Genomic DNA, 57,671 nt, shown 5'->3' with positions numbered 1-57,671 from the left:
ACTTGGCTTTGCCCATGCCGAACTTCATCTTGTCGAGGTTGCCCGAGATATTCAATCCCAGTTTGAAGGGGATGGGCGACTTGAGTATGGATATGTGGTAGTTGAAGTTCATGTCCAGGTCTTGCGTGCCGCCCACGGCAGCCCGGTAGCGGTCCATCTCGATGACGAAGGGGTAGACGGTCACGTTGCCGTCGGCCACGCTGATGTTGACCGAGATGCTGTCGATGAGGTTGCGTTCCTTGTTCTTGAAGAGGAACTTCTTCGAAATTTCGGCAAAGGTCTCGCCGTCGAGCAGCACGAGGCTGTCGCCCTCGACATGGATGGCCGACCGCAGGGTGGGTATCTTGAGGTTGAGGCAGGAGTCGAGAGCCGACTCGGCCGACACGTTGAACTCGACGGTACCCTGGAACGACCGCAGCATGGGCACGATGGTGTCGAGCGAGGGAATGAAGTCGACCAACTTGCCGATGTTGATGTTGTGCAGCTTGAAGTCGAAACCGGCATAGCCCGACTGGGGCTCGCGGGCCTGGTAGATGAGGGTGGTGTTCATGGTGGCACCCAATCCCTCCATGCCGAGCTCCTTGAGGTGGATGGCCTGGTTGCGCACATCGACGGCTCCGTGTACGTTGGTAAAGAGCATTTTGCCGTAGCGCACCCGCTTCAGGTTGGTCTGCAGCTCAAAGTCGATGTTTTTGGGGATGACAAAGAGCTTGAGCGGGGTCGAGGTGGTGTCGGTTTCGGTCTCGATCTGTACCGTGTCCTGCGGGAACGAGATAGCCCGGATCAGCTGGTTGCAGTTCAGATTTCTCGAGGTGAGGCTCAAGTTGGCCTTCAGCATCTTGTTGCGGCGCATGGCGGCATAGAGGTTGTGGATAGAGCCCGATGCCGTGAGGTCCGACCGTCCTATGCGCATGGTGGCGTTGTGCAGGGTGATGGTGCGGTTGCCCACCGATACGGCCGTCTTCTGTACCCGTATGGGAAGCGACGACATGGGGGTGCGCACAAACAGACGGTTGAATCCCACCGTGCCCTGCGGTATCCATATCGAGTCTTTTACCTGTTTGGCTTTCAGACGGATGCCGGCTTTATCCATGCCCAGCCGGTTGTCGCCCAGGCGGCAGAACAGGGTGTCGGCCTCGAGTGTGAGCTGTACCTGGGGTTGGGTAGGTTTGTTCTCGGCCGGTTGCAGATGAACGGTCGCATTCGTTTTGCCGCAGAAGAGGAGCAGCGAGTCACTCATCGAAGCCTTTAGTTTGTTGGCATTTACCTGGCATCGTACCGTGGCGATGCGGGTGGTATCTTGCGGGTTGGTCGTTTTGATGGAGGCCGACAGCTGTTCGACGGTCGAGTTGAGTTGCGGCGAGTGCAGCACGATGTTCTTGATTTGGGCCTGTGCTCCCAGTACGTCGTTGCCGAAGAAGCGGAGCGAGGCGTCGCTCGTGAATTCGAAATCTTTGTTCTTGTCGCGAAGGGCCAGGCGGGTCATGTTCAGTTTGCCCAATGCCTTGATGCGCCCCAGGTCTTTCTTCTTGATCGACGACAGGCGGCAGCGCAGGCGCAGGTCGGCATCGACGTTCCCCTCGATCGATACCCCCTCTTGCAGGGGGAAGGTCTGAGCCAGGGCCGTCAGGTCGATGGTCGACTGGGTATTGAGCGTGATGTCGGGGTCGCCCAGCAGGTCGGTCACTTTGGCATCGGCCAGGATGTCGGTGTGGGCCCCTTTGAAGTGGAATATCTTCAGGTCGAGGTAGGAGGGTTTCTGCTTCGAGAGATCGACCTGTCCGAAGAAGTCGGCCTTAAACTCGTCGATACCGTAGGGCAAGCGGGCATATTTGGCCGAGGCTTTGTCTATCAATACCTTGAGGGTAATCATGGGCATTCGGTCTTTGCCGTACAGTCCCTTCACGATACCGTTGAGGGTCACGTCGCCTTGTGCCGAGACCTCCTCCTTCTTGACCACGCTCTCGGGAATCATGTGCAAGACCCGCTCCAGCGAGGGGGCATGCAGGCCATACTGCAGGTCTACGTCCAGCGCTTTGGCCACGGTGTCGCGGCGTACCGACCCCTTCAGGTCGAGTTCCACGCCGTTGACATCGAGCAGGGCGTCGTGCAAGGCGATGGTGCGCTGGGCCCGGTTGAACTCGATTTCGGTCTTCAGCCGCGAGGCTATGCGGTGAGCCAGCAGTTCACCATCCTGCCAGAAGAAGATGTTCTTGTTGTCGAAGTCGAGCGCCAGCATCGAGTGGCCCCGCTTCAGGTGGGCGCTCAGTTTGAGGTTGGCATCCCACAGGTTGGCAAAGACCCGGGTCTCGCGGTCGTCGTAGGTGACGGTGGCGTGGCGCACGACGATACGCCGTATGTCTATCTCGCTGGCAATCGGGCCGGTCGAGGTGGTATCGGTCTCGGCCACCGTGTCGGAGGCCACAATATCCCAGTTGGCCACGCCATCCTTCCCTTTGTAGGCATAGAGGTTGATGCTGTCGAGGCGCAGCCGGTTGAGGCTGATTTTCTTGGCCCGCAGATAGTCGGCCACATCGACCACGACTATCGCCCGTTTGAAGGTGAGCAGCGAGTCGGTGCGTTGCCACAACGAGTCGCGTATCGATTTCGACACCAGCGAACCGTCGGTGAGTTTCACCCCGAATCGCGGGAAGGTCGAGAAGAAGGTCAGCTCCACGCTCTTCATGTCGAGTTTGGCGTTCAGGTTCTGGTTGGCGACCTTCAGCACGACGGGAGTCAGCTTTTCGGGCGTGAATACGAAATTGATGGCCACGGCGATGACGGCTGTCACCAGTACCACAATCGACACCAGCGTGATGCCGGTAATCTTGAGTATTTTTTTGGTTCGATGTCTCATATCGGTTTTGTCTTTACTGCCTGTTATACGATAAGAAAAGGAGAGAGCCGGGATAAACAGAACACACGACTTTCTTTTTCTTCGGACTTCGTCGAGCTTCTCTTGTCTTCTACAAAGATAGCAAAAGGTGAATGCGGAGGCAAATGAAACCCAAGGTTTTCAAATCTGACTCTGCCCAAACGACACTTGTCTTATTCAAAGATACACAAAATCTCAAATAGGTTTACCTCTTTTGCTCTCTCCTTTTACTATATTTGTTCCACGAATGCAGGAGTCGGCTCGGCGTAGCCAAACTCGGGAACGTGGTTCCCGGTTGTCTCTACACTCGCCTTTGCCTGTATTTGTATAAAAATCGAAGAAAGAGAAAGGAGAATATACACCATGTTAGCCTATACCTATGTCGAGCGCGGCAAGTTCGAGCTGCGCGAAAAACCGTTGCCTCAACTTATCGACCCGCGCGATGCCCTTGTGCGGGTAACCCTTGGCAGTATCTGTACCAGCGACCTGCACATCAAGCACGGCAGTGTGCCGCGGGCCGTGCCGGGAATCACCGTGGGGCACGAGATGGTAGGTGTTGTCGAGCAGGTGGGCCCGGCTGTTACTACGGTTGCTCCCGGCGACCGGGTGGTGGTGAATGTCGAGACCTTTTGCGGCGAGTGTTTCTTCTGCCAACATGGCTATGTGAACAACTGCACCGACCCGCAGGGCGGCTGGGCACTGGGCTGTCGCATCGACGGCGGCCAGGCCGAATATGTGCGGGTGCCCTATGCCGATTGCGGCCTCACGTCCATCCCGGCCGGGGTGAGCGACGAGCAGGCCCTCTTCGTGGGCGATATTCTGGCTACCGGTTTCTGGGCCACGCGCATCTCCGAGGTTTCGCCCGACGATACGGTGCTCATTATCGGGGCCGGTCCTACGGGCATCTGTACCCTGTTGTGTACCTTGCTGAAGCATCCGTGCCGGGTAATCGTGTGTGAGAAGTCGCCCGAGCGTCAGCGCTTCGTGCGCGAGCATTACCCGCAGGTGCTGGTGACTGCACCCGACGGGTGTGTCGACTTTGTGCGGGCACACAGCGATCACGGTGGTGCCGATGTGGTGATTGAGGTTGCCGGTGGCGACGACACCTTCCGCCTGGCGTGGGAGAGTGCGCGCCCCAATGCGATAGTCACTGTCGTGGCCCTCTACGACAAGCCCCAGGTGTTGCCGCTGCCCGACATGTATGGCAAGAATCTGACTTTCAAGACCGGCGGGGTAGATGGTTGCGACTGTGCCGAGATATTGCGCCTGATTGCCGAGGGGCAGATCGATACCACGCCGCTGATTACCCACCGCTTCCCGCTGAACCGCATCGACGAAGCCTACCGCCTGTTCGAGAGCAAAGCCGACGGAGTAATCAAGGTAGCTATCGAGAGTCGCCGGTAGGAGGTAGGGGGTAGCGGTTTCGGGGAAAACCTCCATATAGGTATAATATAATAATGTGTAGAGCGTATGGGCATACGCTTTTGGGGGAGTTGTTTCTCTTCTGCAGCGGCGAATGCAAGAGCCGGTTCAAGTGCTTGTAGCGGGGTTGAAAAGATTGTTCGCCGAAGCTCTGTCTGGACCTGAAGGGTTGACTCTGAGTCTATTGTCATGCACGGAGAATCAAAAGCCTCTTGGAAAAATGTGACCGTAGAGCAAAAAACGAAAGCAGAATATTATCTTTTTTTTGAGTTTCGTTGTAAAATTAGTAGACTTAATAGCTTATTTTTGTAATAATGTTATATCTTTGCATGGATTTCTATAAAAATGGCGGCAAGATGCAGTGGTATAATGATGACATCGAGCAGGAGAGACGTAATGAAAAAAGTGCACACCAGTTTCATAGAAAGAGAGTCGCGGCATTAGCGGGTCGTGATGGGCAGGTGTGTGCATCGGTGTATAGTGTAGCAGTAGGTATTCTTGTTTCCTGTTGAAGGTTTGGTTATTTTTCGTGCATTCGTCGAGGGGGAGTTTGGTTGTAAAAGCGAAATTCTTCCAAGGTGTGCAAGGTGCGAGAGACTTAATGAATATAGACATTTATAGAAAAGACAATCGCTTATTGTAGATTGTGGTAGTGTGTAGAGAGCATATCCTTATAAATATGAAAAGAGGAGATTCTAAATTTGCAAAATAGTGAATATAATTTCAATATACATGAAAGTGAATCGCTTTTATGAATATTGAGATATTCAATATTTTTAATTTTTATAACTTGCGAATACAATATAACTTAATAACAGTTGATATGAGAAAACTAATACTTGTAGTGTTTACATTTATTCTCCTTGCGGGGGTAAATGTCGGTAAAGCGCAGACCGCGTTGCCGTATTCGATTAATTTTGGCAATAGCCAGGAAGGCTGGACGGCGGTCGATAACAGTACCACGCCGGGTACCACCTGGGGATATAATGCCCGGTGGGCCTATATTGGAGGTACCTATTATGGCAGTGTCATGATGATGACGGATTATGCGTCGGAGTGTAACGACTATTATGTGTCGCCCGGGTTTACGCTCGAAGCTGGTAAGGTATACACGATTGAGAGCAATGCCTGTATGCTAAATTCTGGTATGAACGGCTGCATCCTTTCTATCGGTTATGCGAGCTCGGCCAGCGATATGAGCACGTTCGTAAAATTGAACGATATTACCCTCGATGATACTTCGCAGTATCCCGCAGCCCAAAAAACTCCGTTCGAGGCACCTTCGAGCGGAACTTTCTATTTTGCATTTCACAACACGAGTCCGGCGTTCAGCAACCCATGTTTCCTTTTTGAGTTCAAATTGTATGAGGGCGATGATGCGGGCGAGACTCCCGAAGAGGTTGTCGTAGAAGTGCCTTACAGCATCGACTTTTTGAATAATTCTGAAAATTGGACATCGGCCGACAACAACGATGACGGCCAGACTTGGACTCCATCGAGCGGCTTCGGCGTTATGCTCGGTATGGGATCGCACGATGACGATTTTTTCTCGCCGCAGGTAACTCTCGAGGGTGGTGTAGCTTATAAGATTACAACCAATATTGCGATAGACGGTGCTCCCAAGGATTACGATGTCGTAACCCTTACACAAGGTACCGATAAGGCTCAAATGCAGCCCATCAAACAGCTTGACTTTGACCAAATAGGAGAAAACATAGAGGAAATTATCTTTACCCCGACATCGAGTGGCAACTACTATTTCTCGTTCCATAACACATCGACTACGGGTGGAAATACTCTGATGATACAATCGTTTGCCATAGATAAATATGTAGAGGTGATGCCCGAGGAGAACGAGATTTATTCGACCCGGTTTGACGAGAGCGAGCCTCTTAATGGCTGGACTGTCATCGATAGCAACACCGATAATGTGAAATGGGCCATGGAAGAAGGTTATGCCGGTCCTGCATATAATGGCAACATGGCCATAGGCGAAGCCAATGATTGGCTCATCACGCCGGCCTTGAATATGGTTGCCGGCAACGACTACGTGATTCGTTACACCCTCTCGCAAGCCGGTGCATTCGATGCCGACGAGGTTGTTATCAAATGGGGTACTACTCCTACGGCCGCAGGCATGACCAACAGCCTCACGACCGAGAGCATCAATTTGGGCAGCGGGTCGGTAGACAAAGTGATTCGTTTGACTTGCAGCCAGTCGGGCAATGTGTATATAGGTTTCAACCTGACAACGGCCAATCCCAACGGTATCATTTCGTTGGATAAGATTTCGGTATCGCAAACCTCGAAAGCCAAGCCCCAACCGGTAGACGGTTTGAGAGTTTCTTCCAATCATAAAGAGCAAACGGTAACCTTGAACTGGACCAACCCCGCGTTCGATGTCACCGAAGCTCCTATTATCGAAACTCTCGACATCACGATTTATGAAAACGGTGTTAAGGTGGCTACCTTGGAAGACCGCGCTGTCGGTGAAAAAGATACCTACACCTATTCTCCTGCCAAATTTGGCGGTATGGCTCTGTATCGTGTCGTAGCTTCGATTAACGACATAGAATCGTTGCCTGTCGAAGCAAGCATCAACCTCGACGATATCAATGGCGAGGCAATTCTGTTGCAGGATATACCTTTGGATACGGCCGACGATTTTGCAAAATGGGTTATCGAAAATAAGGACGGCGGTGGCACGTGGAACTATTCGGCCTCGGCTATCACCATTCCTACGACCAGCTCGGGCGACCACAACGACTGGGCCATTACTCCGGGTGTACAACTCGAGCCGGGCAAGCGTTATGTCGTTAAATTCGATGTAGCTACAAGTGAAGCGTTTGCAGGCAACCTCCAAGTATGGTTGGGCGATGCTCAAACCGCTGATAACATGGATACCGAGCTTCTGTCGCTCAACAACATTTACTACAACGGGTTCGTAAGCACGAGCACGCCGCAGTTCAGTGTAGAGACCGCCGGTACCTATTATATAGGTTTCCAAGCCGGTAATATAGAAAACGGTATGCGTGTGAGAGATGTAAACGTATGCTACATTCAAGAGTATCAAGAGGCACCGGTGATGGAGCTTCCCTATTTCGAGAATTTCGACAAAAATACCGAAATACCCACCGGTTGGAGAATGGAACGCAGCAGCGATGAGCTTGGTTTCTATGTGCGCAATGTCTCTCAAGCTGCTACGATTTATATGAACGCCTATTCGCGGCCCAATGCCTTGATGGTTAAGGGCAATGCTCCCGAGGCACGGGAAGAGGTGGCCTATACGCCCAAGTTCTCGTTCGAACCGGGTAATGTCTACACGGTTAGCTTCCAGTTCAATATGTTCCAGTTGAGCGGGAAAGCCAATAATTCTATTGCCATTTACAAAGCTACGGATCAAAATCAAGAGAGCATCGTGGGCGAGCCCGTCTTCGAGGTGAATAGTCAGACCGGCATGACCAGCTGGGAAGAAAAGAGCTTCGACCTTACCGTCGATGAGGCTGCCGAGTATTGCTTCGTAATCAAAGTCACGAGCGATGGTGCCAGCGATGTCGATATTAAGATTGACGATTTTGCCGTAGACCAAATCGTTGAGATTGAACCTGTGAAGCCGGCAGCTGTCATGAATGCAAGGGCTATGGTTATCAGCTCCAATCAAAGCATAATCTTCAGCTGGAATCACCCCCTTGTCGATGTCGACGGCGAAACGATACAAAAGGGTTCTGTCATAAAGACTCAAATTTATGACGGCACCGAACTCATTGCCGAGCCTACGGTGGTCATGCCCGACGCAAGTACGGTCGATGCCGAAACGGGTATCCCCATGTCGTTTACCTATACTTATGCCGACTTTGATAAATTCACAGGCCAAAAGATTTATAAATTTGTGCCTTGCATCGATACCGAGGCCGGCCCTGCCACGACTGCCGTGGTTTCGCTCAGCAGCTTCACCTTCGGCTACCTGAAAGAACAAATCCAAATCTTCGACTTTGCCGAGGGCGATAACGGCTGGACCGCTGTCGACAATGACAACGACAGCAAGACTTGGGCTGCCGAGGGTGGCCAGATGGTAACCACCGGCAAAGACGAGTGGCTCATCTCGCCCGAACTTACTTTGAAGCCGGGCAAATCGTACTATGTATTGTGCGAGTTTATGACCGATGTCGACCAATATGCCGATGTTACTTTCACCCGCGGTAACGGTTCGAGTGTGAAAGATCAGACCGAGGTAATTTACAGCTTCGACAATGTCATATTGAGCAACTATGCCTTGATGGAAGTCGGTGGTACTTTCCTCCCCGAGGACGAAAGCAACTATTTCGGTATCCATGTCGAGAGCGAAAACGGTTCGAAGGTTCAGGTGAAGAGCTTCAAGGTATACCGCCTGATGACCAAGGACGAGCCGGTAGAACTCCCCTATGAAGAGGATTTCGAAAACCGCACGGATGTCGACGATACGAATTTCACCAACAAGTGGGGTTGCCGCACCTCGAGCTCTGCTCTCTTCCGGGTAACTACCATGCCCGAAAATACCGTGGCTGCTCACTCGGGCGAATATGCTGTTGTCGCCAACGAGTACACTTTGGGTGCAAGAGACGAGCTTCTGTATACGCCTTATTTCTCGCTCGAAGCGGGTAAGACCTACGAAATCTCCTACTACCTCTATATGCCGGGTAACGGTGAGAACATTACGATAGGTGGCCTTTATGAAGCCTATACACAAGATGAAAGCGGCATTGAATTGCCGTTGCTGCAAGCCATGACCGAGCCTGCCAAGGAGTGGACCAAGTATCTTGTAAAATATACTCCCAAGTATGATATGGACTACTGCTTCTATTTCAAGTTCCTTGCTACGGCAGCCAACTCGGGTATTATTGCCATCGACGACTTCAAGATCGAGAAGGTATCGGGTGGCTCGGGTATTGCCGAGGTAGAAGACAACGGTGGTATCTACTATGCTCAATCGACCTCGACCCTCTATGTCCCCGAAAATATAGAACAGGTATCGATCTTCAATATGCAGGGACAATTGGTACTCGACACCGAGAATGCCGACGGTACGATTTCGATGGCCAACATGAGTAAAGGTATTTACATTGTGAAGGCAGTGAATGCCGAGGGCAATGTAATCTCCTTGAAGGTAATGAAGAATTAAAGAAACAATCAAACAAGTGGCACTGCCCCCGAATAAGGGGCAGTGCCTTATTTACACAAATAACTATGAAGAAAAACTTATTTAAAGGTTTCCTGTGGTCGGCCGCATTGCTTTTGGGTAGTGTGAATATGGCTGTCGCTCAGGAGTATAATCAGCGAATCGCCATGGAGGGTGTCGAGATGTATGGTATAGTGACCTTCTCGGCAATCAATCAAATCGACGAGATGACTCCGGGTATGTACAAGTTCGGGTATGACCAACAGTTCAAACCCGACGATAACGGAGTCTTGTTCAGTCGGTATATTGCAGGTGGCGGTGTATATCACGAAGGTAAAATCTATTGCAACGTATACAACGACGAGGCCAACCTGTCTACCCAAAAACCGGTGTGGACCATTCTCGATGCCGAAACCTATAAGGTGCTTTACGAGAAAGAGCTGCCCGATAATGGCGTATGTACCACCAAATCACTTGCCTATGACATCACCAACGACAAAATCTATGGTATTGTTGTCGATTTTACCGATTCTCATTTGGTCGAAATCGATCCCGAGACCGGCGATATGACCCGGGTAGGCGACAACTTTGATCGCAATCTGCGCTTTAAAACTCTGGTCTCGACAAACAACGGTATGCTTTACAGTATCGTAATCGATTCGGGCGTATCGAGCCTCTATAAAATCAGGAAGACCGATGGCCTGGCCGTGAAGGTAAGAGACATTACCGCCAAGAACCTGCTCGGCCCGGATGACTATCTGTTTAATAGCGCAACCGAACAGGCCATGTTCCTCAACCGCTCTACGGGCAAGGCCTATTGGATACTCGAAAGCAACAGCTCCAAGCTGGACAGCGAGTATTCGCCCATCTTCGAGGTGAACCTCACGAATGCCGAGGCTACCATGGTCTCTTATTTGAGTCGTTGCTATCAAGTGAGCGGCGCTTGGTTCAAAGAACCCAACAACGGAGCACCGGGCATTATCTCTGATTTTGAATATGTAACCCCCGAAGAGGGGTCGGCAAGCGGCTCTATTCAATTCCGGTTGCCCGAGAACGATTATAGAGGCAACCCCTTCACCGACTCCAACTTGAAGATAAAGGTTGTCGAGGGCGACAAGGTGCTTGTCGACGCTACGGCTCAAGCCGGCACATTATTCAAGAGCGAGGAGCTTGCCTTGCTGAACGACAATCACACCGTATCGATTACCTTGTCGAACGAAAAGGGATCAGGGCCCACTATCCAACGGACATTCTATGCCGGTTATGACCTGCCTGCTGCTCCTACCAACGTAAAACTCTCTTATGAGGGCCTCACGACCACGCTTACCTGGGAAGCTCCTACCACAGGCATGAACGGTGCTATTATCGACAAAGACAACATTCGTTACAGGGTAATTAAACAAACCGGTTACTACCAGGGTACCAATAGCGTGGTAGCCGAGAATCTTAAAGAGTGCACCTTTACCGAGACGCACCCCGCCGACATGAATTATTACAGATATTTCGTAGTCTCGACCTATGAGGGCGAAGACGGTGGCTATTCATTCTCCGAAGAGCTTGTGCTCGGCTTGCCTCTCAATCCTCCTTATGGCGGACTGTTCTCCGAACCGAACGATATGTTTGGCTACTATACGCTGATCGATTCGAACGGTGACGGCTACTGCTGGAATTTCGATAAGAGCATCGGCGCTGCCTTGTATATCTATAACGAAACGCAGGCTGCCGATGACTGGCTGATTGCTCCTCCCATCAATTATAAGAAGGGCGTAAACTATACCTTGCTGTTCAAAGCCTATTCGTCGATGGCCGAATATCCCGAGTCGATGGAGATAACATTCGGCAAAGGCCGCACTCCCGAAGAGCAGACCAAGCAGCTGCTCGATATTCCCGAGGTACCCAGTGTCGGCGAAGATAATCCGGTAACCGAATATAAAGTACCTATCACGGTCGACGAAGATGGCGTTTACTACTATGCGTTCCACGTGACCTCCGAGAAATTCCATGAGTATCTCCGCGTATTCGATATTCGTCTCGATGCACCGTCGGGTATCGAAACCGTGAAGGGCGAAGACAGCAAGCTCGTGATTACAACAGGAAAGAACAGCGTGAGAGTGGACAATCCCGATGGGCGGGCCGTTGCAATTTACAGCGCCGGCGGTATGCTTGTCGACTCGTTTACCGAGACGGTTTATGAGCGTTCGCTTTATCCCGGTATCTATATAGTCAAGAGCAATGACTCGGTTCAAAAGATTATTGTTCGGTAAGTCTTAATTGCAAATCAACATGAAGAAACTATTTATAGCGATGCTGCTCGCTATAATGTCACTGTCGGTATGGGGGCAATCCAAATTGTCCCCATACACGCGACATTATGTCGAGCGTATCAAACAGGAAAAAGTAGCCGATAGCCGGCAGTCGGGCAAAACTCCGCTCCAGAAGAAACTCAATACGCGGGGCCAACTGGTCATCCCGGCCTTCATTCACTTGAACGAAGGGTATACCCCCGACATCCTCACCCCTTGCGGTGTAGAGGTTCGCTCGGTCATCGGTCAGATACTCACGGCCGATATTCCCTTCGAGGCCCTGGACCAGGTAGCCGCTCTCGAGGGAGTGAAATATGTCGAGATGGGAACGCCCGTCAAGCCGAGACTTAACGAGGCCCGCATGGATGCCCTCGTCGACGACGTACAAACCGGCGTATCGCTTCCCCAGGAATACCGGGGCAGTGGGGTAGTAGTCGGTGTGGTCGACAACGGTTTCGACTATACGCACCCCGATTTCTATACCCGCGACAAGAGCGAGTTGCGCATCAAGCGGGTGTGGGATCAGAACGCCTCGGGCACGGCCCCCGAAGGTTTCGACTACGGTTGTGAATACACCACTGCCGAGGCCATTCTCGCCAAGGGGTACGATACCGACCAGACCACCCACGGCACCCACGTGCTGGGTATCGCTGCCGGTGCCGACAATACCGACAACAAAGGTCTCTACGGTGTAGCTACCGATGCCGACATCGTATTGGTTTCGTACAACAGCAAGGATATGTACACGGGCGACAACACGGCCATCATCGACGGTGTGAAATACATCTTCGACTATGCCCAGTCGGTAGGCAAACCCTGCGTGGTGAACCTGAGCCTGGGTTCCTACTGGGGACCGCGCGACGGCTCCTCTACCTTCGACCGCCTGGCCGACGAGCTGCAAGGCCCGGGCCGCCTGCTGGTAGGTTCCAGCGGCAACAGCGGCGGTACGAAATACCACGTGAGCAAGACCTTCGAAGGCAATGAGCCCGACACGCTGGCCACATTCTTCGACTTCAACTATATCGACGGGCAGTATGGTACCGTCGAGGTGTGGTGCGACCCCGGCATGGACGTCTCCTTTGTGCCCATCGTTTACAACATCAAGGAAAACAAGGTAGAGCGTACATACGAACCCTCCCGATTCAACTCCACCGTGTGTGAAAACACCATATACACCTTTGATACCAATGTCGACGGCGTGTGGGGCAGTCTGGGCGTCGAGGGTGAAATCAATCCCGTCAACGGGAAAACCCACCTCATTCTCGCTCCCGACTTTTACTCCATCACCGAGGGCTACGACCGCGGCTTCTACATCATCTCGTCCAATCCCGGCACGATACACCTGTGGACCGACGAGTTCACCACTTCGCTCAGCAGCTACGACCGTCCCGGATTCCTCGACGGCAACGACCAGTCGTCCATGGACGAGCTGGGCGGCACCGGCAAACGCATCATCTCGGTAGGGGCTTATGTCTCTCGCGACCACTGCACGCAATACGGCATACCCTCCTATTCGGGCGAGACGTTAGACGCCCTGGCCTCCTTCTCGAGCAAGGGTCCCACGGCCGACGGTCGTGTGAAACCCGACATTGCCGCCCCCGGTACCTACATCATCTCGTCGCTCTCGAGCTACTACTCGGGCAGCAAGCTCAAGTACAGCACCGTTACATGGAACGACAAGAAATATGAGTTCGGCTATATGCAGGGTACCTCGATGGCCTCGCCCTTTGTGACAGGTGTAATGGCTACCTGGTTGCAGGCCTTCCCCGGCCTGACTCCCGAGTATGCCCGCGAAATCATGCAGGCTACCGCACGCCACGACTCCTTCACGGGCGAGACCTTGCCCTCCAACCTCTGGGGCTATGGTAAAATCGATGCTTATGCAGGTATCAAAGAGTGTATCCGTTACGAAAGCGGCATTGAGCCGAGTCTGGCCGACAACCGCTCGCATCTGGTAGTCAACGATGGCAACTGTGTGCGGGTGCTCTTCGGTTATGACGACAGTCAGGTAGCCTTGCAACTGTATAACCTGCAAGGCGCCTGTGTCGCTACCCGTGCCATTGGCAAGGTTGCTGCCGGCGAAGAGGTGACAGTCGACCTCAATGACTTTGCCGCAGGCATATACATGCTGCGCATCATGGGTGGAAATACAAAATCAATGGTAAAAAAGATAATTGTTCAATAAATTAATAAAATGCAGAAAATGTTTAAACAGTTTATGCTGGTCACCGCAGTGGCCGCTGCCGCATCGGTTTGCGCACAAGAAACAACGACAGTCCCCTCGATGAGTGAAATGACAGGCGATTTCATCGTTTTAAATTCACAATCCTATAATGGCGTGAAAAGCCTCGCGTCGATGAAGCCGTTCACCATCGAGCCGGCTGACAACGACTCGATTACACTCAGCGGATTTTATATGAGAAACTGCCTCGATTTCAAAGCCGAGTATAGCGAGACGACCGGCAAGATAAGTATCCCCGCCGGGACCCCTGTGTTCGATTACTTTGGATCCTATTTGATTTATCTCTATCCCTGGAATACCGAGGACGAAGAGGTAATCATGCGCCCCATCGAATACAAATATATCGGCAACAACGTTTGGGAGTGTAATTCCGATTTGATGCTCGTGGCCATACAAGGAGAAGAAATGCAAATGTCCGTTTTCTCCAGCGGCTCGCGCATTGCTCGTTGCAATGGGACTACCAACAATACCTCATATGTAGGAACAGCCGATGAACAGGACGAGTATATCGAATCACGTCCTTCCTACGTCACCATCTCGGGCAACAACATCGATATTTACAACGTTTTGCAGGCCGACCAGTATGGCTATGGCGTGCACCTGAGCGGAACCATCGATCGCACAGCCGGTAAAGTGTGGTTTGGCTATACCCTCACCGGGCAGGCCAATGATGGGAATTACCGTATCCTCACTGGCTGCGAGTATGACGAAGATACCAATATGCCCACCAAAGTAGCCTATTCCGGAACCAATAACTATGGCAAGGTGCGTGCCTCGATCGACCTCGAAAAAGGCGAAATCGCCATCGACCCCATGGCTATTTGGGTAGCCAAATATAGCGAGAGCGGCATCATGGTCGATGAGAATCAGTTCTACGAGTTTGTCAAAACGGTAAACGTGACTTACGACGTCTCCAAGACCGACATCTCGGCTATCGAGGCTCCCTCCATGACTAATGTCGAAAAAGAGGTTTCGCACATCGACTACTATGCCATCGATGGTCGCAAACTTGCCGAGCCGCAAGAGGGTAGCTTGGTCATCAAGGTTACTGTCTATACCGACGGCTCTCGCAAGGCCGACAAGATTGTCTACCTGAGAAACTGATAATTTAACTGCATTAAGATACTTTACGACCGAGGTCGTAGATAGGTAAAGGGGGACTCTCCGAAAGGAGGATCCCCCTTGGTGGTTTAAATGTTGAAGTGAACGCATATTGAAATTGGAGAAGTATATTTGTCAATAGATCTAATCGCTTGTTATGTAATCTTTTCCTTTTAATCTATATGAAAAACGTAATATCACTTTCATCTGAACAAATGTGGTTCGCAATGAAACATCATGGTCCGTAAAAGTATTTTGAGAGAGTGCAACGTATTGAATAATTAAATGAACCTAATAAAAGAGTAATATGACAAGTATCAAAATTAAATTTCGGCCATCAGCATTGAAAGATAGGGAGGGAACTATTTATTATCAAGTAATTCAAAATCGTAGGGTGAGGCGGTTTAATACCGGGTATCATATTTATAAAGACGAATGGGATGAGAGAATAGGAATAGTTCTCTGTTCCAACTCCAATAGTCCTAGGTATGAATATCTGTGTTCTATAAAAAGAGATATTCAATATGAGATCAAGCGATTTGAAAACTTGGTGGAAGAGATGGAAAACAAAGACTATTCGATAAATGAGCTCATGTCTCTTTGTCGAGATGAACCGTTGTCGAAGAATGGAGTTTTTGAATATTTGGGAAAACAAATTGAGCGATTGAGAAGTCTCGGTCGGATAAGAAGCTGTGAGGCTATGCAAAGTACATTGCATAGCTTTAGAAAATTTCGAGGTGAAATAGATATAAGTTTTACAAAATTGGATAAAGATGTTATCGAACAATACGAGGCATACCTTCGAAATCGAGGTTTAAGTCGAAATACGACTTCGTTTTACATGAGAAACTTTCGTTCAGCATATAGAACGGCCGTAGAAGAAGGTATAACTAATGATGTTCATCCTTTTTGTAAAGTATATACCGGAGTCGATAAAACGACAAAGCGGGCGATAACAATCGATGATATAAGAAGAATAAAATACTTGAATACGAGTAATCGACCTGCGTTAGATTTTGCCAAGGATATATTACTATTTAGTTTTTATACTCGAGGTATGAGTTTTGTTGACATGGCATATTTACGAAAGAAAGATATAGCCAATGGGTATATAACTTATTATCGCAAAAAAACCGGTCAGCAACTCAGTGTAGAGTTGGTACCCGATATTCTCGATATTATTTCGAAATATCATAATGAGACACAATATTTATTGCCATTGATTCTCGTAGAGAATGGGACAGAGCGCAAGCAATATAGAAATCAGATGATGAAGATAAATCGAAATTTGAAGAAAATAGGTAAAATGATAAATCTATCGGTACCGCTTTCGACATATGTAGCTCGGCATGCTTGGGCAACGATTGCACGAGATAAGGGTATTTCATTATCTGTCATTAGTAAAGGTCTTGGGCATGATAGTGAAATAACCACTCAAATTTATCTTGATTCTCTTCAAAATTCAAAAATTGATAAGGCAAATAGATTGATTTTGAGTGATTTGTAGTGGTTTTAAAAAGATGTAAATAAAATTTGAAATAGAGTTCGACAAATTGTTTATACCTATTTTGTCGAGTTATTTGGGATAAGTTAAGTACTGATCTTATAAAGGGGCAACATGTATCTCTCTATCTGAGAGAGCAATTACAGGTATCAAAAGTACTAAAAAAAATATTAATATTAAGGGGGATTGAGTTTTTTTTATCGTTTTCAATAAAAAAAATATAAATCATATAAGTTAGACTTCAAATTCTCAATATCTTTTTAGGGGATTTGTTTCTTGTATCTTTTATAGACTATTATTCTAAATAGTTCTATGATAATTCTTTCTTAAAAAGGATGCTCTCTCAGATAGAGACGTGCATTTTGCTTTCTGTAAAATTACGCAAAAATGAATGCGAGCAACGAAAAAAGGGGCGTTGAAACGATAGTTAATGGGGCTATCGTTCGCGAAGCGTATCCAAAAAATTGGTATGTAGCTCAAGTTCAAATGAAATGTGAGAAAAAAACAGCTCAAAAGTTAAGTGCTCTTGGATATGAAACTTTTGTCCCTGTTCAATCTGAAATTCATCAATGGTCCGATAGGCGGAAAAAAGTAGAGAAAATAGTTATACCACTCGTAGTTTTTGTACGCTCCGATGAGGAAACAGTTAAAGAAATAGAAAAATTATCGTTTGTTTATCGGCTATTGCGTGCTCCTGGAGACTGTAAGCCAGCAAAAATTCCGTGTGAGCAGATGGACCAATTTAAGTTCATGCTGGGGAATTGTGATTCTGAAATCACATTGGAGTCGTTAGAAATAAAAAAAGGCGATCGGGTAAGAATCGTTAGAGGAAATCTCAAAGGACTGGAAGGATTTATTACAGGTATAAGCGATTCGAAATCAAAAGTTTCGATAGTTATTGACTATATAGGGTGTGCAAGTATAAAAATAGATAAAACGGATCTGGTACTTGTTAAGGAATAGATATTCTCTAATAATATGGACAAATATACAGAGTTCCTCACTCAAATTCCTGATGACTTTCTTCATATTGTAAAGTCATTTGTTGTGGATAACAATTCATCAAGAATTGAGCCAGCCCACATCTTTAGAGCGTTGTTACACAAGAATGTTGGTCTGATTGATTTGATTGAAAATCGATTGGATTCGGATTATTACTATCTGCTCGACTGGGCCGATATGAGATTGCGGCAGACTTTGAAATCGGCATATCCGATGAAAGAGATTTGTTATTCCGATGAGGCTAAAAGTGTTATAAGGGAAGCAAAAAAACTATCCGATAAGTTAGGCCCGGATTGCTTGAGCACATATTGTCTACTTGCTGCAATCGTTTCTCCGGGAGTCGGTTTCACGGCCGATCAACTGAAAACACTGCCTCTTACGAGTGAATGTGTGATACAGGCTATTTCGGGTGATGAACCAAAGAATAAAATTTCGAGTCGGGAGAGAGAGTCCTTTACCACAACATCTGATGAGCGTAAAGAAGATCGTTATTATACGGAATTGGTAGAAGAGTTACCACATTTGCCAATATTGGGACTTGACGATAAGATACGTTCTATGGTCGAAGTCTTATCTCGTAAAGACAAGGCCAATGTGATTATTGTTGGAGAACCGGGCGTCGGGAAGAGCAGTTTGATATATGGATTATTGCAGAGAATAAATGACGGTTCGCTTCCAGCATCGTTAAAGAATCTCTATCCGGTTGAGCTCGATCTGATAGCTATTACACAAGGTGTAAGCTATAAAGGTGAGATTGAAGATCGGTTTAAGAAATTGGTAAACGAGATAAGTCGACATTCGCAACCGGTATTGGTCGTTGAAAATTTTCATCGGATAGAAGACAAACAATCTTTGTTGAATAGTATAGTCCCGATAATAAAGAAAGAGATATCGAAAGGTAAGCTTCAATTGATATGTACATCGACTGTCGAAGGTTTTACAAAAGATATAGAAAAAGATAAGGAACTTCTCTCTTTTTTCGAGAAAATCAGTGTAGAAGAACCTTCGGAGAGTGATTCGATAAGGATTTTGAAAAGTAAAATACCTACTTATGTCGAGTTTCATAAGGTCGAGGTAGAAGAGGGGGTGGCAGAAGAAATTGTGCGACTCTCCAAACGATACATACCCGAGTATAGTTTACCTTCATCGGCTATTGACTTGTTGGATAGATCAATGGCTTCGGTAAAAATAAAATTGGAGTTAAGTGAATCTGCATCAACAATATCGGTTCTGAATAAAGACTATGTAAAAGATGTGGTTTCTACCATGACCGGGATACCTATGGGCAATGTGCAATCGGAGGAGCGAATCAAATTGTCTAATGCCGAGGAGATATTGCATCGACGAGTGGTTGGTCAAAATCATGCCGTGAAAAGTATACTCGATGCAATTTATGAATCTCGGTCGGGATTAAACAAAAAGGGTCAACCTATCGGATCGTTTTTCTTTTTGGGACCTACGGGAACGGGAAAAACAGAGTTGGCTAAGGCGTTGGCCGAATTTTTGTTCGATGATGAAACTTCGATTCTTCGATTCGATATGTCGGAATATAAAGAGGAGCATTCCGTATCGTTGCTTTATGGTGCTCCTCCGGGATATGTGGGATATGAAGAGGGCGGTTTGCTTGTCAATCAAATACGTCGGCATCCCTACTCGGTCGTGCTTTTTGATGAAATAGAAAAGGCACACCGTTCGGTCTTTGATTTGTTTTTGCAAATATTGGATGAAGGGAAACTGCACGATCGGCTCGGTCGTGTCGGCGACTTCTCCAATGCTTTAATTATTTTTACTTCCAATATTGGTAGTGATTATATTTTCCAGTCGTTCGAAGCTAATCGTATACCTACACACGACCAGATGCTAGAGGTTATGCAGGGACAGTTCAGACCTGAATTCCTAGCTCGTCTTACCGAAATTATTCCTTTCTCACCTATCACAGAATCGATGATATACAAGATTTTTGATATTCATATTAAGAATCTGATGAAGTCGTTGCATGAGCAGGATATTAAGCTCGAAATTGATGATACGGCAAAACAATACATAACCAAAGTGGGATTCAATACTCATTATGGAGCAAGGCCTGTATTGGGGATTATTCGGAAAGAGATACGTAGACCTTTATCTAAGATGATTATCGCTGGCGATGTGGTACCTGGCGATACTGTCATAATGAAACACGATATGGAAAAAAATGAAATGGTTTGGGAAATTGATTGAAAGCGTATCGCGGTTTTTTCGAAAGCCGAATGATACAGTTCAGAAAAATCAGCCAAAAATCAATATTAACACGATAAAACAACAAGTTATGGCAAAGAAGACTGTTATCACCAAAGTCTTGGATACAGAGGCTCGAGATGGTGTTATAGAGTTTCCTCAGAATAGAACGCTCTATGTCGATCAGTTTACCGATAATGCTCCGAATACGGATGAGGAGCGTGAAGGTTTTAAACCCAGAAGTATGAAAGAGGTCTTTGAACATTATAGACCTACGAAAGAGGGTATCGATCTGAATACGGAAGAAGGTGGAGTCGTTTATGAAGATTTCGAGTTCAGACAAATTAAGGATTTTGAAGACGATAGATTGATTGAACAGAGTGCTTTACTCTCCGATAAAAAGGCAAAAATAGACGCGTATCAAGCTATCATCTTTCAGTTGGAGAAGAATAAGTCTTTGAGAAGTGTACTTAAAGAGGCCAATTCACGAGAGAGTTTAGTAAATGTACTTAAGTCTCTGTTGGCAGAGATAGAAAATGCAGATTAATTCAAAGTCTATGGCAACACAAGAACAATTATCGAATCAGACAGATAATGAACAATTGCAGTTTCAAGGCACTAACAGTTCATTGAAGGCAGAGGAGCTCCTGCCTGCACAATTAAAAGAGCTTGATAAATTTGGCGGATTTCAGTTGATAAAAGGTCTTATTAAAGATGCCGCCAATATGGATCCTCGTCGTAAGGCTGTAAAGAATATCTTTTTGCAAGATGCAACGTATGAGGACACTCGAAAACGGCTGAAAAACGAGCTGGCTATGTGGATTGATGTTCTCGAGAAAGGAGGCTTGGAACGGACTCAAATCGTGGATATGTGCAAGGAGCAAAGTGCACGAGCCGAAGAAAATCTTCAGTCAAATCTTTTGCGAATTCATGAAGAGATCAAGGATCTGGAAATAACGTATCGAACCCTCGATTCATTTTTTGCCAATGCAGGTCAGTCGCAAGTCAACTGCATTACCTTGATGAATGTCGATAAAGCCGAACTTGGGACACATGATTCAGAAGATACTGTTGCTGTCCGAGACGAGTTAGAGAAATACTACGATCGCCTTAGCCTTAAAAACAATTACAGCCTAATGGTTATACCCGGTTATTTGGGTGATAGCGATGTGGTAAGAATGTGGGCTTCGACGGCATATCGGAATAAAATATTGTTGATTACCGATTTTAAAGACAGTCTCAATTTCAGTATGTTGCAAGAAGAACTGGATGATGCGAATCTGCAGGGTCAGGATGTACAGCTTGCCAACGTAGTGATGACCTGTAATTATATATTGGGACGTAAAAAATCGGAACTGGCAGACGAATATGAAGATGTCTATATTCCGGCCTCGGGAGCATTGGCCGGGCGAATGACAAATACCGATGAGGTGGTTATTGCACAAGGTATAGCTGGGAAAAAGTATGGTACGCTTTCGAATGTTAAAGGCGCTCGTATGGAGATGCGTAAATCGGAAATAGCGTCGGTTATTGACCACGGCGTGGTACCTATTGTAGAGGAAGATGGTCGAGTGATGGCATTCTCAAATCGTTCGCTGTATAACGGGGCAACAATGGGGTTACAGGAGTATCCCATTGTACGAGTGTTCGATTGGATTGGAAAGGTATTCCAGAATTTCTTTAATGATGAAGCCTTCATTAACTGGAACTCTTCGGTAAAGGCAGAGTTACAACAGGCTGTTCATGATTTCTTGAGTGAATACAAAGGCCCGGGTAAGTTGATCGAGAATTATAACTTGAAGGGTATCAATCAGGATCCAGAGACCAAGGATATATCGATTCAGGTAGAACTTAAACCATTCTTTGCCGCAAAAAACTTCCTGATAGAACTTACCGGTCATAATGGTACAGCAGGGGTCGATTGGGAACAAAATGTACAGTAATATTTGTAAGTAACATATATTTAATTGTTTAACTATTTAATTCGAAAATTATGGCAACGAGAACCGCAACTATTTCGGCTGATGGTATTCAGGAGCGCGAAGTTCTGTTTGTTCGGTATGAACTCAATCAGCAGACCGATGTCGAAGGTCAGCCTACGGGGACAACACGGGGAGGCAAAATTTATGTTAAGGTAAAATCAAATGACGATGGGAATACCGATATTCTCGAGTGGATGATTGATACCTATATGAGCAAGTCGGGAACAATCTCTTTTCCCAACCGCCAAGGTGGAGAGATGAAGCATCTCTCATTCAAAGAAGGGTATGTGGTAGAATATGCCGAAACTTACGATTCGACCAATAGCCTTCTGCAATATGAAGAGTTTACAATCTCGGCTAAAGAGATTCAGATTGGCAATGCTCGTCATAACAATCGTTGGACTATCGACAACTAATTTAATTTTTCTCATAAGGGGCTTTTCTCGCAGAATATCCCCTTATGAGATATTCTCAAGACTATGGCATTACATGGAAGTCTAAAGATTGGAGGGAGAACGTATGGTGTGGTGGAGTGCCATTATGAATTCTCTCAAATGATCGATGAAACAGGTAAACCGTCATCGCGACCTCAAGGGGGTGAAATCTGGATTACCATGCCTTCGACAAATGACGACGATATGTTCTTTTATAATTGGATGTTTCATAAGTCGGAGGTTAAGGCAGGTATATTACGATTCTGCATATATACCAATGACAACAAGCCTAGCTACAAAACAGTCAGTTTTGCCAATGCCTATTGTACCACATTGAAAGATTACTTCAATGATCAGGACGGCAAACTGATGTATACGACTATTAAAATATCGGCACAGATTATTCGAATAGGAACCATGAATGCAGCGGTGTTCATGAATACGTGGACGAATGATTCGGTCGAAATGTTGTCGTCCAATTTGGAAGATTTTATTCGGGGTACTATAGCCGAGAATATAAAGCCTTTCTAACAGTATTATGTCAACAACGGTATCTAAACTTACGCTTACCATCGGTGATGCACGTTCCGAAAATTTCTTGATTGAAATAGCCGGAGTTCTCTTCGCAATGGACGATTTTACGTTGTCACAGTGCCTTTTGCAGCCTAATATATTAACTTTTAGATTAAGGAAAGGGCCTAAAGAAGGAGATGATGAGCCGCAGTTTAGGGCTTGTGGATATATTATCGGGAAAGATGTTTCTCTGGTTCTCGAAACAGAGAATATAGAGAAGGTATCGTTGAAATCGGAAGATGCGAAAACCCGGGAAATCAGATTTAGAGGGGCTATCGTTTCGGCTTCGGGATCACGTTCCCGGACGGAGTATAGTATAGAGGTCGAAGCAAGAAGCTATGATGCCCTCTTGATTGATAATCCTAATTGCAAATCTTTTGAGAAAAAAAACTTGAGCGAAATTGTCGAGGATGTCGTCGATGACTATTCCGATAAGATTGCGGCTGAAATCAATCCGCGCTTTACCGAAGTTTTACCCTATACCGTACAATACAACGAGACGGATTATCAGTTTTTGCTTCGACTTGCCCAACGATTTGGAGAGTGGATGTATAACGATGGGGAACATCTGGTGTTTGGGAAGCTGCCGCAGGGAGATCCTGTCGTATTGGGATATCCCAATAAAGATATTTCGGCCTATCATGTAGATTTGAAGATGCAGCATGTCGCATTTAGCCACGTCGCATCGTCGTATAACTCGTACGACGCAGAACAAAAGGAAGGCTTGGAAGAGATGGAGTTGGAGTATAATAGTTTGGCCGAGCTTGTTTTTGCAGCAACAAAGAGCGTCATGACCAAGGCTACATTACAAAATTTGCATTCCGGCGGCTTTGCCGATAGTGATAGCCGGTCTACGGTCCTGAATATATCGACCAAGACGCAGGCTCGTGGCGAGAAAGCCGGTATGTTGACCTATTCGGGGATGACCTATTGTTCACAGCTTCGTATCGGCAGCATACTTATCATTCAAGATAATTTTTTGACCGACGACCTTGTAGGCCGCGAGAGCAACGTAGAGCAAGACGAAATATTGATTACGGAGTTGGTTCATACCTTCTCGTCCGATGAGACTTATTGCAATCATTTTGTAGGGATACCTTCTGCCTGTGATTATCCTCCCTATGTCAATAGCGATGTGTATCCGGTTGCTTCATCGTGTAGGGCTCGGGTAAAAGATAATGAAGACCCTAATTATTTGGGACGAGTTCGGGTGCAATTTGATTGGCAGGCCCAGCAAAGTGAATCTATGATGTCTCCTTGGCTTCGTATCTCCCAACCTTATGCCGGTGGCGGAAAAGGTTTTAGTTTTATTCCCGAGATTGACGAAGAGGTGATGGTCGATTTTGAGGGCGGAAATGCCGAGCGACCCTATGTGAAGGGAACCTTGTACAACGGAAAAGGTATGCCTGATAGGACTTGGATCGATAACGACAACAGTTCCAATCAAGTAAAGTCTATTCGTACACGAAACGGACACACCATAGAGATTCATGATGAGGGGGAGGACGGATATATACGCATATACGATCACGGAAAAGAGAATTACATTCTTACTTTTTCGACAGACAAGAAACTTATCAAATTGGAATCTACGGGGAATATTGAATTGTGTGCCGCAAATGATATTATTCTGAGAGCTGGACACGATATCAAAGCCTCGGCCGACAATGATGTTTTCATTGATGCTTCACATGATATGCAGCGTACGGCCGATAACGATATACGGGAGCACGCGGGAAATGACAGGACTTCGACTATCGATAAGAACGACTCATTAACCGTGCATCAAAATCAGCTTATCCGAGTGAACAACAATAAAGACGAGCAAGTTGTTCATCAACTTCAGGTAACAGGCGAGAATATTCGAGTTGAGGCCACAGATAAGTTATTGGAATACTCTAAGATTCATCACCAGAAAGCATCAGACGAAACTGCTATCAATGCGACCAATCGCATCGATGTAAAATCAGCTATGGTAAAAATTAATTGACAATATAATGGATACTATTTTTTCTTCCGATTCGGCAATCCATGTGAATATCATGATTCATCGTGGAGGACATACGATTGTAGCTTACAAAGCAAAGCCCCTGTTTGAAGGTCCACGAGGATTTTGTATGGACAAAATTAGACACTTGATAGATGAGTTGTCGTCTCAAGGAAATAAACAGATTGTTTTTCATCTTCAGGTAATGATGGCTGGTGACTTGAATGGAATGTCTGATAAGGGGTATTATATTCGGAATCTCGAGCAGATGAATACTTCGTGCGGTATTGAAGTAAAGTCGGGATTGTATAAAGTATAAGTGTTGATATGGACGATTCGTATGTTTGTTCGACGGCCCGGATACAATGTTCTTGTGGAGACAAAATCTCTACCTTGACTGTATTTCCCGATAGAACGGTCTGGTTGACGGGGCAGCCACAGGCCAATATCAGCGATCATACGTCTTTGAAAAATATAGCTCCGTTTGGTCGGTGTCATACAACGGCCTATCCGCCTACTGGAGCAGCAACCGCAGCGGCTCATGGCAAATTGACCCCGATGCCTTGTGTGCCGAACACACCTTTTCCCTGGATGGGTGGAAAAAATGATGTGATTTTGAAAGGACAGCCTGCTTTATTGAAAAGCTCTACTCTCAAGTGCATATATGGAGGGACGATTACCATCACATTTGATGGGCAGAAATAGGATTGGAGATGAGTGCTACCATTGGAGGAAAAGATATAGAGAAGGAGTCGATGCTGCAGGAGATGACTGTTGTAGATATTTATATCGGTATTTTCTTTGATGGAACAAATAACAATAAGGTACAGGCTGCCATAGGGAGGAGATTTCGCCAAGAAAGTAAAGTTAATGCCAAAGGCTTTGCCTATGTGGATCAGCAGAGTCAAGAGCAGCTACTCCAAGACGATAGGAAAAGATATGCAATTTCGTCAAAATCGAAAGATGAAGCCGAGAATAGAGAGGTTGCTGAAATATTGGACGATAAGGTTTCGGACGAAGTGTATGGGAAGTATAGAAATAGCAATTCTCAAAATGTATCGTATACTAATGTAGCCATACTTGAGTCTTTTTATAAGACGGATGCGACTCATTATTCGTTGTATGTAGAAGGGTCGGGGAGTGATATGGATTTTGACAGTACCGGAGCTGATTTCATAGGATTGGCTTTAGGTGCAGGAGATAATGGCGTTGTGGCAAAAGTAGGTAAAGCTTTGGATTTTATATCTAATTTTATCTTGTCATCGAAACCAAATGGTCAGAAATATAGGTTGCATTTCGATGTCTTTGGTTTTAGTCGAGGTGCAACGGCTGCGAGAATATTTAATTATATCGTTTATAGTGATAAAATAGCTCAAAAATCCGGGAATGAGGAACTTAAGAAAAATAGTGACTCGTTTGTCAAGAAATTGCAACCCGAGAAAGATATAGAATCGAAAGAGGTAGAATATCTGGGAATTTTTGATACGGTAGGATCCGTTGGAGTCGTACATAGTGATAATGTGGCCCAATATGGACTTTGGGCGACAGATATGTGCCGGCGAGTAGTGCACTTGTGCGGGATGGACGAATTGAGAAAAAATTTCGCAATTATCGATATAGAGAGTTCAGTCCATTCTAATGGTTTGGAATTGTTTCTCCCGGGTTGTCATACCGATATTGGAGGAGGTATATCTATGGGAAGAGATGAACCTGCAATTATCAATAAAGTGGATTTTGCCGGGGTAAAAATAGTTTCGCAAAAAGTGAAGAATACGATGCTGACTCCTATGAATTTCTTTTTAAGAGAAAATGAGGATAATACACGGCAAAATCTTCGCTTTATCTGCGTAGATCCGGCAAATCCAGACACACAACAACCCGTAACGGTTGATACATTGATAGAAATGGGGTGGATTGACGAAGATAAACAGGTTGATGAGTTCAATGAATCTCTTGCGGGAAATTTGGGAAATTACTATACCGAAGGGACTTTTAATATCAGCATGTTTCGACATGTGCAATATGGTTATAGCAATGTCTCTTTAGCATTGATGGTTGAGGATGCCGTAAAGGAACGGTGTGACATGTTCAATTTTAGAACCGAACTGTTCCCAATACCGACAGATAATATTGTCGAGGAGGTATATAATAAGGCAAAAACTCAGATGCAGAGTGGCAGGAGCGGCCGTATTGCAATATCTCCATCGGATTATGCTCATTTGAGAAGAAAATATTTACATTATTCGGCCAATGAGCGTTTGGCAACACTCTCATCGAACCAATGGCTTGTAAATGCTCCTTATGTATATAATTCAGAAGATCAGGACGAGCAATCAATTCTTACTCGATTGGTTTATCAAGGAATATTTTCGGAACAGCCGGTTGTAACAACTCTAATAGATTTATTATGAAAATATCAGGGTCGGCACATACTCTATATCCGGTTGATACCTTTTTTGGGTTGTTGTATACAAAGGATAAAGTAAGAGAGATACCTCACAGATATCCGTTTAAGGGAGAATGGGGTAGAATACTCTCTACTCATATTTTGGAGGATGAAGACGACACGGTTCCCCAAATCCTTGATGTAGTGTATCTGTCTGTTGTTGAAAAAAAGTTTTATTCAGTTGAAGAACGGTTGAGAGATTCGTATTTACGAGAATGTATCTCGGAGTATCCTGTAACACATATTGTGATAGGGATGGCTCCATATGGATTGGTTGTTGTCTGGGTTTGTGGCCCATTGAAAAGTAAATATATAGATTCTTATATAGGGGAAGAGATAAATGTCGGTATGGATCAATTTGCTCCATCGATCGAAGGAGTCTCGTTGAACGACTATTGTGAAGAGTGTATTGAAAAATTTGATGATGTTAAGCAAAATATACTTCATGGGGGGCTCCCTCCGAAGAGTTTGTTTGTAAAATATATGCAGCAGTTTGTCTACCGATACTTCCCGATGTTGGAGAAATGGGATGGAGATAAATGGGAGCCATATAAAGAAGAGGACCCGTTAAGACCTCAACTTGATTGGTGCGAGGAGTCGCTTTATGACGGGACTTACGATAAACTTCACGATGGTAGGCTGATGAATTATCACGAGGCAGGTAAGCCTAAACGATTGGCTGTTAAATGGCATGTAGGCAAGTGTGAATATAGTGCATACTTTTGGTTTGATGAGGTGAAGATTTGCGAAATCTTCGATCGGTTTTATGGAATTCATCGGGATACGAAGAGCGATTTTATCATTCGTATCGATGGCGAGGCAAAGAAGTATGAATTGGCTTTATTCCGCTATGGACTTAAGGTCCCTCAGGTAATACCCGCAACGGCATATCAAATGATTGTTTTTAAGAATAAGTTTGAAGATTATCGTTCAGAAAATTATGACCAGCCTCACGGGGCCTGGATATGGTGAACCGATAAAAAAATATATCAAAATAAATAATAAGTGATTATGGAAAACAAGCAAGACTACGACGATGAATTCATCGTCAATTTGACTATCGATGGTTCTCCTTACGAAGAAGTGGAGGTGAAAGTAACAGACCCTCAAAAAACAATACGCGATCAGATTGCGAGTATTGTTGCCGTATTCGAATTGCCTAAATTGGATAATGGGGGTAATCCGATTCAGTATTTATTGGGTCAATTTATGGATGACGGAGAGGATAAGATTCTTGAGTTTGAAGATGTAGATGGTCGTGAGCAAGCTCTCATCGATTACAACATCCAACCTGGAGATCATTTACATCTTATTTCAGTTCCTATTGCCGGGTAATAAAATATAAACGATTTTATTATGAACGAAGCGATAAATAAGTTTAATCAGAAAGAACTTTCTGGTCGAGATGCCCGCCTTTGGAAAGAGTGGAAAGAACTTGATTCGTTGTGCGCAAAACGGAAGGCAGCAGCCGACAATCCACGTCAGCCTTCCATCTCGTATATTATCAGGCGTAAGAATGTAATGGGATTGCCTACCGAATATGAGATTTGGTATAGAGTGAAGTCGATTGTTGGTGTTAAGGGCAACACGATACCGAGAGAGCCTGTTTTCGGGTATCTGCATAAAATGAGTATTGTGCTTCCCAATAACTATCCTTCGGCCGATGGAAATCCCATATTTACGTTCCGTACCGATATTTGGCATCCAAATATTCGCTATTCGGGTAGTTTTAAAGGCCATGTGTGCTTGACTATTAAGGAGATGGGAGTCCTTTCTTCCTTGAAAGATTTAGTACTTCGTGTTGAACAGTATTTGAAGTATCAGCTGTATCATGCACAAAATACTTATCCTTATCCCGAGGACCAGAATGTAGCCGAATGGGTACGAGAAGAAGGTGAACCGAACGGATGGGTACGCTTTGGACAAAGCATGTCGGATGAAGGAGAGTCCGAGAAAGGCAATTTGAGAGAAAAACCAGAGGAGCGCATTACGAAAACAAGTTCTAAAATTATTGCCAAAAATATATGATAAGGAAGTTTATATTGTTGCTATGTTGTGTCCTATTCACCGGATCAGTTGCATGGGCCGATCAGGAGGTTCTTGTTAAACTCGACAGGCAGGGGCATGAAACGCAGACTGTAGATTTGGGATATGCGGCAGTAACCTTCCATTTTACTACCGTTTATAATAACCAGGCCCAAGTGGAAGTTTCGGTAGAGAACCTGACGCCATCACAGACGGTCTTGCTTTTTAATAGTACCCAAGACGAGAAGATGCTTAAAAAACGTAAGCCTAAGGTCCTGTTTGAAAAAACTTATGGTGGCGAGAAAGGGCATCGGTTTGTTTCGGGATGCCGGAATGTAAAGAATATTTTTGAACGAATAGAACCGGCTGAAACTCGGGAACTGTTTGTTTTCGAAGGCTCGGTGTCGGAACCTTCCGAGTTACTTATTCCGTTTTATATTGCGAAATATGTTCCTAGGGGATTTTTACGCTCGGCAAAATATCGAATATTGAGGGAAGATAACATAAAATTCATTTTGGAAATAGACGGTTGGAGCGAACTGGACCCTACCTATGTGGGTGTGAAGCGGACTATATCGGATTTTAAGGCACGTTTGAAAAATGTGAAATTTTGTGGAAACAAAATGCACAAGCCTTCATTAGTTGACCAGCAAAGACCATACCAGGCCATTAAGGATAGCATGATATTGGTCATAGACAGCATTTTCAAGAGTAATCCGTGGATGTCTCAAGATTTACCGCATCAGGCATATACACGTTTGAAGCAAGAAATCGAATCTGTAAATCTTGACGAGTATGTATCAGATTGTGGCAAGCATAAACGGGTACACCGGTGTGGCTATTGCTCTTTGAGTACAGAGCAAATATACCATAGACTTGACGATACGTATCAGCGATTGCATACCGGGCGTATCACTAAAGACGAAGCTGTTAAGACTGCTCGAGCGTTGCATAATTGTTATCACCAGAATCGGAGACGGGGACGCGATAGTTTTTATAGTGGAAAAATCAACGATTATTATGAGCGAATAATCAATTTCTAAAATTGAAGTTATGCGTTTCCCTGTATTTGTAGTATTTTTTTTGTGGGCTATCTCTTCGACTGTATTGTTTGCGACCTCGGTTACCGATACTTTGTATACCAGTCGAAAAGATAAGATAATACTGAATTACGGCGTTTTTGAAGAGGATGGTAATGTGGCATTTAAGATATTGGAATCTCCTCGCATTATTCCCTCGGAGTATCTACGTCGCTTATGCAAGGGCGATTTGGATAGGCTAAAGGTCGTTATCTTCGACCGAGTGGGCGACTTTGGCGATGTCGAATGGGGTGGATTAAATCCCACGACATTTATGGTGCCGGCCAATCTGAGTTACAAAAAAAATAAAGAGGGCTTTTACATTTTGGGCCAATCGGCTCCTATTGTGTTTGGTAAGAAGAGCAGTAAGAACTCGACTGTCGAATTTCCTGTTTTTATAGCAGTATACGAAAAGAAAAAAACTTACAAAATTGTAGGGCGAGGAACTGTAGCATTAAAGGTTCAGATCGCCGAGACGACGAAAGGTCATCGGACACCACCCGAAAAGAGTACTCATGTGGAACATATTGCTATTCATTCGTCAAGTGAATTGGAAGAGAATAATGGTGATATTATAAACGCATTAAGTAGTATGGATATGATTCGTCAGTTGTTGGCTACAGCAAATGAATTACCCTTTTCTCAAACACTTCAAATGGAAGTCTATAACTTACGGATGTTGAAAAACAGGATAGATAATCAGGAAGTTATCGAGAAAATCAATGATGTATTGCTTGAATATACCGCTAAGGAAAAAGAGTTGAAGGAGCAGCAAGAGGCCGATAATATGGCGGCTAAGGCCGAGGAGCAGGCCTGGTTGGCCCAGCAGAAGCAAGAGGAAGAGGCCAGGCAACAGAAACAAGAAGAAGAGACCAGAATCGAAGAAGCAAAACAGCAAAAGCGAACCGTCTGGATGATTATAGGTGGAGTGATTCTGATAGCTTTATATTTTGGGGGGAATATGGTACTTAAACATATTCGGGATTTGAAGAATCAACGGAGTATTCTGGAGATGCAACAGTCCTTGGCCAAGCAAGCCGAAAATGAAGCGAACAGAAGAGTACGCGAAGGTGTGCGTAATCAAACACATCGAATGACTGATACAGGGAAGAGTAAATTATATAAAGAGATACGGGATATCTCTCAAAAGCAGAATAAATCAAATAGAAAATCTATATAGATGAAATGTAAACAGTTATATGCACTAATCCTACTATTGCTATGGGTTAGTATTTGTTCGGAGACCGTTTGGGGAAAGCAGGTTTCAAAGAACGATGTTACCATATCTTATGAGATTCAGGCTGACAGTAGCATCAAAGTGTTGAATATTTGGAATAAATCTTCGAAACGAGTTATATTATATATTGATAATAAAGAATCGAAAACAATTAATCGAGAGTCGAGTGCACAGGTTAATCAGATTGCCCGACAGTCTGTCCGGTTTGACTATCCGAGAAGTAGTGGTGCCTTACTGTGGAGGTATGTTGCGCCTAAAGTCGAAGCTGTCAGTTCGTCAGAAATCGAGAAGGAGAGTGTCGATACGGTAACCGAGTCGTTGCCACGCATATCGCAAGCGAGGGTTAACAAAAAACAAGAACGTCAGCCGTCAAAGCAAGAGGGGGTAGTTTCGGAGAGCTATCTGGATCGAATGAATAGGGATGAATTTTTTGGAATTGAATCTGTTCAAGCCTATATTGATCAGGTAGATCGTTTTTCACAGGCTCTTTTAGCTTCGCAAGACAAGAAACAATTTGTAATAGATTACGATTTAGATGAATTTCTGAAAAATTCGATAGCCGAGATTAATCAGAAGCGCATTGAAATTCCTATTGTAGCACAGGAAATTGTTGCTATTTCGAAAACCACGACGATTTCGGGTCAGGAAACTTTAATCAACTATGTCGTTGAGACATTGAATAATCGGTTGCGAAATCGTGAAGATGCCTATAACCAGTTGAATGATTTGGTGACCGATGTGTATAATGCCGATTCACAGAGTTTCCTTAATAAGCATGATTTGCTTAATTATGGCCTTGTCGGTGGAATTGTATTGATTTTGGTCATATGGATAATTATAGCCGTAAACAAGCGGAAAAAGGGGAAGCGAGTAAGTAAGAATTCGGGGAAGTCAGTTCCCGAACATCAAACGCAAGAAGAGGCGAATGCTGCGATTGTTGTCCGTAGAAAGACCACATCTGTTTTGAAAAAACAGAGTCTCGATGATGTTGTCAATAACCCGGATTATTTGATGATTGATTCGGCTGATTTTTCGAATGATTCGGCTGTTCGTCGCATCTATATAAAGAATACATGTATCAAAGATGTGTACAATTTATATGCCGAAGATTTGCGTAATGCCGACAACCCTAAAGAAGATGGCTGTATGGTGTTGGGACGTTGGGTACAAGATGAGGCTACGCATACCTACGATGTTTCATTAGAGTATGTTGTGTTTCCTGGAGATGATGCTGTATTTAAGGAGTATGAGTTGAATTTCGGGGGGAAAATAAAATTGCGCATTGCCGAAAAACTTCGGAAATTGAGAAAAGATACCAATTTGCAATATGATCTGACATGTTGGATTCATTCCCATCCGGGGCTTGGGGTCTTTTTCAGTAACTCGGATAGTAATGTGCAGATGCAGTTAAAACATTCGCAACATCCCAATTTCTTAGTCGCTTTTGTCGTGGATATTTTGACGTCGAATCAGGAGTTAGGTATATTTACATTTAGAGGAGATGGAACAATCAATTCGAAAGGCGATTTATTAAAGATGTACTCTTTGGAAGAGATGTACAAATGGGCATTGGGCAGTGAGCGTAAATCCTTTATTCCTGATAATTTCTATAATATATTGAAAACAGCCAACGCACGGGCAGCTTCATGCTTTGGGATCGAGGTGAATAACAATGCGATTATTGACTTGACACAGATTACCATAGAGCCTAATACGGGACTGGTCGGTTGGGCTGTCGGATTTCCGGTTGATACGGAAAATGGGAAAGAGTATATAGTGTCGAGTCTGGTCAGAGTTCATGATAGACCCGCTACTGGAGTTGTAGGGTGTCTTGTGAGTATTACGCATATGAGTTTACCGACAATCCAACGGCTGATTATTCCTATCTGTGCGGATATAGATTTTGTATTAGTGTACTCTTCCAAGTTAATGACATTGACTTCAATACCTGTTGTTAACGGCGACGTTGTCATGGATGAGCGTTTTTACGGGGATGTAAATATTGATGAATTAAAAATATGGACACGAAGAAAAAGATAAGTAAATTGCTCCTGTTGTTAGGAGTTGTGCTATTGGGCTTTCCTATGTTTGCCCAAGAAGTTATGGTTTCAAGCATTCAGTTTTGTGATCGGAGCTATAATTATGGGCTGGGGAATGATTCGATAAAGATTTATTTTAATATACTGGGGGATGATGGGAAAAGACAACCCAATGTATCGTCGGATAGAATCGATGAGATGTTCTATTTTTATGAAGATGGCCAGGAAGTTCAAGATAGGAAGGTGCGTCAAATCAGAACTGGCGTGCGAATTCCCAAGGAATATACATTTTCGATTCTCTTAGATCAGAGTATTCCGAGAGATGGAAAGCAACAAATATTGAATACAATAAGACAATTTATTGAAGTTGCTGCAGATACCAGTGTATTTATCTCTTTTTATGGCGATGGGGTAACCAATAGTGTACAGGCAACGACCGAGAATTTCGACCGTATCGAATCGGCTTTCTTGGATACGATTACCGGTAAGGCTTTTTATAGTGGTGTCTATTCCAAGTTAGCGGAGTTTTCTCCGGCTCAAGCAGAGTATATGGATGAGGTGAAATCGGTAGATTATACCCCAAATCCATTAATTTGTTCTCGGGCGGCAACGAATCCGGGTAAGAATATTCTGATGATTTTTGCCGAAGGCAGCCGCCGGCCCGATGATGAAGAGTTGGATTATATAAAAGTATCCGATTATCAGTCTAAGTATGCCGATGAAATGCCTCGCGTATATGCTTTTTACTATACAGCCGATGGAGAAGATACGAGCATAGACATTACGCTTGACGGTATTACACAGCCTAAGGATAGTACTAATCGCATTATTCCTTCCTTGCGGGGCCGATACTTGCCGTCGGCAAGTATGGAGAATGTACTCTCTTCGTTTGAGCAAGTAATAGAAGACGCTACATACGACTACGAGTTGACTTATATTGCTAACCCGAATAAGATATATTCTGGCAATGTCAATTATAGTGCGAAGTGGGGACGTAATATGGTAGGTGACGCTACGTTTACCATAGGATCGGCAGAGCGGCCGTGGCCCGAGCGAGAACAAAGTTCGACAAGTATATTGGTCGAGTTTCTGGTAGCGATATTGGTAGCGGTACTTGCTTTTGCATTTTTCTTCATCATTATGAAAGTCATTGTACCCTATATCCGGTTTATGACATTCAAGTCGAAGTATTATAAGAGATACGAGCCAGAAGAAAATGTTCAAAGACGTATTTGTCATTACTGCAAACAAGAATTGAGGCCGGGACAAATTATTGTAACGAAATGTAATCACTGGATGCATAAGCATTGCTGGGAGGAGAACGGATATAAGTGTGCTGAGTTTGGACAAAACTGCAAAACGGGAATTCAGAACCATGTAGAATGGGCCGATCTGTTTAGATGGAGTACGTTGAAAGATTGCTCACAGACTATAGCCGGGATTTTGGCCGGGTTGATTAGTTGGGTTATCTATGAAGCATGTGGCCGGGGGGGATTCCCGGAGCTGTCTCGGTTGATTGTTGGATTTGTTTTTGATGAAACCAATGCTCAAACATTCCTTATCAATGATTGTGTTACGCGCACCTCTTCTTTTTTGATGATAGGACTCCTGTTAGGATTCTTTATTTCGTTGGTCTTTAGGTACAAGGATGATATTCGTAATAAGAATTGGCAAATATGGCTTAAGATTGTAGGGCTTTCTGTCCTTACGGCTTTTATCGGTATGATAGCATTTGCTATTGGAGCCGATTTGTTTTGCCTGATATTATCATGGACGGGAAAGACCTATATACCCTGGTATTGTTCGCTGCCAGCCTATATATTATTTTCAATAAGTGTCTCTTTGGCATTGACAATAAAATCGTCAATACCGATTCGAAGTGCTCTTATCGGAGGGCTATGCTCGGCCGTAATAGGATTTTTGGTCCTCTATTTTACGAAGTTTACAAGCAGTAGCTACGAATGGATAAACATGCTGTTGGATTTTATTATCTATGGAGGCGGTTTAGGAGCTTCGCTCATTACGGTGCGAATGATTGCCGAACGGTATTTCTTAGTGATTCAAAACGGCGTGAAATCGGGGTTGAGAATTCCTATCCATAAATGGATGAATGCAACTGGCGGTGGGAATAAAGTCTCAATCGGTATGACAGGAGAGTGTGAAATACAAATGAACTGGGAAAAAAGCAATAAAGTGGCAAAAGAACATGCACAACTTTATATCGATCATGAGAAAGGTTTCCCAGTGATTAAGCCATTGGCAACAGGTGTTTTATACAATACAAGAGTCGAGTTGCCAATCAATCGAACGGCTGTTTTAAGTAACGGCGACACCTTCAAGATAGGCGATACCATCTTTAAATATGAAGAAGTTTAATCAGAATAATCATTTAAAATTTATAGAATACATGAGAAAAGTATTGTTATTGGGAGCCCTTGTCATCGGGGGTATGGCAAGCATGGCACAAACTCCTATCGATCATTTTTATGTGGGTCCGTATGTTGTTGACTATCATGGACAAGGAGACGTAAAATATAGGTTGCGCGATAATGTCGATTTGTACGATTTTTTTGAACTTCAAAGAGATACTACGATTATTTCAATCCATAAAGAGGTTCCGGTAGAGAGTACAATACAGTTATCGGCTCAGATTGGATTTAATCCAGACCGCCCGAAAGAGTTTGGAATCGAAGGTGTTTGGAAAAAAAATTTGATTGGGAATGTCTATTTTAATGGCGGTCTTTCGCTGGATCTTACCCATACCGACTATGGCTACTTGCTAAAGCGAAACATGTTGGAGATAGGTGTTCCATTGCAGATAGAACTGGGAAAGTTGAACCATCAGTATGCATCGTTGTATGGTTCGGTTGGGTTGGTACCCACGGTTTATACAACGGTCAATGCCGAGAAATGGAGCACGATAGATGCAAGTCGAGCCGACGGTGTGAAAAAGTCGGGTTTTTTAATAGCTCCTGTTGTAGAAGTGGGAGGGAATATACCCGTCGGGGCAATGATTATGCGTATCGGTTTTTATGGACGATATAAAGTCAACTGTACACCGGGCGGATGCGATGTGTATAAAATGGCCGCAGGACGAGCTTTTATCGGTGCGAAAGTAGGCTTTGTACTTAAATAAACAGAGTCGTGACTACAAGATCGAACACATACGAGTGGGGAGAGGGTGTATTCACATTGCTCTCCTGGTTTAAAAAAGAACGAGTACGCGATGCTCGAGTCCTGGTCGTAGGAGCCGGCGCATTGGGAAATGAAGTCGTTAAAGATTTAACACTGTTTGGAGTAGGTCATATTTTTGTTGTCGATTTTGACCGTATAGAGATCAGTAACCTTACCCGATCGGTTCTCTTTAGGGAGGAAGACGCCTTTGAGCATAGATTCAAAGCTGATGTCGTGGCTAAACGGGCGATGGAGATCAATCCGCAAATCAAGGTAGTGCCTATCGTAGGCAATCTCTTTTCGGACGTGGGATTGGCTTTGTATCGGTCGGTCGATGTTATTATTGGATGCTTGGATAGCAGGTTGGCTCGTTATCAGCTTAATCGTATGGCCATGCGAGCTGGTAAAACTTGGATTGATGGCAGTATAGAGAATCTGACCGGTGTCGTAAAGGTTTTTACGCCTGGAATAAATTGTTATGAGTGTGGTCTGTCTCGGGAAGAGTTCAATATTATCATGCTTCGTACCGGGTGTGCCGATGTCGTTAGAACCCAGGCTTCACAAGGACGAGTTGCAACTACCCCGATAAGTGCATCGATTGTGGGGGCAATACAGTCGCAGGAGGCAATGAAGATGATCCATCTGGACTCTTACGATTCGGAGCATTTGCCTTTTACTACATTGCAAGGTAAAATGTTTCATTATGAAGGCTTGACAAATTCGACTCATGTATATCGTCTTGCCTCTTGGAAAAAAAATTGTCCTTCACATGAGAAATGGGGCCCTGTTGTTACAGATGAAAATCTGTCGGCCGATATGTCGGTCAAAGAGGCGATAATAGAACTGAAGGAAATATGTGATTGTAGAACGGTAGAAATAAACTTGATGAATAATAAGTTTATAGAAACAATCATATCAGACTCTCCCGAAAAGGAATTTGAAGTGAGGATACCAGAGTCTAAACTCGACGAGGTGATTGCCGGAAATACAGAGATGCGTATGTTGAGTTATAGAACTATTTTCCATAAAAAATTCTTTGAAAATATCGATGTCTCATTTCCATATCTCGATTTGACTTTGAAACAGATAGGTATCCCTCATTACGATATCCTCAAAGTCTCGACAGAAAAAGGTGAGTTTTTTGTGGAGTTGTCGGCCGACAAGAAGTTGTTTGAGTAGTATGATGTATATTCCTTCTGATTTAAAAGCAGAAATTTTATTGAATTATCTCTCCCAAGAGAAACGACAGATAAAGCTGTGTGGTACTCATAAGCGAACGGCATATCGTGATGTTTTGGAGTTGATTTTTGAGGAGCAAGGAGGCTATGATATTTCGATAAGTCGTAATGGCTTGTATGATATTCTTCCAGAGGGGCTGTTTCATTCGATTGATAGATTTGAGAATATACCGACCAATGAGCGAGAGAAGCGATTCCATGAGGCTTGTGAAGAGCAGCAGGCCGAAGAGGATAATGCCCGACTTTTTTTTAGACCTTTCGATGAGTTTTTGTTGGACCTCAGCTGTAAGGTTCTGGACATGGAGTGCCGGGACTATTCCGACAATAAGGTTTTAGTCGATATCCTTTGTGATGATATGCCTGATGAATACCGCCATAACCGATTCGTAACTAAAGCCAAATCGTTTATACCGGAATGCAGTAGGATAAGAGGCGATAAAACCTTGTTGTCTTTGATGTGTCGGAAAATCTTTAATGAAGAAGGGTTGCAATTGGAATTACAGAAAAACAACGAGATTGTATGCGATCGACAGCCGCGTTATAGTTGTTATTTGAATGGTGAGGACGAAGTTTATTTGGGTAATGAATTCCCCGAGGAGATAACGACCTATAAGATTCATTATTGGAACGATAGTATGTGCGATTCGACTTTTCTCGATTTTGTCGAAGAGGTCGGTGTATTTGAGCGTTTTTTGAATGATTATTTTGTCGGAATCGAATCGAAAATAAAGTTCGATATTTCAACCGATACGTTGCCGGTTAGATTATCGGACGATATGTGCTATAATTACTTGAGTTATAATACAAATATATAAAAATCAATGTCTCGGAAAATAACCTGGAAAAAAGGCATGCGGCTTAGTCCTGAGGTCTTTATTGCCGCCGATAATGCCTATGAAGACACGTTGCATATGGCTGCATTGTTGACCTCGGCCGGTCGGTTGGGGCTCTTTACAACATCTAAGCCTTTTGAGTTATCGGTCAATATCAACAATAATACTCTCGAGGTAACATCGTTGTCTTGTCATGGTGTTACACGTAGTGGAAAAATTGTAGATATAGAGTTTGATTCTAATTATTCAAATACGTTTGATACTCGAATTGCGATTCCTGCACATCATGAATCCGACGCATATCTTCTTGTTGTAAAAATGTATGCACGGGAGTGGAGAGAAGTCGACGAGATGTATTCCGAGTCTAAATATACATTTGAGCTCCTTGGTGTGAACAGTAAGATTGATGACGATTCATTGCCGATTGGTTGTATCGTAAATCAGTATGGGTGGAGATTGAATGAAATAGATTTTGTTCCTCCTTGTTTATATCTTTCGGCGCATCCGATGTATATGAATCAGTTGGGACGAATACAATCCTTGGCCAAAGATATTTGGGTCAAATGTATTCAAGCGGATAGGTGTGAGGCCCGCATACTCTTGTCTGAGGTTTGTTTGGCAATAAGTCGGGTTGCAATAAGGCTGGATAAGGAGCGAGATACACTTACTCCGAATCAGTTATATGCCGAAGTACAGAATTTTGTCAGTGCATTTGTACTCGGTTGCAGGTTGGATTGTCACATCAATCTCGAGAACCAGGAGCCATTTTTGCAGTATATGCAGAAGCCGTATGATTTGCGAAATGTATATAAAGATATTGAGCAGGGGTGTGAGTTGCTGTGTATGATAGCGCAAAAAATGGAGACCGTTTTTAAAATGGTCGAAGAGGTACCTGTCGTTGTTGAAGAAAAAAAAGTCGTAAAGGAGCCGGAATTACCGAAGCCGAGAAAAAACAGGAAGGAAATTTAAACACGATACGAGAAGATGAATTTTATCAATATCCCGTTATCTATTGCATTTGATAAGTCTCCCGTAATTGAGCGAGAAGGTGGAGATATTGAAATGAGTATTGATAACATATTGGACTTGATAATATTTACGCCTAAAGGTTCTTTCGACGCTGATCCTGAGTTTGGCTTTGAATATTGGAACCATGAGTTTTCGAATATCAATGTTCGGGAATTTAATAACAATTATTTGGGCTTGATGTCTGGAGTATCAAAAGGAGATAATATTTCTCGAAAACAGTGTGAGGAGAGCATTCGGGAAAGTATTCTGACGTATGAGCCACGGTTGCAACAGCCCGAGGTTAAAGTTGAGCTTGAAGAGAGTACCTCGAAATATCAAGTAGGGAATAAACGGCCCAAGTATGAAATGCACGTTGTGATTACCGGGGCTATCGATATAGGTTTGGGGATTAGTCGCCAGTATGAAAAGAGAGTCTCTTTTATGGTCGAGCCGATTGTATGTAAGATAAGTATTTAAAAATATGGATAGCATAATCCAAAAACAGATAGATGAGCTAATCGTAGAGCTGAAAAAGGCGGGGCAGAATATGAATGATCCGGTTTCGAAATTGATGGTTACGACATTGATTTATCAAACTCAAAAGATTAGAGACGAAATCGAGAGTATCCCCAGTCGTGTAGTCGATAGATTATGCTCCTATTTCATTCCGGGCAATAAGGTCGATGCGATACCAGCTCTTTGTCTGGTTCAAATCGCGTTGAAGCAGAAAAAAGATATTGTACCCCATAGTTTAGCCAACGGTACATATTTCACTTATAAACTGAGTGCGAAACAGATATTGTCGTATTATCCGCTTTTCGCGAACTTGATTGTTCCGTACACTCGATTGCATGTGTTGACTCCACGAGTCCTTAAAACCGGCGCCTCGATTACGCAAGTGATGTCTGGTCAAAAAGGACAAGTATGGTTGGGCATGGAGATGGATACAGAAATCGAGACCCTAACCCATGTCTCGTTTTTTATAAGGGGGACGAATGGTTTGCTTCCACAGAAAGTGTATGCAGGTAATGGACCGGTAGAGTTGGCTTTTGCTTCGGCAGAGCAGATGGAACGAATCGCTATTATCGAGCCGTTTGATTCACAACAGGCACACCATTCTTTTTTTGAAGCCTTGTCTTGTTGGAAACAAGTCTTGTCGAGTCAGAATGATGATGGACGTCTGATTTATATTACCGATGCGCTGGTCGATCGGGATGTATTCAAAGGTAAAGCGTATCCAAAGTCTTTTCAGAAATCTTTGGAAAGTAGTGATTTAGATACGTTTGGGAATAATACACTATGGATACTTTTCGATTTTGGTAATCAATATGAGGTTCCCGATACGATTGAAATCTTGCCCAATGTGGTACCCGTAGTGAATGTGGGCTTCAATAGTGTCTCTTTGACGCAATCCTCTCCGATAGCCCAATTAACAAAAAGTGATGGAGCCTATTTCTTTCACTTGATAGAGACGAGTTCTACTTCGCAAAAACAGGGCTTTAGCCAAATCGAAGATGATGTTGTGATTCGAGATTTCAATGCCTCTTGTTATAATAAAGATTTATTGTATAGAGATGTACGCAATCTGTATAATCGATTTATCGATGACTATTATGCGTTTGTCGATTATCATGGATTGAAAGATGGCGAATTGATAAAATCGTTGCGGAATATTATCAATCGTATCGGAAAGAGTGTTGTCTCTGGGGGCGATTCCCGAAATCAATTCGACGAAGGGGTTTATGCGATGCGCAATGTAAATCAGGCTCAGTTGTCTTCCGTTGTAAAAGTATCGTATCTTACGACTTGGGGCCGAATTGGTAATGCCCCCAAGTCAGGAGAGTTGATGGAGAATAAAAAAGATGCTGCAGTTGAAAAGGAGGTCTCTGTGATAACGTCGGGAATGGGGGGTGAGGATAAGCCGGATGCCGATCAAAGATATGAGTTGTTAAGATACTATACGCTCACGTCGGATCGGTTGTATACCAAAATGGACATAGACGCATTTTTGCGGATGCAACTGTTGAAGGAGTTTGGAAAAGACGAGATGGATCGTATCAAATATAGTATTCAGGTACAAGGAGCCGGAGGCGGACCTCGGTTAAAGAGAGGTCTATACATAGACATTTTATTCAAGGATAGTAAAAATTATCAAAAGGCGGAGTCAATGGCTTTAGATTACAATCTGCGGCAAAAGATTACAGAGAAATCTTGTATATCGATGCCGATTATTGTGACCTTAATTGATATGGGATAGTTAAGTATGGCAGCACAGTATTATAATTATAGCCCTTCTACTAAATCGAAAGCAGATTCAACGGTTCGGGAAATTCAGGCGATGCTTAATCGTATTCGCACGCAGTATCATCTGAATTGGGAATACTTGTCGGAGGATGGCATTTACGGTCCTAAAACAGCTCAGGCCGTCAAAGCATATCAAATTTATCGGGGTATAACCCCTGCATCTGGAGTCTTAGGCCCTACGACCATAGATTATATTGCCGATTCATATAAGCGAATACCTATAATTACAGCTCAATCAAGTTCCTTAAAACCCTATTACGATACGCAGGGATTGGCCGATAAATCTTTTCTTGTAAAGGCTATCGATGCCATAGGCGCGTTTTTGAGTAATACCAACGATTTTGTCAAGGGCGAAATACGATATGTGAATAGTTTGGGCCGGTTAGATGCGGGTGCTCTAAAAAATCGGTATGTAGCTTTTGCAACAAGATTTGATCCGAAGATGAAAGAGTTAAAGCAATTATTGGGAAAGAATACGGTAGCCAATGATACGATTGCAAAAAACATGGCGTTAGCCAAACAGCCCGGTTTTGGTGCGAAGAGCTCGGTAGCGGAGTTGAATATTCGTGCAGCTCAGCGAGCTGTTTCTAAGTCGAAGCAGGCGATTCGCATAAATACCCGTCAAGCCCAAAGGGCCAGTTTGGATTTAATCGGCGAGCTGAAGAAGTTTGACGTATTAAGTAAAATAGAAAAATTTTTGGCCAGTAAGGGAATAACCGGGCGAATAGAGTTAAGTGCTTTAAAGAGTAAGCCTGGTATTACGATTAAAGGTGGAGGACTCTTGGTGCTGTTGAATCTGAAGGACCTCATTTATGATTTATGTCAGGTAGATGAATGGGGTACAGAGGCATGGAAGGCAAAAATCGTCAAACATTTTTTTGAGTTTCTGGATGATATAGTAGTCGGATTTGCTTCGTTTGTACTTGCACAGCTGATTGTCGGGGCTGTAGTGGGTGCATCTATATCGGCCGGGTGGATTGCGGTTATTGTCGCTATTGTTGCCATACTTATAGCTGCTCTGATAACATATTTTATGGACGAGGCCGAAGTGTCGTTTTCGGAAACTGCACTTGAAGGCTATAAAAGCATAGTGCGAATTTTTTGATATGAGGCCTCTTTCTGTATCTGTCTTGTTGCTTGTTTTACTGTCTGTATCGAGTGCTTTAGCTCAGCGAGCAGAAACGGTTCGAGGTTATATATCCCAATACAAGTCCTTAGCTTTACAGTTCGAAAAAGAGTATGGCATTCCGGCTTCAATCACTTTGGCACAAAGTATTCTTGAATCAGGAGCCGGAACAAGTAGCCTTACAAGAGCTTCTAACAATCATTTTTGTATTAAGGCCGGAATAAGTTGGACCGGCCGTGTCTACTTGGCATGGGACGATGAAAAGACTAAAAGTCGATTTCGGTGTTATGATTCGGCCGAATCTTCGTTCCGGGATTACGCCCAATTATTGAGTACCAGTAAGTATTATCGGAATCTATTCAGTTTTAGCGTTTATGATTATCGAAGCTGGGCATATGGTTTGAAAAAGGCTGGATATGCGACTGCTCCTAATTATGCTCAAGCCTTGATAGGAATAATTGATCAGTACAAATTGTATGCAATCAATGGAGGTGTAAAGCTTAGGCCCGGGAAGACGGTTATTATTACAAAATATATCGAACAGGAAAAACCCGTATTTGATGAAACTTGTGTGATTCCCGAAGATGAGGAGACCGACGAGCAACGTATCATTGTTGAGGCCATGCAGCGATATGCGGTTGAAATCAACAACATTCATTGTACCGTAGTCCAACCTGGGGAAACGCTGGCTTCGGTCTCTCGCAAACACGATATATCGCCCATAGATTTGTTGAAGTATAATGAGTTGGAGTCGGAATATCAAGTGAAGGCTGGTGATATTATATTCCTGAATAAAAAGAAGAAAAAATACGACGGTGCACAGGATGTCTATTGGGCAACTGGTGGAGAGACTCTGTACGAGGTATCTCAAAAATTTGGAATACAGTTGCATCGATTGGCGAAGATGAACGATTTGAATGACTATGTAAGACTTAAAGAGGGCACTCGAATACGGTTGAAGTAATATGAAGCTCTTCGCAGTAAGAATTATGAAGTATGAAGAATCAGAAGTCGGAAATGTGTAATCCCCGAGCGAGTATTGAGAACATAGTCTACCCTCAGTGTGTAGAAGGTCCCTGCATTTTTTGTGTATAAAATGGAAAATATGAATTCGATTGCCGAACGTGGCATTTTATTTGATGGTCGTTATAAGTTGCTTCGCACCTTGAGTTCCGATGGTGGTACTGCCGATGTGTGGCTTGCATTGGATACGAATACGATAGACGAAATATATAACGATGATGACGATACTATAATATCTCAAGAAGAGTCTGGAATAAAGGTCGCGATAAAAATCTACAGGCCTAAAAATGCCTTGGATCTTGGAGAACAGCGATTTAGAGATGAATTTAAGATTGTCTTTAATTGTCATCATTCCAATTTGGTACAACCTATAAATTTTTCTATTGTAGATGGCATTCCTTATCTGGTCTTGCCTTTTTGTCAGAATGGTTCATCGGAACAGCTGCAGGGAAAAATTACCGATAAGAGAGAACTGTGGCGATATATTGCCGATGTTTCGGCTGGATTGGCCTATCTGCATGCCTTTAATCCAACGATTGTACATCAAGATATAAAACCGGCCAATATCTTGATTGACGATAACAACAATTACGCGATTACCGATTTTGGCATCAGTTCGCATCGAGGCGGATTGAATCGAGAGGATAAGGATACGCAAAGCGGAACTATGGCCTATATGGCTCCCGAACGCTTTACCGAAGAATATGAGGCTACTCCGGAGAGCGATATTTGGTCTTTTGGAGCCACGTTGTATGAGTTGATAACCGGTAAGGTACCTTTTGGAGAATTAGGGGGAAAAGAGCAGTTGGACAAACAACTTTCATTACCGCCTATAACACAACCGATACCCGGCGATATTAAGAAACTCATTTCAGATTGTCTTGCGTTGGACCCGGCCAAGCGGCCTTCGGCGAAGGAGATTTGCCGAGCCGCTCAATTGGAGCGTTATCCGGTGCGTTCTGTCGGGAAATATATGATAGGCGGTTTGGTCGGTCTTGTTATCATTTTGGGGATTGTTGCTTTTCTGTTTGTTTCCAGGCGGGCTCCCGAGCATTTGACCAATGAAGAGGTTTTTGCAAAAGCTCTGGCGTTGGTGAATACTGACGATGTCGCCTCTTTGTCCGAAGGATTGAACCTGATGGATAGCCTTGGATCTTTGGGGTATATACCGGCTTTGTATGAACAGGCATTTACCTATGGCTGGTATTCCGACAGTGCTTCGGTGGCACGAAAACAGTTGCTTCATATCGAGTTGTATCCACGAGGTACAGATGAAGAGTTTCTGCCCCAATCGCATCAGATCAATAATAAGGCGATTGGACTGTTTACGAGGATAGAAGAGTTTAACAATCCGGCTTATCCCAGTATCAATGCCAATGCCTTGTATCGGTTGGCCTGCTATTATGTCAACCCCAATAAGGTTTTTGTGAAAGATGTAGATCGAGCCGAATACCTGTTACTGCAGGCAAAGATATGGGCCGAGCAGTGCAACGATACACTTTTGATAAATCGGATAGAAAGAGGCCTTAACATGTTGGAAGAAAATAAAAGTAAAATATCAAAAAAATAAATATTTATGAGAAAAATACTGCTGTTATTCATTGGCTTGATAGGATGTGTTTCCGTCGAGGCGCAACTGGCGAAGTGGGTCATACACCCCGTGTTCAATTCATTGTCGGTAAAAGTCGATAATCGTATCTTGGCGACAGATTCTGCCGGATGGACTTCGTTATGGACCTTTGACGGGAAACGGATATTTGAGACAGAGCATGAAATTCAGGCTTTTAACGAAGGTGTAGCTACCATTGTAGAAAAGAATACGAGGTCGATTATTGGATTCATCGATATGTCGGGAACCTTTACGGCTCTTCCTGATATGGAGATTGCCTATGACGATCCCTATTTTCACGACGGCTATCTCTGTTTCAAGGATGGCGACAGTTATGGCTATTGCATGCGGGATGGTAATGTGGCCTATATGGCCGAGAGTGTAAAGTCCTATCCTTTTCACTCGGGATATGCACCTTACTTGACATTCGCACAGATGGATAAGCGGAAAGACCCTTATTATGGCTATCATACTTCGGGTAATCGTTTGATATATTACAGGATATATAACGGTGAAAAAGTAAAGGATTTTGAACCCGACGAAATCAGTTTCTTGTCTGGCATCGGTCCCAATGGGAAAGGGGTAGCCGTAATCAAGAATAAACTGTATTGGTTCAGTGCCTCTACGGGGATGTTTGAGCCCTTGCTCTGGGGAGACGAAGAATCGGAAAAACGACGGCATCTGACCCTCGAGGGCGATTATAGACAATATTTCTTGAGTCTGCCTTCCGACAGTGTGGTTATACGTGCCAAATATGGACGGAAGCAAAAAGCCGTTCTTCGGTTCGATAACGAGCTGGTGCCTGCACGATTTACGTTTGACGACGAAGATCTTCTGTTCGAGACTTCCGTCTCGACCCCTGTCAAGTATGAAACCTCGCTCTCTTCGTATGGCAAAGGACAGAAAGGCTTGTCCATGAACTCAAAGCCTATTTTACCCCAACAGTTCGACGAGGTGTCTCTTATGTATGGAAACAGAGCGTTTGTAAAGAAACAAGGGAGATGGGGTATCCTTGAAATCTTGCCCGATTTGACCTACCAGATAAGTGTCAACAAGGGTGAAGATATTGCCTTTAGACATCAAAAATTCGAGACTCAGGTTCGCTTGGACTTACCGGCCGAAATTTCGGCCAAAGAGGCTCGCATCGATATTCCGGAATCGACAGGTTGTATCATCGACAAGACGTCTCGTGAAACCAAAGATACCGAAAGCGGAAACTTTGTCGTGTATAATTGTTCGCTCAATATTCCGCGTTCGTTACCCGATACGATTACCGAGATTACCTACTCTCCCATGGTTGTCTCGTACGATGGCATATCGATGTTCGACAGTCCTATACGGGTACGAGCCTGGCATTTGAAATACTATAATGTCGACCCCATCGATTCTGAGACAACCGTCGACAACGGTGTCGCTTCATTTACCATCAATATCAACGCCCAGCGTAATGTGGGTGAGGGTGACTATCCGTTTGAAGTAAGAATCGAGGCCGACTCCATTACGGTCGATTACGAAAAAATATCGGAGACCCGCTATAAATGTACCGTCTATAATCTGCAAGAGGGGGACAACAGCTTGAATATATTTGTTACCGAAAAAGGATGCCCCTCATCGATATTCCCCTTCGAGATTACCTACACCAAACCTGTTCCCAAGAAGAAAGAGAAAGAGAAGGTTGTGATTCGTAAGAAGTCGGCTGAGGCGAAAAAAGAATCGTCGACCCCCAGATTGGAGATATAGAGCCATGGAATATGTCGTTCGTGCCGCAACCTCGAAAGGCCGAGGCCATAGAGAGAATGAAGACTGTTATCTCTGTAACGACCGTTTCATCGTGTTGGCCGATGGAATGGGGGGAGAATCCGATGGTGAAGTAGCCTCTAAATTGGCAGTCGATACCGTGTCGTCGATTTTGAAAAACGGTCTCTCCGACGATATGGCCGCCGACGAACTGCAACGGTTGGCCTTTGATGCCATACATAAAGCCGACGACTGTATCATGTCCCATGTTGCCGACGAACCTTCTGCGGCGGGGATGGGTACAACCATTGTGATTTTAATCCGTCAAAAGCAGAACCTATATATAGCCTGGTGTGGCGATAGCCGCTGTTACGTGTATAATCCCAAGCGAGGAATACACAGCCTCACCAAAGACCATTCCTACGTTCAAGATCTTGTCGATGCGGGCCGCATTACGGTCGACGAGTCCTATACTCATCCCGACAGCAATTTGATTACCCGGTTTGTCGGCGGAGGTCCCGATACCTGTATCCCCGACTTTACAGTCTATTGTCTGAATCCGCGGGATATTGTTGTCGCCTGCAGCGACGGTCTTTCGGGGTATTGCAGAGATCGGGCTATCGAAGTGCAGATAGAGGATACTGCAGACAAAGGGCAACTGCCGGTCGCTTTGTTGAATCTGGCATTGGCTCAGGGGAGTGACGATGACATTACCGTTATTACGCTGATGTCTCAAAACGGTTCCCGTCTGTCCGAAGGCTCTCTGTTCGGGTGGCTCAAACGGAAATATCGACCATAGTATTGCACCAACTCTCGAGGGTACAGTTTGTTTCAGAGGTCCCAATAGAAGTACATTCTCCTCGAGAAAAGCGTTGGCCACAAGGAGGTAACTCCTTGGGCCAACGCTTGTTTTTGTCTATCTCTGCGGATGGGGTGGGGTTCAATACCGTTTCCCTTTATAACTTTCGTAGATGATTTGAGCCATCTGGGTCATCACGTTTTTGTAGAAGTCGGGATTTTCAAACAGCTTGCCAAACGAATCCATCTGCTCCACATAGCAGGTTCGGGCCACCTCGTCGAATATATGCGGGAAGATGCTCTCTTCGAACTGTTTGGCATCGGTATTGTTGGCCTGTTTGGTCAACTTTTTCTTTTCGGTAGCTACCATTCTGTCGTAGATTGTCTCCACAATCACCCGGTCGCTTTCCGAGAAGTTCCCTTGATACATGAGGTTCACCTTGTCGATAATCTGGCTCAACAGGTCCTTTTTGGCGGTTTGCGGTTTGCTTCCCTTGGGCTTTTCTCCCTCAAGCGGTTTTACGTGCGAGTCCAGTGTGATAGAGACCGTTTCGCCCTCGGTTATTTTCGAGTAGAGCAGCATGATTTGCTTGTTCAGGTCTACTCTGGTCTTGGCGTTCTTCGGCAACAGGCGGTACAGGTAGTCGGCATAGACATAAGCCTTGTAAAGACTCTTGTCGTAGGTGCGTTCTATTTGGGCCATGTAGGCATAGAACCGTATGAAATTCTTTATCTTCGACCGCACGGCAAAACGCTTCTCCTCGTCCAGTGCTTCGTAGCGGGCAATCGTGCTCTTGAAGGCATTCGACAGAGCTCCCAGCCGGTCCTTCTGCTTCTCAATTCCGCTTAGCAGGTCGTAGAACCGTTGCTCGTCCGCCTCGCTCCACAGGTGGTACATCTGTATATCCTGGCGGAAGGTGTACACGTAGTTTACATCTACCGGTTTTATCAGTTCTGTGCCTTTGTAGAAAGGCTCAAACGATTTCTTTATCTCTTCGGGCGTGTTGCAGAAGTCGAGTACATACGTGTCTTTTTTATCCTTGTGCCACCGGTTCAGGCGCGACAGGGTCTGCACGGCCTTCACGTTTTTCAGTTTCTTGTCTACAAACATCGTGTGCAGGCGTGGTTCGTCAAACCCGGTCTGATATTTGTCGGCTACGACCAGCAAGTTGTACAGGTCCGAGGCAAAATAGAGGGGCAGGCGGCTCTCCGATATGTTGCGCCCGTCGGCCGAATTCAGCTTGGGTTCGGTATACTCGATGCCTTCATACGATACGACCCCCGAAAAGGCGACCATGGGTTTCACGTCGTCGATATGGTGCTCGGCGCAGTATCGCTTGATTTGCAGGAAATACCTTACGGCATGGGCGCGCGACGGGCACACCAGCATGGCCTTGGCCTTGCCCTGCATGGCGTTCAGGGTCACCTCTCTGAATTTCTCGACCACGATGGCCGTTTTCTGTTCAATCACATGCTGGTGATTGTCGTGATAGGCTTTGATGGCACGGGTGGCCGGGGTCTCTTCGTACGAGGGGTCGTTTTCGATGCTTTTGGTTATTTCGTAGGTGGTCTCGTAGGTGGTATAGTATTTGAGTACATCCATGATAAACCCCTCTTCGATGGCCTGCAGCATCGAGTAGGTATGGTAAGCGGCATACCGGTCTTTTTCGGGTGTCTCGCCCTTTTCTACCAGTTCGCCGAAGGTTTGCAAAGTCTTGGGCTTAGGGGTGGCCGTGAAGGCATAGAAGTAGAGGTTGTGGTGTTGTCCCTGGGCCAGCAGGTCTTCGAGCAGCGCGTCGCGTTTCTTCTCCAGAGCCTCCACTTCGAGTTCCTCCTGTTCGGCATATTCCCGCAAGGCCTCGTCAGTATCGGCCAGGGCCGCCTTCAGTTTCTCGGCACTCTTCCCCGATTGCGACGAGTGAGCCTCGTCTATGACTATGGCATAGCGTTTGCCGCTGCGGCTGCTCAGCTCTTTGTAGATGATGGGGAACCGGTGCAGCGTGGTGATGACGATGCGGGAGTTGTCGTTGTTGATTATCTGGGCCAGTTTCTCCGAGTTGTCGTTGTCGGTGATGGTCTCTATCTGCCCCTCGATGTGGTCGAACCCCAGGATGGTGCTTTGTAACTGTTTGTTCAATACCCGTCGGTCGGTAATCACAAACACGCTGTTAAACATGTTTTGCTGGCGGGCATTTTGCAGCGAGGCCAGCCGGTAGGTGAGCCAGGCTATCGAGTTCGATTTGCCCGAGCCGGCCGAGTGTTGAATCAGGAAGTTGTTACCGGTGTGGCGTCTGGGGGTGGGGCAGTGAGCCAGATAGGGTCCCAGCGGTTCGGCCGCCAGGCTGTAGCCGGTCGTTTCTCTGTCTTCGTTGTCGGCCTCTTGGGTGTGGTTCCGGTACGTATCGGCTACCAGCTTCTCCACCACATCGAGTTGGTGGTAGCGCGGGAATATGATCTTTACCGAGGTTTCGGTCACCTCTTTTTCCTGGCCATGCTTGTCGACGACGATTTTCAGTTTCTCCTCTTGCTGCCGGGATATGTAGCGTTGCAGGATGGCCAGCAGCATCTCCCGGTTCAAGATGTGTTCCCACAGATACGAGGTTACATAGCCCCCGTCCTGGCGCTCGGGATTGCCTGCACCACCCACTTGGCCTGCACCGTTCGACCCTTGGTTGAAGGGGATAAAAAAGGTCTTCTCCCTTTTCAGTTCGGTAGTCAGGGCCACTTCATACAGGTCTACCCCGAAGTAGGCCAATATGCGGTTGTCGAACCGGAACAGCGGTTCCTGCGGGTCGCGGTCTTCGCGCCACTGGCGTTTCGAGTTTTCGATATTCTGCCCGGTAAACTGGTTTTTCAGTTCGAGAGCCACTACCGGGATACCGTTGAGCGACAGTACCATATCTATGGTGTTGCGGTTGTGTACCGAGTAGGCAAACTGCCGGGTGACCGTGAGAATGTTGGCCCGGTAGTTGGCCACCAGTTCATCATTTAGCCACGAGGCCGGAGCAAAGTAGCAGAATCGGATGGGTATGCCGGCATCGGTGATGCCTTTGCGCAGTACATGGATGAGGCCGTAGCGTGTCACGTTTTCTTGAAACAGGCGGTAGAGCCGGTTCTCGGCCTTGTCGCCATATTTGGTCGTGTAGCGTTTCCAGGCTTTGGGCTGAGTCTTCTCGATAAAAGAGACCAATACCGGCATATCTATGGCACGCTCTTTGTCGTAGGTCGCTTGATTGCCCGGCGTGTAGCCGCCCTCGGTGAGCAGATAGTGCTCGATGTCGGCTTCGAAATTCTTCTCTTTCAATCCTGTGGTATCCATAATCAATCTCCCTTTTTTTTAGTTGTCTGTCAGCCACAATGTGCTATTGGTGGCTCTTGGTGTTTTTCCTGTCAACTCACTTTCCTTTTTCCGGTTACGCACTCGAATATCAATGATTTTTTGTACTCCTTCAACTTCTCGATTTTCTGTTGCTTGAGGGCGATGAGTTCGTCTATCTCGCTGCACCGCTGGTCGAGGTAGTCGGCTATGGCCTGTTGCTCGGCGAGAGGGGGAATAGGCAACCATGTATTTTTTATCTTATCTTGACTAATGTTGGGTTGTCCTCCTCCTTCTGCTTTGTATATCAGATAATTCTTTACAGAGATAATAGAATAAAATAAATACCTAAAATTCTGTTCTGTATCATTCATGACACAGCATGCCTGATTTACACAACCATCTATTTTTGAAATAGAAATATTTCCAACCGATGCTCCGTACATGGCTACAATAATAAAAGGAGCTTTGTATATTTTTAATGCAGAGTATTCTTTAAGTACAGTTTTGGAAATTGTATTCTTACAGTTTTCTATATAGCCTCCATTTATGTCGCCTGACTGAATCCAATTTATAGAACCTATATAATTGTCTTCTTTATTGGATTTGGGTGTCGTTCCACTACCAATTATACTAAATAATCTTACAATTTTATTTCTGCTCCAATGCTCCGGAATTTTCCCAATCCAATCGATATCGCTGTCTTTCAAAGGTACATTCTTATCGAGACCCCGGGTAACCGCTTCGGTAATGACCGATTGCTTGTAGCTCTGCAGTTTGGTTATCATCTCCTCTTGCAAAGCTATCAGTTCGTCTATCTCGCTGCACCGCCGGTCGAGGTAGTCGGCTATGGCCTGTTGCTCGTGCAATACTGGAAATGGTAACTTCATTAAAGAGAAGTCTTCATATTGAATATTTTTCCCTTCTCTTATACCAAGAGTGAAAGCATTTATTTGTGATATAAAACCATAACTTTTAAATAGATATTTGAAAAAATAATTACAACATGGTATTGTACTGTAAAATACTTGATATGCAGGGGAACAAACTCCTTCATATTCAGATATTTCAAATCCTCCTTGAAAACTCCGTAAACTAATTACATAATCATGTTTATGTACAGTCTTAAATGTATTAAGGTTTGTATTTTGTTTTACCTGAACTACTCCTTCTATTTGAGATTGAGGAATCATCCCATATTTTTGAGTAGCAGCAAGTAGAATTGCATTACTATTCCCTTTTGAATTCCTTAATTTAAAAATATTTTTCCCTTTTCTTACCTCCCAATGCTCTGGAATCTCCCCAATCCAAGCGATGCCACTGTCTTTATATTTATCGTATCTGTTTTCCATAACCGTCAAGTCCTTCTGTTTGTCATAGTCAGAGAAATCAATCTCGTTCGTAAAGATTTCTTTGCCGTTCGTCATTACCTCAATAGCCTGGACATCAGTTCCGACTCTCTCTCTTCCAACTGTTTCAGTTCATCGAAAATGACAGCGCTGGGTGCGAGCGGAGTGTATTTGTAAAATTCGCGGGTAAAAGGTATTTCGTAGCCGATTTTGCTTTCGGCTTCGTTGTACCAGAAGTCGGGGGCATACGGGCGCACATTCTTGTCGAGGTATTCCGCAAGGTCCTCTTTCCACGGAATAATCTCGCTGTCTTTCAGTTCCGGGTCGGGGGCAAATCCGCTTTCCGGGTCGGTAGGCTTTACGTAGGCCTCTGCCATATCGGCGTTGCGTTTGCCAAAATAGTTTCTCAGAAGGGCGACTTTCCCTTGCGGCACCTTTATCTTGGCCCTCTTCAGGGCGAGGAAGAATGTAATATCGGGGCATCCTTCATGGCTGGGGAGGTTGTTTTCCCAGTATGTGGCCACCTCTTTCAGCAGGGCTCTGTCGGCCTCCTTATAGCCGGTGGCCGTAGCCTCGTCGAAGTGGATGTCTTTGTATTCCAGACGGAGGGGCCGGTTTATAATCAGTTTTGTAAACTTGAAGTCCTCCACCTCTTTTATCTTGCTTTCTACCTTGAGTTGCGGGTTCTGTTCGTCGGTATACTCCCAATCGGTGAAACCCCGATAGGCCTGCATGATGAGGTTGCGGCAGGCGGTAGAAATCTCTACCCGCTTGTTGCCGAGCGGCTTGCGCAGTTTTTCGAAACATTTGCTCGCGTCGATAAGCTGTACTTTGCCGGTACGCTCTTCGGTCTTGTTTTTGCACACCACCCAAATATAGGTGGCAATGCCGGTGTTGTAGAATAGGTCGTTGGGCAACTGTATGATGGCTTCGAGCCAGTCGTGTTCGAGCAGATAGCCGCGTATGGCGCTCTCGCCGCTGCCGGCGTCGCCCTTGAACAGCGGCGACCCGTTTTGGATGATGGCCATGCGGCCGTCGTCTTTGAGCTTGGCTACACCGTTGAGCATGAAGAGCATCTGCCCGTCGCCCTTGGCCGGCAAACCTGGAGCAAAGCGGCCGGCCTCGCCTAATTCGTGCTCGGCCACGACCCTCTTTTCGGAGGCTTCCCAATCGATACCGAAGGGAGGATTGGAGATGATGTAGTCGAAGTGATACTCCTTGAACTGGTCGTTGCCCAGGGTATCGCCCAACCGCATGTTGTCGGTATTGCCACCTTTGATGAGCATGTCGGCCTTGGCAATACCGTAGGTTTGCGGGTTCAGCTCCTGCCCGAAACAGGTGATTTCGGCCTCGGGGTCGATCTGCCGGAAGCGCTCGTCGAGGCAGGCCAACATCTGGCTGGTGCCCATGGCCATGTCGTAGATAGAGGCGACAATGCCTTGCTCTTTCATTTGAGCTTCCCGGTCGCCTACCAGCAATTCGCTCATCAGGTAGATGATGTCGCGGGCCGTAAAGTGGGCTCCCGCCTGGTCGTTGTACGACTCGGAGAATTTGCGCACCAGCTCTTCGAAAATGTAGCCCATATCTACCGACGATACCATATCGGCCCCCAGATAGGCTTTTGCCGAGCAGAACTCCTTGATGACCAGGTAGAGGCGGTTGTTGTCGGCCAGCTTCTTGATTTCGTTGTGGAACTCCATGCAGTTGATGATGTCGATTACATTCTCGGAGAAGTGGCTCAGGTAGTTCTCGAAGTTGTCTTTGATGTTGTCGGCATCGGCCAGCAGAATGTCGAAGGTGAATCGGCTGGTGTTGTAGAAGTGTTGTTGGGCAGCCGCTTCGAGAAATCCCTTCTTAACCACGATACCTTTGGCATCGAGCTCTTGGTTGGTCTTTATCACGGCCTCTTTGGTGGGGGCCAGGGTATCTTCGAACCGCTTGATGACACACATGGGCAGTATTACCCGGCCATACTCGTGAGGCTTGTATAGACCCACCAGTTTATCGGCGATAGACCAGATGAGGTTCGCCTTTTCTTGTATGTTGACAGAGGTCTGTTTCTGCAATTCTTCTTCGCTCATAGGGAGGTTGTTTATGCGAGTATCGCTCTATTTCCTTGTTATCGTTTGTAAATTTAAACAAAGATACAAAAAGAGTTGTGGTGTGGCAAATGAAAACGGATGGTTTTCGCAAGCGGGAGGATGGAGAGCCGGCGGCTACCGGGTGGCGTAGCGGTCGATGAGCTGCACGACCAGCGGCACGTAGTAGCGCAGCACCTCGTCGGGGGTAGGGGTGTGGGCCCCGGGGAAGTGGAAGGCGTGGGTGTAGTGCTCGAGGAAGAGGGGTTCGTAGTGGGCCAGCGTGTCGCTCGTGCCGAAGAGGCCCCAGATGCGGTCGCGGTTGGCGGGGGAGTCGTAGTCCCACTGGTGCTGTTGCAGCCGGGCAAACTCGTCGATGAGGGGCTGGTCGATGACGAAGTGCTGGCGGCCGTCGGCACGCGGGGCTTTGTATTCGTGGGGCCCGAGGCGCGGGGTGAGGAAGCGGGTCATCTCGAGGTGGGGGTTACCCAGCAGCGCGGGCAGCCCCAGGCGCGAGGCCACCATCTGGGCCAAGAATGCGCCGTTGCTGTTGCCCACAATCGCGGCGGGGTGGAGTTGCAGGCATAGCCGATGGACGAGGTCGAGCGCCTCGCCGGGGTGCAGCGGCAGGTCGGGCGCAACTACCCGGGCTTGCCCCGCGAGACCTTGAGTCAAGGCTTGGGCAGGCGCACAGGCTCCTGCGGCAAAGAAACCGTGGAGGAAGAGAACGAGAGGCATGGCCGTTTCCATAGGGCAGAGGTGTGTGTGGCGGGGTCAGCAGCCGCTGCCGTCGAGGTTGCAGGCCGAGCCGTCGGCCACGGGGCGGGCGTGCAGGCCGGCCTCTTCGGCCACGAGGGTGACGGTGCCGTCGTCGAGTACGAAACAGGGTATGCCCACCGCTCCTGCGCGCTTGGCGCCGTCGAATGCCGGGTGGGTGTCGCGCAGCCGCAGAAAGGCTTTGAGGTCTCTCACGTGCCGCCCGATGTCGATCACTTCGTAGCGGCTGTTGCCTTTGACCTGCTCCTCGACGTAGGTGCAGTCGGGGCAGGTGCTCATGCCATATATCTTGATCATAACGGTTATTCCGATAGGTTTCGTGGGACAAATGTACAAAAAGTCGGGAGCCGAATGGACGCCTTGCCCGACTTTTTTTCTGTGGCGGCACCTCTTCTTCGTGGGGGAAAAGGGGTAAAAAAAAAGTTCGGCCCGGGAGTTGCGGGGCATCCCGAGCCGAGGGACCGCCCGTGTACCGTGGGAGGGGGGAAAACGATACGCGGGAGGGAAGTAGTTGGGGGCGATAGTAGTTCCTATTTGGGCAGGCCGACTTCGTCCAGCCAATCGGTGAGCATGGCGTGACAGTCTGAGGTCTGCGACGAGCGAATCCAGAGGCTGGGCGACAGGAACCGGCCGTCGGGAATCAGGCGCCGGGCGTCGGCCTCGACTCCGCTGATTCCGCTGCTGGCGCTCGACACAATCAGCCCTATCTGTTTGCCGGCCATCCGGGAACCGTAGTTGAACAGGAAGGTCTGCAGCGGGGCCGCCATGTTGCTCCACCAGAGGGGAGCCCCCACGACAATGGTGTTGTAGCTGCTGAAATCGACCTCGACGGGGTCGATGGCCGGGTAGGAGGCGGCATCGTCGGGGTTCTCGCGGATGGCGGCAATCTGCTCGCTGCCGATGGCGTAGTTGTTGGCCTCATAGTCGAGACCCTTTTGGGCCGGTTCCACCCGCAGCAGGTCGGCATTGACGAGCTTTTGCAGCTCGGTCACAATCGTGTGGGTGTGGTTGGTGTAGCTGTAATAGACAATGAGGGTATGCCCCAGGACGGAGTTGGTGTCGCCGGGGTTGTCGGTCGAGTCGGAGGGGACGACGTCGGGGTCGTCGGAACCAGAGCCGCTGCCCGTATTCTCGGGTTGTTCACCGTTCGAGGCCGGTTCGTCGCCCTTGCAGGCCAGGGCGCCCCAGGCCAAAGTCATTGCCAGAAAAAGATAAACGAGTTTCTTCATACGTCGGTACAATTTTAGGTTACATCATCGGGTGGGGCGACCGGTCGTCGGTCTCTCACCCTCGAGGGCAAAGATAGTGCCTGTATGAGAAATCCGGTTTGTTCAGCAGTTCAAATTGTTTTGTTCATCGGCTCAATCGGGGCCTATTTCCTGATTTTGGAGACTTGGTATACCTTCTTGCCCTTGACCTCGTTGTGTTGCTTGCTTATGTCTTTGCACGAGATGGCGTTACCCTCTTCCAGGAGGTCCAGAATTTCGCTGAGCGATTCGTTCTCGAAGGTGGCATGGTAGGGGTAGCTGTTGATTTCGGGGTCCTGGATCATGAATTTTACGTTATACTTCTGTTCCAGTTTGTTGAATACCTCTTTGAGGGTGACATCCCGGAAGATGGTGATGCCGTCGATCCAGGCGTAGTTGTTATAGACATTACCCGGGCGGAGGGAGTAGGA

At 45.7% G+C, this 57,671-nt stretch carries 41 protein-coding genes (2 of these 41 cut by a window edge); 33 read left to right on the top strand and 8 right to left on the bottom strand.

Annotated elements, in window-relative coordinates:
• A protein-coding gene (locus B5F38_RS02545; RefSeq protein ID WP_087407740.1) for an AsmA-like C-terminal region-containing protein crosses the window boundary here: on the bottom strand, positions 1-2,857 show its 5' portion. Its footprint begins 104 nt before the window's first position; only the first 2,857 of its 2,961 coding nucleotides appear in the window; it begins with the start codon at positions 2,855-2,857; its stop codon lies beyond the left edge, outside the window.
• A gap of 381 nt (positions 2,858-3,238) precedes the next feature.
• On the opposite strand from B5F38_RS02545, the gene B5F38_RS02540 reads away from it, so the two are divergent.
• The 33 genes from B5F38_RS02540 (at position 3,239) to B5F38_RS02370 (ending at position 48,474) form a co-directional block, all read left to right on the top strand.
• Positions 3,239-4,279, top strand: coding sequence for an alcohol dehydrogenase (locus B5F38_RS02540; protein WP_087407739.1), 1,041 nt, complete (start codon positions 3,239-3,241; stop codon positions 4,277-4,279).
• A gap of 916 nt (positions 4,280-5,195) precedes the next feature.
• Positions 5,196-9,455 (top strand): choice-of-anchor J domain-containing protein, encoded by a 4,260-nt coding sequence (locus tag B5F38_RS02530; protein WP_158096827.1) that lies wholly within the window; start codon positions 5,196-5,198, stop codon positions 9,453-9,455.
• Between the two features lie 65 nt (positions 9,456-9,520).
• Complete coding sequence (locus B5F38_RS02525) at positions 9,521-11,716, top strand: choice-of-anchor J domain-containing protein (RefSeq protein ID WP_143240890.1); 2,196 nt, start codon at positions 9,521-9,523, stop codon at positions 11,714-11,716.
• A 19-nt stretch (positions 11,717-11,735) separates the two neighbouring features.
• On the top strand, positions 11,736-13,940 hold the full coding sequence (locus tag B5F38_RS02520; RefSeq protein ID WP_143240889.1) for a S8 family serine peptidase: 2,205 nt from the start codon (positions 11,736-11,738) through the stop codon (positions 13,938-13,940).
• 18 nt (positions 13,941-13,958) lie between these two features.
• On the top strand, positions 13,959-15,101 hold the full coding sequence (locus B5F38_RS02515) for a hypothetical protein (RefSeq protein ID WP_143240888.1): 1,143 nt from the start codon (positions 13,959-13,961) through the stop codon (positions 15,099-15,101).
• A 304-nt stretch (positions 15,102-15,405) separates the two neighbouring features.
• A complete protein-coding gene (locus B5F38_RS02510) occupies positions 15,406-16,605 on the top strand; it encodes a site-specific integrase (protein ID WP_087407733.1) in 1,200 nt (399 codons plus the stop codon).
• Positions 16,606-16,989: 384 nt separating this feature from the next.
• Positions 16,990-17,565, top strand: a complete 576-nt coding sequence (locus tag B5F38_RS02505) for a UpxY family transcription antiterminator (RefSeq protein ID WP_087407732.1) — start codon at positions 16,990-16,992, stop codon at positions 17,563-17,565.
• Positions 17,566-17,580: 15 nt separating this feature from the next.
• The gene (locus B5F38_RS02500) at positions 17,581-19,824 is read left to right on the top strand and encodes an ATP-dependent Clp protease ATP-binding subunit (protein WP_087407731.1); all 2,244 of its coding nucleotides are present in this window, start codon (positions 17,581-17,583) and stop codon (positions 19,822-19,824) included.
• Positions 19,799-20,368 (top strand): hypothetical protein, encoded by a 570-nt coding sequence (locus B5F38_RS02495; RefSeq protein WP_158096826.1) that lies wholly within the window; start codon positions 19,799-19,801, stop codon positions 20,366-20,368. Before B5F38_RS02500 ends, B5F38_RS02495 begins: the two co-directional genes overlap by 26 nt.
• Positions 20,369-20,378: 10 nt before the next feature.
• Positions 20,379-21,764: a hypothetical protein gene (locus B5F38_RS02490; protein ID WP_087407729.1), complete on the top strand. Its 1,386-nt coding sequence runs from the start codon at positions 20,379-20,381 to the stop codon at positions 21,762-21,764.
• Positions 21,765-21,814: 50 nt separating this feature from the next.
• Positions 21,815-22,219: a type VI secretion system tube protein TssD gene (gene tssD / locus B5F38_RS02485; protein WP_087407728.1), complete on the top strand. Its 405-nt coding sequence runs from the start codon at positions 21,815-21,817 to the stop codon at positions 22,217-22,219.
• Between the two features lie 63 nt (positions 22,220-22,282).
• A complete protein-coding gene (gene tssD, locus B5F38_RS02480; RefSeq protein ID WP_087407727.1) occupies positions 22,283-22,768 on the top strand; it encodes a type VI secretion system tube protein TssD in 486 nt (161 codons plus the stop codon).
• Positions 22,769-22,775: 7 nt separating this feature from the next.
• Positions 22,776-24,800, top strand: a complete 2,025-nt coding sequence (locus B5F38_RS02475) for a phage baseplate assembly protein V (protein WP_087407726.1) — start codon at positions 22,776-22,778, stop codon at positions 24,798-24,800.
• A 7-nt stretch (positions 24,801-24,807) separates the two neighbouring features.
• A complete protein-coding gene (locus B5F38_RS02470) occupies positions 24,808-25,116 on the top strand; it encodes a hypothetical protein (protein ID WP_087407725.1) in 309 nt (102 codons plus the stop codon).
• Between the two features lie 394 nt (positions 25,117-25,510).
• The gene (locus B5F38_RS02460) at positions 25,511-27,208 is read left to right on the top strand and encodes a DUF2235 domain-containing protein (RefSeq protein WP_143240886.1); all 1,698 of its coding nucleotides are present in this window, start codon (positions 25,511-25,513) and stop codon (positions 27,206-27,208) included.
• A complete protein-coding gene (locus B5F38_RS02455; RefSeq protein ID WP_087407722.1) occupies positions 27,205-28,215 on the top strand; it encodes a DUF2931 family protein in 1,011 nt (336 codons plus the stop codon). The genes B5F38_RS02460 and B5F38_RS02455 overlap by 4 nt, the downstream gene beginning before the upstream one ends.
• Positions 28,216-28,254: 39 nt before the next feature.
• Entirely contained in the window at positions 28,255-28,578 is a 324-nt protein-coding gene (locus B5F38_RS02450) for a hypothetical protein (protein ID WP_087407721.1), read from the top strand.
• Between the two features lie 21 nt (positions 28,579-28,599).
• Complete coding sequence (locus B5F38_RS02445; protein WP_087407720.1) at positions 28,600-29,271, top strand: ubiquitin-conjugating enzyme E2; 672 nt, start codon at positions 28,600-28,602, stop codon at positions 29,269-29,271.
• Positions 29,268-30,311: a hypothetical protein gene (locus B5F38_RS02440; RefSeq protein WP_087407719.1), complete on the top strand. Its 1,044-nt coding sequence runs from the start codon at positions 29,268-29,270 to the stop codon at positions 30,309-30,311. Before B5F38_RS02445 ends, B5F38_RS02440 begins: the two co-directional genes overlap by 4 nt.
• A gap of 10 nt (positions 30,312-30,321) precedes the next feature.
• Positions 30,322-31,527: a hypothetical protein gene (locus B5F38_RS02435; protein WP_087407718.1), complete on the top strand. Its 1,206-nt coding sequence runs from the start codon at positions 30,322-30,324 to the stop codon at positions 31,525-31,527.
• Positions 31,528-33,624: a hypothetical protein gene (locus B5F38_RS02430; RefSeq protein WP_087407717.1), complete on the top strand. Its 2,097-nt coding sequence runs from the start codon at positions 31,528-31,530 to the stop codon at positions 33,622-33,624.
• Positions 33,603-35,999: an FHA domain-containing protein gene (locus B5F38_RS02425; RefSeq protein WP_143240885.1), complete on the top strand. Its 2,397-nt coding sequence runs from the start codon at positions 33,603-33,605 to the stop codon at positions 35,997-35,999. Before B5F38_RS02430 ends, B5F38_RS02425 begins: the two co-directional genes overlap by 22 nt.
• Positions 35,986-36,759: a hypothetical protein gene (locus B5F38_RS02420; protein ID WP_087407715.1), complete on the top strand. Its 774-nt coding sequence runs from the start codon at positions 35,986-35,988 to the stop codon at positions 36,757-36,759. Before B5F38_RS02425 ends, B5F38_RS02420 begins: the two co-directional genes overlap by 14 nt.
• Before the next feature lie 8 nt (positions 36,760-36,767).
• A complete protein-coding gene (locus tag B5F38_RS02415) occupies positions 36,768-37,976 on the top strand; it encodes a ThiF family adenylyltransferase (protein ID WP_158096825.1) in 1,209 nt (402 codons plus the stop codon).
• A gap of 1 nt (position 37,977) precedes the next feature.
• Positions 37,978-38,850 carry a hypothetical protein gene (locus tag B5F38_RS02410; RefSeq protein ID WP_087407713.1) on the top strand — a complete coding sequence of 291 codons (873 nt, stop codon included), beginning with the start codon at positions 37,978-37,980 and terminating at the stop codon, positions 38,848-38,850.
• 6 nt (positions 38,851-38,856) lie between these two features.
• Positions 38,857-39,837: a hypothetical protein gene (locus B5F38_RS02405; RefSeq protein ID WP_143240884.1), complete on the top strand. Its 981-nt coding sequence runs from the start codon at positions 38,857-38,859 to the stop codon at positions 39,835-39,837.
• A gap of 15 nt (positions 39,838-39,852) precedes the next feature.
• Positions 39,853-40,353: a GPW/gp25 family protein gene (locus B5F38_RS02400; protein WP_087407711.1), complete on the top strand. Its 501-nt coding sequence runs from the start codon at positions 39,853-39,855 to the stop codon at positions 40,351-40,353.
• 4 nt (positions 40,354-40,357) lie between these two features.
• Positions 40,358-42,133 (top strand): hypothetical protein, encoded by a 1,776-nt coding sequence (locus B5F38_RS02395; protein ID WP_087407710.1) that lies wholly within the window; start codon positions 40,358-40,360, stop codon positions 42,131-42,133.
• Between the two features lie 6 nt (positions 42,134-42,139).
• Entirely contained in the window at positions 42,140-43,285 is a 1,146-nt protein-coding gene (locus tag B5F38_RS14565; protein ID WP_087407709.1) for a peptidoglycan-binding domain-containing protein, read from the top strand.
• A gap of 1 nt (position 43,286) precedes the next feature.
• Complete coding sequence (locus B5F38_RS02385) at positions 43,287-44,270, top strand: glucosaminidase domain-containing protein (RefSeq protein WP_087407708.1); 984 nt, start codon at positions 43,287-43,289, stop codon at positions 44,268-44,270.
• 141 nt (positions 44,271-44,411) lie between these two features.
• Positions 44,412-45,899, top strand: coding sequence for a serine/threonine-protein kinase (locus B5F38_RS02380; protein ID WP_158096824.1), 1,488 nt, complete (start codon positions 44,412-44,414; stop codon positions 45,897-45,899).
• Positions 45,900-45,905: 6 nt separating this feature from the next.
• Complete coding sequence (locus B5F38_RS02375) at positions 45,906-47,678, top strand: hypothetical protein (RefSeq protein WP_087407706.1); 1,773 nt, start codon at positions 45,906-45,908, stop codon at positions 47,676-47,678.
• 4 nt (positions 47,679-47,682) lie between these two features.
• Positions 47,683-48,474, top strand: a complete 792-nt coding sequence (locus B5F38_RS02370; RefSeq protein ID WP_087407705.1) for a protein phosphatase 2C domain-containing protein — start codon at positions 47,683-47,685, stop codon at positions 48,472-48,474.
• 141 nt (positions 48,475-48,615) lie between these two features.
• On the opposite strand, the gene B5F38_RS02365 is transcribed toward B5F38_RS02370, so the two are convergent.
• The 7 genes from B5F38_RS02365 to B5F38_RS02335 all read right to left on the bottom strand — a co-directional run.
• Positions 48,616-51,792, bottom strand: coding sequence for a DEAD/DEAH box helicase family protein (locus B5F38_RS02365; protein ID WP_087407704.1), 3,177 nt, complete (start codon positions 51,790-51,792; stop codon positions 48,616-48,618).
• A gap of 71 nt (positions 51,793-51,863) precedes the next feature.
• Positions 51,864-53,141, bottom strand: coding sequence for a restriction endonuclease subunit S (locus B5F38_RS02360; protein WP_158096823.1), 1,278 nt, complete (start codon positions 53,139-53,141; stop codon positions 51,864-51,866).
• A 74-nt stretch (positions 53,142-53,215) separates the two neighbouring features.
• Entirely contained in the window at positions 53,216-55,219 is a 2,004-nt protein-coding gene (locus B5F38_RS02355) for a class I SAM-dependent DNA methyltransferase (RefSeq protein ID WP_087407702.1), read from the bottom strand.
• A 135-nt stretch (positions 55,220-55,354) separates the two neighbouring features.
• Positions 55,355-55,966, bottom strand: coding sequence for a YqiA/YcfP family alpha/beta fold hydrolase (locus B5F38_RS02350; RefSeq protein ID WP_087407701.1), 612 nt, complete (start codon positions 55,964-55,966; stop codon positions 55,355-55,357).
• 24 nt (positions 55,967-55,990) lie between these two features.
• A complete protein-coding gene (locus B5F38_RS02345; protein WP_087407700.1) occupies positions 55,991-56,290 on the bottom strand; it encodes a glutaredoxin-related protein in 300 nt (99 codons plus the stop codon).
• 233 nt (positions 56,291-56,523) lie between these two features.
• Positions 56,524-57,222: a flavodoxin gene (locus B5F38_RS02340; protein ID WP_087407699.1), complete on the bottom strand. Its 699-nt coding sequence runs from the start codon at positions 57,220-57,222 to the stop codon at positions 56,524-56,526.
• 143 nt (positions 57,223-57,365) lie between these two features.
• Positions 57,366-57,671: the 3' end of a FecR domain-containing protein gene (locus B5F38_RS02335; protein ID WP_087407698.1), read on the bottom strand. It continues 726 nt past the right edge of the window; only the last 306 of its 1,032 coding nucleotides appear in the window; the start codon falls outside the window, past its right edge; the stop codon is at positions 57,366-57,368.

Source organism: Barnesiella sp. An22 (assembly GCF_002159975.1).
Taxonomy (GTDB): Bacteria; Bacteroidota; Bacteroidia; order Bacteroidales; family Barnesiellaceae; genus Barnesiella; species Barnesiella merdigallinarum.
Note: the sequence above shows the minus strand (reverse complement) of the source record. Positions and strands in the feature narration are given on the sequence as shown.

Coding starts and splice junctions, on each gene's coding strand:
- B5F38_RS02540 (WP_087407739.1), top strand. CDS start 3,239: ATGTTAGCCTATACCTATGTCGAGCGCGGCAAGTTCGAGCTGCGCGAA.
- B5F38_RS02525 (WP_143240890.1), top strand. CDS start 9,521: ATGAAGAAAAACTTATTTAAAGGTTTCCTGTGGTCGGCCGCATTGCTT.
- B5F38_RS02520 (WP_143240889.1), top strand. CDS start 11,736: ATGAAGAAACTATTTATAGCGATGCTGCTCGCTATAATGTCACTGTCG.
- B5F38_RS02515 (WP_143240888.1), top strand. CDS start 13,959: ATGTTTAAACAGTTTATGCTGGTCACCGCAGTGGCCGCTGCCGCATCG.
- B5F38_RS02510 (WP_087407733.1), top strand. CDS start 15,406: ATGACAAGTATCAAAATTAAATTTCGGCCATCAGCATTGAAAGATAGG.
- B5F38_RS02505 (WP_087407732.1), top strand. CDS start 16,990: ATGAATGCGAGCAACGAAAAAAGGGGCGTTGAAACGATAGTTAATGGG.
- B5F38_RS02500 (WP_087407731.1), top strand. CDS start 17,581: ATGGACAAATATACAGAGTTCCTCACTCAAATTCCTGATGACTTTCTT.
- B5F38_RS02495 (WP_158096826.1), top strand. CDS start 19,799: ATGAAATGGTTTGGGAAATTGATTGAAAGCGTATCGCGGTTTTTTCGA.
- B5F38_RS02490 (WP_087407729.1), top strand. CDS start 20,379: ATGGCAACACAAGAACAATTATCGAATCAGACAGATAATGAACAATTG.
- tssD (WP_087407728.1), top strand. CDS start 21,815: ATGGCAACGAGAACCGCAACTATTTCGGCTGATGGTATTCAGGAGCGC.
- tssD (WP_087407727.1), top strand. CDS start 22,283: ATGGCATTACATGGAAGTCTAAAGATTGGAGGGAGAACGTATGGTGTG.
- B5F38_RS02475 (WP_087407726.1), top strand. CDS start 22,776: ATGTCAACAACGGTATCTAAACTTACGCTTACCATCGGTGATGCACGT.
- B5F38_RS02470 (WP_087407725.1), top strand. CDS start 24,808: ATGGATACTATTTTTTCTTCCGATTCGGCAATCCATGTGAATATCATG.
- B5F38_RS02460 (WP_143240886.1), top strand. CDS start 25,511: ATGAGTGCTACCATTGGAGGAAAAGATATAGAGAAGGAGTCGATGCTG.
- B5F38_RS02455 (WP_087407722.1), top strand. CDS start 27,205: ATGAAAATATCAGGGTCGGCACATACTCTATATCCGGTTGATACCTTT.
- B5F38_RS02450 (WP_087407721.1), top strand. CDS start 28,255: ATGGAAAACAAGCAAGACTACGACGATGAATTCATCGTCAATTTGACT.
- B5F38_RS02445 (WP_087407720.1), top strand. CDS start 28,600: ATGAACGAAGCGATAAATAAGTTTAATCAGAAAGAACTTTCTGGTCGA.
- B5F38_RS02440 (WP_087407719.1), top strand. CDS start 29,268: ATGATAAGGAAGTTTATATTGTTGCTATGTTGTGTCCTATTCACCGGA.
- B5F38_RS02435 (WP_087407718.1), top strand. CDS start 30,322: ATGCGTTTCCCTGTATTTGTAGTATTTTTTTTGTGGGCTATCTCTTCG.
- B5F38_RS02430 (WP_087407717.1), top strand. CDS start 31,528: ATGAAATGTAAACAGTTATATGCACTAATCCTACTATTGCTATGGGTT.
- B5F38_RS02425 (WP_143240885.1), top strand. CDS start 33,603: ATGGACACGAAGAAAAAGATAAGTAAATTGCTCCTGTTGTTAGGAGTT.
- B5F38_RS02420 (WP_087407715.1), top strand. CDS start 35,986: ATGAAGAAGTTTAATCAGAATAATCATTTAAAATTTATAGAATACATG.
- B5F38_RS02410 (WP_087407713.1), top strand. CDS start 37,978: ATGATGTATATTCCTTCTGATTTAAAAGCAGAAATTTTATTGAATTAT.
- B5F38_RS02405 (WP_143240884.1), top strand. CDS start 38,857: ATGTCTCGGAAAATAACCTGGAAAAAAGGCATGCGGCTTAGTCCTGAG.
- B5F38_RS02400 (WP_087407711.1), top strand. CDS start 39,853: ATGAATTTTATCAATATCCCGTTATCTATTGCATTTGATAAGTCTCCC.
- B5F38_RS02395 (WP_087407710.1), top strand. CDS start 40,358: ATGGATAGCATAATCCAAAAACAGATAGATGAGCTAATCGTAGAGCTG.
- B5F38_RS14565 (WP_087407709.1), top strand. CDS start 42,140: ATGGCAGCACAGTATTATAATTATAGCCCTTCTACTAAATCGAAAGCA.
- B5F38_RS02385 (WP_087407708.1), top strand. CDS start 43,287: ATGAGGCCTCTTTCTGTATCTGTCTTGTTGCTTGTTTTACTGTCTGTA.
- B5F38_RS02380 (WP_158096824.1), top strand. CDS start 44,412: ATGAATTCGATTGCCGAACGTGGCATTTTATTTGATGGTCGTTATAAG.
- B5F38_RS02375 (WP_087407706.1), top strand. CDS start 45,906: ATGAGAAAAATACTGCTGTTATTCATTGGCTTGATAGGATGTGTTTCC.
- B5F38_RS02370 (WP_087407705.1), top strand. CDS start 47,683: ATGGAATATGTCGTTCGTGCCGCAACCTCGAAAGGCCGAGGCCATAGA.
- B5F38_RS02365 (WP_087407704.1), bottom strand. CDS start 51,792: ATGGATACCACAGGATTGAAAGAGAAGAATTTCGAAGCCGACATCGAG.
- B5F38_RS02360 (WP_158096823.1), bottom strand. CDS start 53,141: ATGGAAAACAGATACGATAAATATAAAGACAGTGGCATCGCTTGGATT.
- B5F38_RS02355 (WP_087407702.1), bottom strand. CDS start 55,219: ATGAGCGAAGAAGAATTGCAGAAACAGACCTCTGTCAACATACAAGAA.
- B5F38_RS02350 (WP_087407701.1), bottom strand. CDS start 55,966: ATGGAAACGGCCATGCCTCTCGTTCTCTTCCTCCACGGTTTCTTTGCC.
- B5F38_RS02345 (WP_087407700.1), bottom strand. CDS start 56,290: ATGATCAAGATATATGGCATGAGCACCTGCCCCGACTGCACCTACGTC.
- B5F38_RS02340 (WP_087407699.1), bottom strand. CDS start 57,222: ATGAAGAAACTCGTTTATCTTTTTCTGGCAATGACTTTGGCCTGGGGC.